Source organism: Micrococcus sp. Mcc89 (assembly GCF_024519795.1).
Classification (GTDB): Bacteria; Actinomycetota; Actinomycetes; order Actinomycetales; family Micrococcaceae; genus Micrococcus; species Micrococcus luteus.
In genome coordinates this window covers 1-41,990 of record NZ_JALJRI010000084.1, presented here as the reverse complement: position 1 = coordinate 41,990, position 41,990 = coordinate 1, and the positions used below count along the sequence as shown (strand labels likewise).

Genomic DNA, 41,990 nt, shown 5'->3' with positions numbered 1-41,990 from the left:
GTCTCATCTCAGTCCGGCCCTCGTGCCAAGAACCTCATGACCCACAACACCTAGGCGTGCCCGCCGCGTCGCGTCAGGGGACGGGCGACGGGCGGCGGGTCAGCCGAGGGCCACGAGGACGGCGACCTGGAGGGCCGTCGCACCCACGAGGATGCCGCTCGCCGGGCCGAGGGTGCCGGGACGACGGCCGCTGAGCAGAGCGCCCAGCATGACGGGGGCGATCACCGCGAGCGCGGCCACGAGCATCGGCACCGCCAGCAGCGTGGGGGTCGGACCGACACCGAGCAGCAGGCTGATCCCGAGGGCGGCGAGCGCGGCGAGGACGGCCCCGGCGTAGGTGGCGGCCTGCGCGATCGGCCCGAGGCGCGGCTTCGCGGCCGTGGCTGCGGACCCCGAGCCGGTCGGGGCGGTGGCTGCCCGGGGGGCCTCCTCGGCCAGGCGCGCCGCGGCTCGCCGCTCGCGGGAGTGGACGTGGTCGCGCCAGGTGCCGGTCGCGGGGTCGATCCATTCGGGGTGGAAGCCGTGCGGGTCGGTGACCTCGGCCGCCCGCTCGCGCGGACCTCCGCCGACGTACCAGGCCGGGCGCGGCACGGCGTGGCTGGGCTGGTCGGCGTCGGGGGCCCGGCCCGGGGCCACGCGGGCCTGCGCCCGGCCGTCCCAGCGGGTCACGAGCCACCAGACGAGCACGGCCAGCGCGCCCAGGCCCAGGAGGGAGCCGGGGCCGCCCACGGCCGGGGCGATGAGGGTGAACCCGGCGCCGAGCAGCAGGTTGAGGGCGCCGATCGCCCCGATCACGCCGATGGCCACGGTGGCGTCCTGCCACTCCCTGCGGCGCAGGCGGCCGAACTGCACGCGTCCGTCGGCGTCGGGGAGCACGGCCCAGGCGGCCGCGTAGGCCAGCAGGCCCAGGCCCGCGGAGACCATGCACACGGCGACGAACACGCCGCGGGCGAGCAGCGGGTCGATGCGGTAGCGCTCGGCCACCCCGCCGAGCACCCCGCCGACCCACGAGGCCGGCGAGCGGCGCACGCCCCAGCTCAGGACGGCGCGGCGCAGCCAGCCCGGCAGGGCGTCCAGTCCGTCGGGGCCGGTCTCGCCCGAGGCGGCTCCGTCGGGGGCGACGTGGGGGCCGGGGCCGGTGAACGGGTCGTGTGTGCTCGTCATGTCTCCATCCTCGTCCGCCTGCGGCCCCCGCCCATCCGGGAACTCCCGGAATCCTCCCCGGATGTGCCGCCCCGTCCGACACGGCAGGATGGGGGCATGCCCACCCCGTCCGCGCCCGCGCCGGCCCCGCGTCCGCCGTTGATGCGGCACGGGGCCGACCGTCCGGTGTCCGGCGTCGCCGCGGGGCTCGCCCGGCACCTCGGGATGCCCGCCGGCCGCGTCCGCGCGGCCCTGGCGCTGCTGAGCCTGCTGGGCGGCGCGGGCCTGGCCCTGTACGTGTGGCTCTGGCTGCTCATGCCGGAGGAGGGTCCGGACGGCGCCCCCGCCGCCGACGCCCCCACCCTGCGTGGTCGCGCCCCCGAGGTGCTCGAGCGGGTGCGCGAGGGCGGCTGGCCGGTGCTGCTGGCCGCCGTGGTGCTCGGCGTGGGCGTGCTGACCGTCGCGGACGGCCTCGGCCTCACCGTCGACTGGGCGCTCGTGGGCCCGGTGGCCGTCCTCGTGATCGGCCTCGGCCTGGCCTGGATGCAGCTCGACCTGGCGGGCGGGCCCCGGGCCGGGCGGAGCGGACGACTGGTCCGCCTCGTGCTCGGCACGGCCCTCGTGCTGCTGGCGGTGCTGGCCATCGTCCTGGGCGCCGTGAGCTCGGGCGAGCTGTGGCGGGCTCTGCTGGCCGCCGTCGCGATGCTCGCCGGCGCGGCGCTGGTGGCCATGCCCTACGCCCTGGCCTGGCTGCGCCGACGCGACGCGGAGCGGACCGCGTTCGCGGTGCAGGCCCAGCGCGCCGAGATCGCGGCGCACCTGCACGACTCGGTGCTGCAGTCCCTCGCCCTCATCCAGCGGCGCGCCCAGGACGCGGACGTGGTGGCCCGGGTGGCCCGCGCCCAGGAGCGTGAGCTGCGTCAGTTCCTCGCCCTGGACTCCCGCGGCGGCCCGCACTCCCTGGCGGAGGCGCTCGACCAGCACGCCGCCGCCGTCGAGGACGCCCACGGGGCCCGGGTGGAGGTCGTGGCCGTGGGGCGGGCCGCGGGGGCGTGGCTCGAGCCGCTCGCGGCCGCGGCACGCGAGGCCATGCAGAACGCGGCCCGGCACGCCGGCGACGCGCAGGTCTTCGCGGAGGCCGGTGAGGACGACCGCGGCCGCACCGTCGCGGAGGTGTTCGTCCGGGACCGCGGCCCCGGCTTCGACCTGCCCACGGTCCCGGCCGACCGGCTCGGCGTGCGGGAGTCGATCCTCGGCCGCATGGAGCGTGCCGGCGGGACCGCCCGCATCCGGTCCGGCCCGGGCGGCACCGAGGTCCACCTGACGCTGGCCGAGCCCGAGGGTGCGCGAGCGCGCACCGGACAGGAGCACCCATGACCGACCCCGCCCCGCGCACGGCCGTCATCGTGGACGACCACGCGATCTTCCGCTCCGGCCTGCGCGCCGACCTGGACCCGGACCGACTGGCCATTCTCGGCGAGGCCGGGGACGTGGACGAGGCCGTCCGCGCCGTGCTGGACCTGGCGCCGGATGTGGTGCTGCTGGACGTGCACCTGCCCGGCGGGGCCGGCGGCGGGGGAGCGGAGGTGGCCGAGCGTGTCCTCGCGCGCCGACCCGCGCAGCGGTTCCTGGCCCTGTCCGTCTCGGACGCGGCCGAGGACGTCGTCGCCGTGATCCGTGCGGGGGCCCGCGGCTACATCACCAAGACGGCCTCCGGCGCCGAGGTGGCGGACGCGGCGGTCCGCGTGGCCGACGGCGACGCCGTGTTCTCGCCCCGGCTGGCCGGGTTCGTCCTCGACGCCTTCCGCGGCACGGCGCCCGCGCCTCCGCCCGTCACCGCTGCGGCGACGAGCGGGGCTGCGGCCCCCGACGAGGACCTCGACCGGCTCTCGGCACGGGAGCGGGAGGTCATGCGGCTGATCGCCCGCGGATACACCTACCGGGAGGCCGGGGCGGAGCTGTTCATCTCGGACCGCACGGTCGAGACCCACGTGTCCTCCGTGCTGCGCAAGCTCCAGCTCTCCAACCGCCACGAGCTGACCCGCTGGGCCGCGCGCCGCGGATACGCCTGAGCCCCGCGGCGCGCGGCGTCGCGGGGCTCAGGGGTGGGGTGTGCGGCTCAGGCGCTGAGCAGGGCGCGGATGCGCTCGACGCCCTCCGCGAGGTCCGCATCGCCCAACGCGTAGGACAGTCGCAGGTAGCCGGACGGGCCGAACGCCTCGCCCGGGACCACGGCGACCTCCGCCTCGTCGAGGATGAAGGCGGCCAGCTCGGCCGACGTCGTGGGGGTGACGCCCCCGCGGTAGGTCTTCCCGAGCGCCTCCCGCACGTCCACGTACGCGTAGAACGCGCCCTGCGGGGTGGGGCAGTGGAAGCCCGGCACGGCGTCCATGGCCTCGACCATGGCCCGGCGCCGGCGGTCGAACGCCGTCTTCATCTCCGCCACGGCGTCCAACGGGCCGGCGACGGCGGCCAGCGCGGCCCGCTGCGACACGTTGGCCACATTCGAGGTGGCGTGGGACTGCAGGTTCGTGGCGGCCTTGACCACGTCCAGCGGACCGGCCATCCAGCCGACGCGCCAGCCCGTCATGGCGTAGGTCTTGGCGACGCCGTTGAGGATCACGGACTGCTCCGCCAGCTCGGGCACGGCGCGGACGATCGAGGTGAACGGCATGCCGTCGTAGGTCAGGTGCTCGTAGATCTCGTCGGTGACCACCCACAGCCCCCGCTCCCGTGCCCACCGGCCGATCGCCGCCGTCTCCTCGGGGGAGTACACGGCGCCGGTGGGGTTGGAGGGGGAGACGAACAGGAGCACCTTGGTGCGGTCCGTGACGGCCTCGTCGAGCTGGTCCACGGTGACCTTGTAGCCCTGCTCGGGGCCGGCGAACACCTCCACCGACACGCCCCCGGCCAGGCGGATCGCCTCGGGGTAGGTGGTCCAGTAGGGGGCGGGGACGAGCACCTCGTCCTGCGGGTCCAGCAGGGCGGCGAAGGCGTTGTACACGGCCTGCTTCCCGCCGTTGGTCACGAGCACCTGGGCGGCCTCGAGGGACACGCCGGAGTCGCGCAGCGTCTTGGCCGCGATCGCCTCGCGCAGCTCGGGCAGGCCGGCGGCGGGGGAGTAGCGGTGGTTCTTCGGGTCCCGGGCCGCGGCGACGGCGGCCTCCACGATGTAGTCCGGGGTGGGGAAGTCGGGCTCGCCGGCGCCGAAGCCGATCACCGGGCGCCCGGCGGCCTTGAGCTCCTTGGCGCGGGCGTCGACGGCGAGGGTGGCGGAGGGGGCGATGGCGGACAGACGGGCGGAGACGCGGCGGGCGGGCGCGGCCATGGGGACCTTCTTCGAGCTCGACGGGGAGGGCGGGGCGGAGCGGGGCTCCGTCCTGCCAGGGTACTGACTGCCCGGGGCCCGTTCGACTCCCGCCGCCCGATGGCGTATCCTGGATCTCCGGTACCGCGTTCACGGTCGATCCCACGAGGGTTCGGCCGGCTCCGTCGGTCCGAAGGGTAGTGGCGCAATTGGTAGCGCAGCGGTCTCCAAAACCGCAGGTTGCAGGTTCGAGTCCTGTCTGCCCTGCTCGATGCCGAGCCTTGTGCTCGGCATCGGACGTGTAGAAAGCGATTCGGCGATCCGACGAGTGAGGCCACGTGACTGAGATGGCGGCGAACGGCGGGGGGCCCGCCCCCACGCCGAGCAGGCAGCGTCGCGGGCTGTTCGCGCGGATCGCGCTGTTCCTGCGCCAGGTGGTGGACGAGCTCCGCAAGGTCGTCACCCCCACGAGCGAGGAGCTGCTGCGCACGACCGGAGTGGTGCTCGCCTTCGTGGCGTTCATGATCCTGCTGGTCATGGGGCTGGACTGGGTGTTCGGCACCGTGGCGGGTCTCCTGTTCGGCGCCGGCGGCCTCTGAGCCCGGCGCGGACGGTCCCGACGTCGCAGGACGCGTCCCCCGCACGCCCGTGAGGGCCCTCCCCGACGGCAGGGCCCGCCGTCCGTCAGCAGAAAGCAGGAACCGTGTCCGAGCAGGAACTGGATCGTCAGCCCGCCGAGGAGTCCGTCCCGATGTCGGAGGACGCCGTGGCCGAGGAGACCGCCGAGACCGCGCAGGACGCCGGCACGCCCGTCGAGGACGCCCTGGACGAGGTCGCCGGCAGCGGTGACGAGACCGCCGAGGCCACCGTGCAGGAGGCCGACCTGGCCGTCGCCGAGGGCGAGGACGCACCGACCCCCGTCGAGGAGCAGTCCGACGACGAGCCCGCCGTGGACCCCGCCGAGGAGCTGCGCACCCGCCTGCGCCGCCAGCCCGGCGACTGGTACGTCGTCCACACCTACGCCGGCTACGAGAAGCGCGTGAAGACGAACCTCGAGGCCCGCATCCTGACCCAGGACATGGAGGACTCGATCTACGAGATCGAGGTCCCCATGGAGGAGGTCGTGGAGATCAAGAACACCACGCGCAAGATCGTCTCGCGCGTGCGCATCCCGGGCTACGTGCTCGTCCGCATGGACCTCGACGACGCCTCGTGGGGCGTCGTACGGCACACCCCGGGCGTCACGGGCTTCGTGGGCAACGACGCCCACCACCCGCAGCCGCTCAGCCTGGACGAGGTGTACGACATGCTCGCCCCGTCCGTGATCCAGGAGGCCGCCCGCGCCGCCGAGAAGGCCGGCCTGGCCGTCCCCGCCGCGGCCGAGTCCGGCGCGCCCGCCGCCCCCGCGATCCACGTGGACTTCGAGGTCGGCGAGTCGGTCACCGTCAACGACGGCCCGTTCGAGACCCTCCCGGCCACGATCTCCGAGATCAAGCCGGAGGCCCAGCAGCTCGTGGTGCTCGTCTCGATCTTCGAGCGCGAGACCCCCGTGACGCTGTCCTTCAACCAGGTGACCAAGGCCATCTGAGGACACCCGACGCTTCCGCACCGGGCCGGCCGCCTGCCGGCCCGGACGCGGCACCGGCCGCCGCGCCACGGCGGCCACCGCCCCCGGTGCGCTCCTGCGCCGAGGGTCCCCCAGTGAGAGAAGGATCCACTCATGGCTCCCAAGAAGAAGGTCACCGGTCTGATCAAGCTTCAGATCCAGGCCGGCGCCGCCAACCCGGCCCCGCCCATCGGCCCCGCCCTGGGCCAGCACGGCGTGAACATCATGGAGTTCTGCAAGGCGTACAACGCCGCCACCGAGTCGCAGCGCGGCAACGTGGTCCCGGTCGAGATCACCGTGTACGAGGACCGCTCGTTCACCTTCGTGACCAAGACCCCGCCGGCCGCCGAGCTCATCAAGAAGGCCGCCGGCGTCGCCAAGGGCTCCGCCACCCCGCACACGGCCAAGGTCGGCACGCTGACCCAGGCCCAGTGCGAGGAGATCGCCCAGACCAAGATGGAGGACCTGAACGCCAACGACGTCCAGGCCGCCGCCAAGATCATCGCGGGCACCGCCCGCTCGATGGGCATCACCGTCGAGGGCTGACGCCCACCCCCACCCCCTTCCAGTGGCAGGGCCGAGCGCGGCCCGCAGACCACGACTGCACAAGGAGAAGAACGCAGATGGCACAGCGCAGCAAGGCATACAAGGCGGCCAAGGCCGCGATCGGCGAGGATCTGTACTCGCCGGTGGAGGCGATCCGCCTCGCCAAGGAGACCAACCCCTCCAAGACCGACGCCACCGTGGAGGTGGCCCTCCGCCTCTCGGTCGACCCCCGCAAGGCCGACCAGATGGTCCGCGGCTCCGTGAGCCTGCCCCACGGCACCGGCAAGACCGCCCGCGTCGTCGTGTTCGCCACCGGTGACCGCGCCGAGGCCGCCCGCGCCGCCGGCGCGGACGTCGTGGGCGACGACGACCTGATCGCCCGGATCTCCGAGGGCTGGGTGGACTTCGACGCCGCCGTGGCCTCCCCGGAGCTCATGGGCAAGGTCGGCCGTCTGGGCAAGGTGCTCGGCCCCCGCAACCTGATGCCGAACCCCAAGACCGGCACCGTGACCCCGGACGTGGCCAAGGCCGTGGCCGACATCAAGGGCGGCAAGATCGACTTCCGCGTCGACAAGCACTCCAACCTGCACTTCATCATCGGCAAGACCTCCTTCGAGGCCAAGGCCCTGGTGGAGAACTACGCCGCAGCCCTCGAGGAGGTCCTGCGTCTGAAGCCGTCCTCCTCCAAGGGCCGCTACATCTCCAAGGCCACCGTGGCCACCACCTTCGGCCCGGGCGTGCCCATGGACCCGAACGTGACCTCGGTGGACTCCTCCGAGCTCTGAGCCACGCGGCCCCGGTGATCGGGGCCCACGACGTCGGCCGGTCGTCCCCGCAGCGGGGACGACCGGCCGGCGTCGTCCCGGGTCGATTTTGCGGGCCCGCCCCGGACGTGTACGCTGGTGCCTACCGAAGACCGCCGGTCGTGGTGCCCTGCCTCCGGGCAGAGCCCACCGAAGGATCTCCCTGACGGAGACGGCCCGCGCAGGTGAACGTGAGCCACGCTCGCATCCGCACGTCGACCCTCCGGGTCCGGCCGCGTCGATGCTCCTGCTGCGCCCCGTGCATCTGCACGGGGCGCTTTCTCGTCTCGGGGTGGCGGTTCCCACGCATCATCGAGAGGAGTGCCATGGCGACGTCCGCGAAGGAGTCGGCGGTGGCTGAGCTCACGGACCTGTTCCGTGAGTCCAGCGCCGCTGTTCTGACGGAATACCGTGGCCTGACGGTGACGGAGCTCAAGCAGCTGCGCGACTCCATCCGTCAGGACGCGACCTACGCCGTGGCGAAGAACACGCTGGCCGAGATCGCGGCCAAGGACGCCGGTCTGGAGGGCCTCGAGGCTCACCTGTCCGGTCCCACCGCGATCGCGTTCGTGACCGGGGACCCGGTCAACGTCGCGAAGGCCCTGCGTGACTTTGCCAAGGATCACGAGAAGCTCGTGCTCAAGGGCGGCTACATGGATGGCCAGCCCCTGGACGAGGCCGGCATCAAGAAGCTCGCGGACCTCGAGTCCCGCGAGGTGCTGCTGGCCAAGTTCGCCGGCGCGATGAAGGGCAGCATGTCCAAGGCTGCCGCCCTGTTCCAGGCGCCGCTGTCCAAGACCGTCCGCACGGTCGAGGCGCTGCGCGCCGCGCAGGGCGAGGCTGCCTGAGCAGTCCGCCCCGGGCTGCACGGCCCACCACTTCACACGTAGTCAAGACGTACCCGTAAAGGAGCCATCATGGCCAAGCTGACCACCGAAGAGCTGCTCGCCGCGTTCGAGGAGCTGACCCTCATCGAGCTGTCCGAGTTCATCAAGGCGTTCGAGGAGAAGTTCGACGTCACCGCCGCCGCCCCCGTGGCCGTGGCCGCCGCCGGCGGTGCCGCCGGTGGTGCCGAGGCCGCCGCCGCCGAGGAGAAGGACGAGTTCGACGTCGTCCTCGAGGCCGCCGGCGACAAGAAGATCGGCGTCATCAAGGAGGTGCGCGCCCTCACCTCCCTCGGCCTGAAGGAGGCCAAGGACCTGGTGGACGGCGCTCCCAAGCCCATCCTCGAGGGCGTCAACAAGGAGACCGCCGAGAAGGCCAAGGAGCAGCTCGAGGGCGCCGGCGCCACCGTCACCCTCAAGTGATGATCGCGGCCTGAGCCGCATCACGCCTCCTCACGAGGCCCCCGGACCCGCGCTGCGGACCGGGGGCCTCGTGGCGTCCCGGGTCACGCACCCCCGGCTGGACAGGGGCGACGGGCGCGGATAGGATGGATCTTTGCATCTCCCCTGTTCCGTGCCGCCCGCAGGACCTCGCGTCCCGCCGTGGCCCGCACGGTTCCGCACGGCCTTCATATAGCGGTGGGCCGGCGCCGCCGTCTCGCGGCAGGGGAGCGAACGGAACCCAGAAGGCCTGTGGAAGGATCCTACGTGGTCGCCTCGAGCACCTCCAACGAAACCGCTACCGTCTCCCCGCGATCCGGCGCCTCCGCCGGACGCGTCTCCTTCGCCAAGATCTCCGAGCCGCTGGACGTGCCGGACCTGCTGGCGCTGCAGACCGAGTCGTTCGACCGCCTGATCGGCAATGAGCGGTGGGCCGCGCGCGTGGACGCCGCCCTGGCCGCCGACGACCACTCCGTGCCCGTCACCTCGGGACTGACGGACATCTTCGAGGAGATCTCCCCGATCGAGGACTTCCAGGGCACCATGTCCCTGTCCTTCGCCGAGCCCGAGTTCGCCGACGCGAAGATGACGGAGGAGGAGTGCAAGGATCGCGACGCGACCTTCTCCGCCCCGCTGTACGTCAAGGCCGAGTTCATGAACAACACGACCGGCGAGATCAAGCAGCAGACCGTCTTCATGGGCGACTTCCCGCTGATGACCCGCAACGGCACGTTCATCATCAACGGCACCGAGCGCGTCGTCGTCTCCCAGCTGGTCCGCTCCCCGGGCGCCTACTTCGAGCGCACCCCGGACAAGACCTCGGACAAGGAGATCTTCTCCGCGAAGATCATCCCCTCGCGCGGCGCCTGGTTCGAGCTCGAGGTGGACAAGCGTGACCAGGTCGGCGTCCGCCTCGACCGCAAGCGCAAGCAGCCCGTGACGGTGCTGCTCAAGGCCATGGGCTGGACCGAGTCCCGCATCCTGGAGGAGTTCGGCCACTACGACTCCATCCGCGCCACCCTCGAGAAGGACGGCACCGCGGACCAGGACGAGGCCCTGCTCGACATCTACCGCAAGCTGCGCCCGGGCGAGCCGGCCGCCGTCGACGCCGCGCAGACGCTGCTGAACAACCTGTACTTCACCCCGAAGCGCTACGACCTCGCCAAGGTGGGCCGCTACAAGCTCAACCGCAAGCTCGGCGTGGACGTGCACCTCGGCGACCCCAACGCGTCTGTGCTCACCGAGGACGACATCGTCCAGATGGTGCACTTCATCGCCGCGCTGCACGCCGGCGAGACCGTCATCAAGGGCACGCGCGACGGCGAGCCGGTGGATGTGCGCGTGGAGATCGACGACATCGACCACTTCGGCAACCGTCGCATCCGTGCGGTGGGCGAGCTGATCGAGAACCAGATCCGCACCGGCCTGTCCCGCATGGAGCGCGTCGTGCGCGAGCGCATGACCACCCAGGACGTCGAGGCGATCACCCCGCAGACCCTGATCAACATCCGCCCCGTGGTGGCGGCGATCAAGGAGTTCTTCGGCACCTCGCAGCTGTCCCAGTTCATGGACCAGAACAACCCGCTGGCCGGCCTGACGCACAAGCGTCGCCTGTCCGCGCTCGGCCCGGGCGGCCTGTCCCGCGACCGTGCCGGCATGGAGGTCCGTGACGTCCACCCGTCGCACTACGGCCGCATGTGCCCCATCGAGACCCCGGAAGGCCCGAACATCGGCCTCATCGGGTCGCTGGCGACCTTCGGCCGGATCAACTCCTTCGGCTTCATCGAGACCCCGTACCGCCGCGTGGTCGACGGCCGGGTCACGGACACCGTGGACTACCTGACCGCCGACGACGAGCTGGCCTTCCAGATCGCCCAGGCGAACGCCCCGGTGGATGAGGACGGCCGGTTCGAGGAGGAGTTCGTGCTCTGCCGCCAGCGCGGCGGCGACGGCGAGCCCGTGCTCTCGACCGTGGACGAGATCGACTACATGGACGTGTCCCCGCGCCAGATGGTGTCGGCGGCCACCGCCCTGATCCCGTTCCTCGAGCACGACGACGCCAACCGCGCGCTCATGGGCGCGAACATGCAGCGTCAGGCCGTGCCGCTGCTCCGCTCCGAGGCCCCCTACGTGGGCACCGGCATGGAGAAGTACGTGGCCGTGGACGCGGGCGACTCCGTGACGGCCACCCAGGGCGGCGTCGTGACCGAGGTGGCCGCGGACCTGGTGACCGTCATGAACGACGACGGCACCACCACGCACTACCCGATCATGAAGTTCGCCCGCTCGAACCAGGGCAACGCCTACAACCAGCGGGTGCGCGTCTCCGAGGGCGAGCGGGTGGAGCCGCTGAGCATCATCGCCGACGGTCCCGCCACGGACAACGGCGAGCTCGCGCTCGGCAAGAACCTCCTCGTCGCGTTCATGCCCTGGGAGGGCCTGAACTACGAGGACGCGATCATCCTGTCCCAGCGCATGGTCTCGGAGGACGTCCTCACCTCGATCCACATCGAGGAGCACGAGGTCGACGCCCGCGACACCAAGCTGGGCGCCGAGGAGATCACGCGCGACATCCCCAACGTGTCCGAGGAGGTGCTCTCGCAGCTCGACGAGCGCGGCATCATCCACATCGGCGCCGAGGTGGAGGCCGGCGACATCCTGGTCGGCCGCGTGACCCCGAAGGGCGAGACCGAGCTGACCCCGGAGGAGCGCCTGCTGCGCGCGATCTTCGGCGAGAAGTCCCGCGAGGTCCGCGACACGTCCCTGAAGGTGCCGCACGGCGAGTCCGGCACCGTCATCGGCGTGCGCATCTTCGACCGCGACGAGGACGACGACCTGCCCCCGGGCGTGAACCAGCTGGTGCGCGTCTACGTGGCGCAGAAGCGCAAGATCACCGACGGCGACAAGATGGCCGGCCGCCACGGCAACAAGGGCGTCATCTCGAAGATCCTGCCGCTCGAGGACATGCCGTTCCTGGCGGACGGCACCCCGGTGGACATCGTGCTGAACCCGCTCGGCGTCCCCGGCCGCATGAACCTCGGCCAGGTCATGGAGCTGCACCTGGGCTGGGCCGCCTCGCGCGGCTGGGACATCCAGGGCGAGCCGGAGTGGATCAAGGACCTGCCGAACTTCCCGCGGCAGTCCGGTCCGGTCAACGTGGCCACCCCGGTGTTCGACGGCGCCGAGGCGTACGAGATCACGGGCCTGCTCGGCCACGTGAACGTGACCCGCGACGGCGACCGTCTCATGAGCGACAGCGGCAAGGCGCAGCTGTTCGACGGCCGCACCGGCGAGCCGTTTCCGGACCCGGTGTCCGTGGGCTACATGTACATGCTCAAGCTGCACCACCTGGTGGACGACAAGATCCACGCCCGTTCCACGGGCCCGTACTCGATGATCACGCAGCAGCCGCTGGGCGGTAAGGCCCAGTTCGGCGGCCAGCGCTTCGGCGAGATGGAGGTGTGGGCGCTCGAGGCGTACGGCGCGGCGTTCACCCTCCAGGAGCTGCTGACCATCAAGTCCGACGACATCCACGGCCGCGTGAAGGTCTACGAGGCCATCGTCAAGGGCGAGAACATCCCGGAGCCGGGTGTTCCCGAGTCCTTCAAGGTGCTCATCAAGGAGATGCAGTCCCTCTGCCTGAACGTGGAGGTCCTCTCCGCCGACGGCCAGGCCATCGAGATGCGCGACGCGGAGGACGAGGTCTACCGCGCCGCCGAGGAGCTGGGCATCGACCTCTCCCACGCCGAGCCCAGCTCGGTGGAGGAAGTCTGAGCCGGGCCCGATCCCGCATCCACAAGACGTCACCTGAGAACCACTGAACCAAGGGAGTTCACCGGAGCATGAGCGTGAACAGCATGTCCACTGACAACTCTTTCGGCCTGATGCGCATCGGCCTGGCCACGGCGGAGGACATCCGCCGCTGGTCCTACGGCGAGGTCAAGAAGCCGGAGACCATCAACTACCGCACCCTGAAGCCGGAGAAGGACGGACTCTTCTGCGAGAAGATCTTCGGCCCCACCCGTGACTGGGAGTGCGCGTGCGGCAAGTACAAGCGCGTGCGCTTCAAGGGCATCATCTGCGAGCGCTGCGGCGTCGAGGTGACCCGCTCGAAGGTGCGCCGCGACCGCATGGGCCACATCGAGCTGGCTGCGCCGGTCACCCACATCTGGTACTTCAAGGGCGTGCCCTCGCGCCTGGGCTACCTGCTGGACCTGGCGCCGAAGGACCTCGAGAAGGTCATCTACTTCGCGGCGTACATGATCACCTCGGTGGACGAGGAGGCCCGGCACCGCGACCTGGCCAACCTCCAGGCCGAGTACGACCAGGAGACCCGTGTCCTGGCCGACCAGCGTGACTCCGACATCGCCGCGGTGGCCGCCGACCTCGAGAAGGACCTGGCCAAGCTGGAGTCCGAGGGCGCCAAGGCCGCCGAGAAGAAGAAGGCCCGCGACGCCGCGGACAAGACCATGGCGCAGATCCGCAAGCGCGCGGACGCGGACCTGGACCGCAAGGAGCAGGTCTGGGACCGCTTCAAGAACCTCAAGGTCGCCGACCTCGAGGGCGACGAGGGTCTGTACCGCGCCATGCGGGACAAGTACGGCCAGTACTTCGAGGGCTCGATGGGCGCGGAGGCGATCCAGCGTCGCCTGCAGACCTTCGACCTCGAGGCCGAGTCCGAGATGCTGCGTGAGACCATCAAGACGGGCAAGGGCCAGCGCAAGACCCGCGCCTTGAAGCGCCTGAAGGTCGTCAACGCGTTCCTGACCACGGACAACTCGCCCGAGGGCATGGTCCTGGACGCCGTCCCGGTGATCCCGCCGGAGCTGCGTCCGATGGTGCAGCTGGACGGCGGCCGCTTCGCGACCTCCGACCTCAACGACCTGTACCGTCGCGTGATCAACCGCAACAACCGCCTGAAGCGGCTGCTCGACCTCGGCGCGCCCGAGATCATCGTCAACAACGAGAAGCGCATGCTGCAGGAGGCCGTGGACTCGCTGTTCGACAACGGCCGCCGCGGCCGGCCGGTGACCGGCCCGGGCAACCGCCCGCTCAAGTCACTCTCCGACATGCTCAAGGGTAAGCAGGGCCGGTTCCGTCAGAACCTGCTCGGCAAGCGCGTGGACTACTCGGGCCGCTCGGTCATCGTGGTGGGTCCCCAGCTCAAGCTGCACCAGTGCGGCCTGCCGAAGCAGATGGCGCTGGAGCTGTTCAAGCCGTTCGTGATGAAGCGTCTCGTGGACCTGAACCACGCGCAGAACATCAAGTCCGCCAAGCGCATGGTGGAGCGCTTCCGTCCGCAGGTCTGGGACGTGCTCGAGGAGGTCATCACCGAGCACCCGGTCCTGCTGAACCGCGCCCCCACCCTGCACCGTCTGGGCATCCAGGCCTTCGAGCCGCAGCTCGTGGAAGGCAAGGCCCTGCAGCTGCACCCGCTGGTCTGCTCCGCGTTCAACGCGGACTTCGACGGCGACCAGATGGCGGTCCACCTGCCCCTGTCGCCGGAGGCCCAGGCCGAGGCGCGCCTGCTCATGCTCTCGAGCCACAACATCCTGAAGCCCTCGGACGGCCGCGCGGTCGCCGTGCCGGCCCAGGACATGATCATCGGACTGAACCACCTCACCACGGTGCGTCCGGACGAGGTCGGCGCGGGCAACCTGTACGCGACCGTCGGCGAGGCCATCATGGCGTTCGACGGCGGCGACCTGCACCTGAACGCGCCCGCGCGGATCGGCGTCGAGGGCTTCGTGCCGTCGGCGGACGTGCCGGCCCCCGAGGGCTGGTCCGAGGGCGAGATCGCCCTCATCGAGACCACCCTGGGCAAGGTGCTGTTCAACGAGCTGCTGCCGGACGACTACCCGTGGCTGGACAAGCAGGCGACCAAGGGCACCCTCGGTCAGCTGGTCAACGACCTGGCCGAGCGCTACCCGATGGTCGTCACCGCGCAGACGCTGGACAACCTCAAGGACGCCGGCTTCCACTGGGGCACCTGGTCGGGTGTGACCGTGGCGATCTCGGACATCACCTCCGACTTCGACAAGGCCGCCATCATGGAGGGCTACGAGGAGCAGGCCCAGCGCGTGCAGCAGCAGTACGACAAGGGCCTGATCGCGGACGACGAGCGTCGCTCCGAGCTGATCGACATCTGGAACAAGGCCACCGACGAGGTCGCCGCGGCCATGAAGGACGGCCTGCCGGAGCTCAACACCATCAACCGCATGGTGTCCTCCGGTGCGCGAGGCAACTGGCTCCAGGTGCGCCAGATCGCGGGCATCCGCGGCCTCGTGGCCAACCCGAAGGGTGAGATCATCCCGCGTCCGATCAAGTCCTCGTACCGCGAGGGCCTGTCCGTGCTCGAGTACTTCTCCGCCACCCACGGCGCCCGCAAGGGCCTCGCGGACACCGCGCTGAAGACCGCGAACTCGGGCTACCTGACCCGTCGTCTCGTCGATGTGTCCCAGGACGTCATCGTCCGCGAGGACGACTGCGGCACCGAGCGCGGCCTGTCCGTCACGATCGCCGCCCCGAACGCCGACGGCGAGCTGGTGGCCCACGAGCAGGTCGAGAACTCGGCCTTCGCCCGCACGCTGGCCCAGGACGTCACGGGCGAGGACGGCACGGTGCTGGCCTCGGCCGGTGCGGACGTGGGCGACGTGCTGATCGGCGAGCTGGTGGCCGCCGGCGTCACGGAGATCAAGGTCCGCTCGGTCCTGACCTGCGAGTCCGCCGTGGGCACCTGCGCGAAGTGCTACGGCCGCTCCATGGCCACCGGTCAGCTGGTGGACATCGGCGAGGCCGTCGGCATCATCGCGGCCCAGTCGATCGGTGAGCCGGGCACCCAGCTCACCATGCGCACGTTCCACACCGGCGGTGTGGCCTCGGCCGACGACATCACGCAGGGTCTGCCCCGCATCCAGGAGCTCTTCGAGGCCCGCACCCCGAAGGGCGTGGCCCCGATCTCCGAGGTCGCCGGCCGCGTGACCATCGAGGACACCGAGGCGTCCGTGCGCCTGCTGCTCACGCCGGACGACGGCTCCGAGGAGATCGCCTACCCGGTGCTGCGCCGTGCGCGCATCCTCGTGGCCGACGGCGAGCACGTGCCGGTGGGCACGCAGCTCGTGGCCGGCGCCGTGGACCCGAAGCAGGTCCTGCGCGTGCTCGGCCCGCGGGCCGCGCAGCGGTTCCTCGTGGACGAGGTGCAGAACGTGTACCAGTCCCAGGGCGTGGGCATCCACGACAAGCACGTGGAGGTCATCGTCCGGCAGATGCTGCGTCGCATCACCGTCATCGAGTCCGGTGACACCGACCTGCTGCCGGGCGAGCTCACGGACCGGGCGCGCTTCGTGGCCGCCAACCGCGCCGCCGTCGCTGAGGGCCGCCAGCCGGCCTCCGGCCGCGACGAGCTGATGGGCATCACGAAGGCCTCGCTGGCCACGGACTCGTGGCTGTCGGCCGCGTCCTTCCAGGAGACGACCCGCGTCCTGACGCAGGCGGCCATGGAGGGCAAGTCCGACCCGCTGCTGGGCCTGAAGGAGAACGTGATCATCGGCAAGCTGATCCCGGCCGGCACGGGCCTGGACCGCTACACGAAGACCGTCGTGGAGCCGACGGAGGAGGCGAAGGCCAACCTGTTCGCCTCGCCGGCCGGCTTCGCGGACTTCGACTACCCGGGTCTGGACCAGTCGCTCGGCGAGAACGACTTCCACGCCGTCTCGTTGGACGACTACGACCGCGGGGGCGACTTCCGCGCCTGATCCCCGTCCCCCAGGGGGCCCGCCGTTCCGCCGCTCACGCGGGGGAGCGGCGGGCCCCTTGGCGTGCGGGGCCGGCTCGTCGACGGCGCCGGGGCGTGCTATGCTGTCAAGGATTGTTTTTCGTGTGGCAAATTGGACGCTGTCCGGGTCGCGGGGTCATTGCGCGGCAGATGCCACACTTTTGCACGCCTGCGGACGTCTGCTCGTTGCGAGCCCCCACAGGGAGAGGCAGAGCAGAGGAACGAGCAGCCGGCGCCCCGGGCGCCGGTCGATCACGTCAGCGATCACCGAAACACAGGAAGGCTGAAGAGTGCCTACGATTCAGCAGCTGGTCCGCAAGGGCCGCTCACCCAAGGTCGTCAATACGAAGGCCCCTGCCCTGCAGGGGAACCCCATGCGTCGTGGCGTGTGCACCCGTGTGTACACCACCACGCCCAGGAAGCCGAACTCGGCGCTGCGCAAGGTCGCCCGTGTGCGCCTGAACGGCGGCATCGAGGTCACGGCCTACATCCCCGGCGAGGGCCACAACCTGCAGGAGCATTCGATCGTGCTCGTCCGCGGCGGTCGTGTGAAGGACCTGCCCGGCGTGCGCTACAAGATCGTGCGCGGCGCCCTCGACACCCAGGGCGTGAAGAACCGCGGCCAGGCCCGCTCCCGCTACGGCGCCAAGAAGGAGAAGAAGTAATGCCTCGTAAGGGTCCTGCGCCGAAGCGCCCCCTCGTCGTCGATCCCGTCTACGGCTCCCCGCTGGTCACGCAGCTGATCAACAAGGTGCTCGTCGACGGCAAGAAGTCCACCGCCGAGCGCATCGTGTACGGCGCGCTCGAGGGCGCCCGTGCCAAGAACGGCGCCGATCCCGTGGCCACCCTCAAGAAGGCCATGGACAACATCAAGCCGGCCCTCGAGGTGCGCTCCCGCCGCGTCGGCGGCGCCACCTACCAGGTGCCCGTCGAGGTCAAGCCGGGCCGCTCCACGGCCCTGGCCCTGCGCTGGCTGGTCGGCTTCTCCAAGGCCCGCCGTGAGAAGACCATGACCGAGCGTCTGATGAACGAGATCCTGGACGCCTCGAACGGCCTGGGCGGCGCCGTGAAGCGTCGCGAGGACACCCACAAGATGGCCGAGGCCAACAAGGCCTTCGCCCACTACCGCTGGTGATCCGTGTGGCCCGGGGCGCGCGATCCGCGCCTCGGGCCGCAGGTGCGTCCTCTCGGACGGGCCACCCACCGCATCCACCTCACGAGCCCCCCCATTCCACCCGACCAAGGGAGACACCGTGGCACAGGACGTGCTGACCGACCTGCACAAGGTCCGCAACATCGGCATCATGGCCCACATCGATGCCGGCAAGACCACCACCACCGAGCGCATCCTGTTCTACACGGGTGTCAACCACAAGCTGGGCGAGACCCACGACGGCGGCGCGACGACGGACTGGATGGAGCAGGAGAAGGAGCGCGGCATCACCATCACCTCCGCCGCGGTGACCTGCTTCTGGAACGACCACCAGATCAACATCATCGACACCCCCGGCCACGTGGACTTCACGGTCGAGGTGGAGCGCTCGCTGCGCGTGCTCGACGGCGCCGTCGCCGTGTTCGACGGCAAGGAGGGCGTGGAGCCCCAGTCGGAGACCGTGTGGCGCCAGGCGGACAAGTACAACGTCCCGCGCATCTGCTTCGTCAACAAGATGGACAAGCTGGGCGCGGACTTCTACTTCACCGTCGACACCATCGTGAAGCGCCTCGGCGCGCGTCCGCTCGTGATGCAGCTGCCGATCGGCGCCGAGAACGACTTCGTGGGCGTCGTCGACCTGCTCTCCATGAAGGCCTTCGTGTGGCCGGGTGACGCCAAGGGCGACGTCACCATGGGCGCCTCCTATGAGACCCGCGAGATCCCCGCCGAGCTCCAGGAGAAGGCCGAGGAGTACCGCAACGAGCTCGTCGAGGCCGTCGCCGAGACCTCCGAGGAGCTCATGGAGAAGTACCTCGAGGGCGAGGAGCTCACCGTCGAGGAGATCCAGGCCGGCGTGCGCCAGCTGACCGTGAACGCCGAGGCCTACCCGGTGTTCTGCGGCTCCGCGTTCAAGAACCGTGGCGTGCAGCCGATGCTGGACGCCGTGGTCGCCTACCTGCCGAACCCGCTGGACGCCGGCTCCGTCAAGGGCCACGCCGTGAACGACGAGGAGGAGGTGCTGGAGCGCGAGGCGTCGAAGGAGGCCCCGTTCTCGGCGCTCGCCTTCAAGATCGCCACGCACCCCTTCTTCGGCACGCTGACCTTCATCCGCGTGTACTCCGGCCGCCTGGAGTCCGGTGCGCAGATCCTCAACGCCACCAAGGGCAAGAAGGAGCGCATCGGCAAGCTGTTCCAGATGCACGCCAACAAGGAGAACCCGGTGGACGAGGTGGTCGCCGGCCACATCTACGCCGTGATCGGCCTCAAGGACACCACCACGGGCGACACCCTGTGCGATCCCGCGAACCCGATCATCCTCGAGTCGATGACCTTCCCGGAGCCCGTGATCTCCGTGGCCATCGAGCCGAAGACCAAGGGTGACCAGGAGAAGCTCTCCACCGCCATCCAGAAGCTCGTCGCCGAGGACCCCACGTTCCGCGTGAACCTCAACGAGGAGACCGGCCAGACCGAGATCGGCGGCATGGGCGAGCTCCACCTGGACGTGTTCGTGGACCGTATGAAGCGCGAGTTCAAGGTCGAGGCCAACGTGGGCAAGCCCCAGGTCGCGTACCGCGAGACCATCAAGCGCAAGGTCGACAAGGTCGACTACACGCACAAGAAGCAGACCGGCGGCTCCGGCCAGTTCGCCAAGGTGCAGCTGTCCTTCGAGCCCCTGGACACCGCCGAGGGCGAGGTCTACGAGTTCGAGAACGCCGTCACCGGCGGTCGCGTGCCCCGCGAGTACATCCCCTCGGTGGACGCGGGCATCCAGGACGCCATGCAGTTCGGCGTGCTGGCCGGCTACCCGATGGTCGGCGTGAAGGCCACCCTGCTCGACGGCGCGTACCACGACGTCGACTCCTCGGAGATGGCGTTCAAGATCGCCGGCTCCCAGGCCTTCAAGGAGGGTGTCCGCAAGGCCAACCCGATCATCCTCGAGCCGCTGATGGCCGTGGAGGTCCGCACCCCCGAGGAGTTCATGGGCGACGTCATCGGCGACCTGAACTCCCGCCGCGGCCAGATCCAGTCCATGGAGGACGCCACCGGCGTGAAGGTGGTCAACGCCCTCGTGCCGCTGTCGGAGATGTTCGGCTACATCGGCGACCTGCGCTCCAAGACGCAGGGCCGCGCGGTGTACTCGATGACCTTCCACTCCTACGCCGAGGTCCCCAAGGCCGTGGCGGACGAGATCATCCAGAAGTCCCAGGGCGAGTGACCGCAGGTCACCTGCTCTGAACGACCTGCCCCGGGTCGGCCGCCGCAGCCGCGGCCGGCCCGGGGCGACCGGACCGCCCTCCCCGGCGCGGCGGTCCGCGATCAGGACGGGTCAGGTCCGGTCCGCTTCCGGCGGTCCCGACGGCCTGGAACCGGACTGGCCCTCGTGAGGCCGGGATTTCCCCAACCCCGCACCATCCGAGTAGACTCAGTCAAGTTGTCAGCACGTCGCAGGCGGCTGAGCAGTCTTCTTGACGATGAACCAGTTCTTAGGAGGAACTAGTGGCAAAGGCAAAGTTCGAGCGGACGAAGCCGCACGTCAACATCGGCACCATCGGCCACGTTGACCACGGCAAGACCACGCTGACCGCCGCCATCTCGAAGGTCCTGTACGACAAGTACCCGGACCTGAACGAGGCCCGTGACTTCGCGACGATCGACTCCGCCCCCGAGGAGCGTCAGCGCGGCATCACCATCAACATCTCCCACGTGGAGTACCAGACCGAGAAGCGTCACTACGCCCACGTGGACGCCCCCGGTCACGCCGACTACATCAAGAACATGATCACCGGCGCCGCTCAGATGGACGGCGCGATCCTCGTGGTCGCCGCCACCGACGGCCCGATGGCCCAGACCCGTGAGCACGTGCTCCTGGCCCGCCAGGTCGGCGTGCCGGCCCTGCTCGTGGCCCTGAACAAGTCGGACATGGTCGAGGACGAGGAGCTCCTCGAGCTCGTCGAGATGGAGGTCCGCGAGCTGCTGTCCTCCCAGGACTTCGACGGCGACGAGGCCCCGGTCATCCGCACCTCCGGTCTGAAGGCCCTCGAGGGCGACCCCCAGTGGGTCAAGTCCGTCGAGGACCTCATGGAGGCCGTGGACGAGTTCATCCCGGACCCGGTCCGCGACAAGGACAAGCCGTTCCTGATGCCGATCGAGGACGTCTTCACCATCACCGGTCGTGGCACCGTGGTGACCGGTCGCGCCGAGCGCGGCACCCTGAAGATCAACTCCGAGGTCGAGATCGTCGGCATCCGCGACGTGCAGAAGACCACCGTCACCGGCATCGAGATGTTCCACAAGCAGCTCGACGAGGCCTGGGCCGGCGAGAACTGCGGTCTGCTGCTGCGCGGCCTGAAGCGCGACGACGTGGAGCGCGGCCAGGTCGTGGTGGAGCCGGGCTCCATCACCCCGCACACCAACTTCGAGGCGAACGTCTACATCCTGTCCAAGGACGAGGGTGGCCGTCACAACCCGTTCTACTCGAACTACCGCCCGCAGTTCTACTTCCGCACCACCGACGTCACCGGCGTCATCACGCTGCCCGAGGGCACCGAGATGGTCATGCCCGGCGACACCACCGAGATGTCGGTCGAGCTCATCCAGCCGATCGCCATGGAGGAGGGCCTCGGCTTCGCCATCCGCGAGGGTGGCCGCACCGTGGGCTCCGGCCGCGTCACCAAGATCACCAAGTGATCTGACGCATCCCGTCTCGTGGCTCCGTTGAGCCGCTGACGCGCGACGCCCCCGTCTCCGGGTCCCCCGGAGGCGGGGGCGTCGCCGTGTCCGACGACGGCGCGGCGGCGGCGGCTAGGCTGGGGAGCATGCCTGAACTGCTCATCCTCATCGTGGTGCTCGCCGTGGCCGTCGTGGCCGTGCGCTGGGCGCTGCGGACCTTCCGTCCCGAGATCGACCGTGCCCGGCGCATCCGGCGCGCGAACCGCGGCGGGGAGCTGGAGCGATGAGCCTGCCCGGCCCGCGCCGCCTCTTCGCCGTCACGGCGATGGCCGAGATGTTCACCTGGGCCGGTCTGCTGATCGCCATGGGCCTCAAGTACGGCGGAGTCACGGAGCGGATGGTGCCGATCGCCGGCGGCGTCCACGGCTTCGTGTTCCTCTGCTACCTCGTGGTGACGGTCGCCGTGTGGATCGATGGGCGGTGGCCCGTGGCCCGCGGACTCCTCGGCCTCGGTTCGACGATCGTCCCGTTCATGACGGTCCCGTTCGAGCGGGCCCAGCGGCGGCGCGGCGAGCCGGCGTCGCGGTGGCAGGTCGTGGACCGCGCGCCGGGGGAGCGGGGGCCCCTCGAACGGCTTCTCGTCGTGGTGCTGCGCCATCCGGTGGTCAGCGCGCTCCTGGCGGTCGCCGTGGTCGCCGTCGTCTTCACCCTGCTGCTCAATGCCGGCCCGCCCACCGAGTGGGGCCGCTGAGCCCGGGGGACCGCCGGGCCCGGCCCGCCGATTGGCGGACTGGGCCCGCTTCTGTCTATACTGATTCGGTTGCTCAAGCGCCATTGCGCTGTCGTCGTGTGTCTCGCGGCGGCAGCTCGGCCCAGATGTGACGTCACCACTCCGACCCGCCACAGGCGTGTGCCCTCCCAGGAATGCGACACGCCCGACCGCGTGGACCGGAGTCCGGCGGCGGCGAGGAACCCGGTCCGACCGGATTCGCCCCGCGCGGGTGGAGGACAAGAAGGCGGGCACGATCCGCCGCACAGGGACAGGAACAGCACACCCGACGAGAGAGGCGTGACGCCATGGCGGGACAGAAGATCCGCATCCGGCTGAAGTCGTACGACCACGAGGTCATCGACGTCTCGGCCCGCAAGATCGTTGACACGGTCACGCGCGCAGGCGCGACGGTGGTCGGCCCCGTGCCGCTGCCGACGGAGAAGAACGTGTACTGCGTTATCCGTTCTCCCCACAAGTACAAGGACAGCCGCGAGCATTTCGAGATGCGCACCCACAAGCGGCTCATCGACATCATCGACCCGACCCCGAAGGCCGTCGACTCGCTCATGCGACTGGACCTGCCCGCGGACGTCAACATCGAGATCAAGCTCTGAGAGGGAGGTGCTGAGAGACTATGACCAACACCCAGAACATCAAGGGCCTGCTGGGCACGAAGCTCGGCATGACCCAGGTCTGGGATGAGGACAACAAGCTCATCCCTGTGACCGTGGTCAAGGCAGACCCGAACGTCGTCACCCAGCTGCGCTCCGAGGAGACCGACGGCTACACCGCCGTGCAGATCGCCTACGGCCAGATCGATCCCCGCCGCGTGACCAAGCCCCTGGCCGGTCACTTCGAGAAGGCCGGCGTGACCCCGCGTCGCCACCTCGTCGAGCTGCGCACCGCCGACGCCGCCGAGTACTCGCTCGGCCAGGACGTGACCGTGGAGGTCTTCGAGGCCGGCCAGAAGGTCGACGTCGTGGGCACCACCAAGGGCAAGGGCTTCGCCGGCGCCATGAAGCGCCACGGCTTCGCCGGTGTGGGCGCCTCGCACGGCCAGCACAAGAACCACCGCAAGCCCGGCTCCGTGGGCGGCGCGTCCACCCCCGGCCGCGTGTTCAAGGGCCAGCGCATGCCCGGTCGCATGGGCGCCGTGCGCCAGACCACCATGAACCTGACCCTCCACGGCATCGACGTGGAGAACAACCTCCTGCTGATCAAGGGCGCGGTGCCCGGCTCCAAGGGCCAGGTCGTGCTCGTCCGCAGCGCCGTGAAGGGAGCCTGAGACCATGGCTGAGAACTCCGTGAAGACCGTCCAGGTCGATCTGCCCGCCGAGCTCTTCGACGTGCAGTCCAACGTGCCGCTCATGCACCAGGTCGTCGTCGCCCAGCTCGCCGCCGCCCGTCAGGGCACGCACAAGACGAAGCGCCGCGGCGAGGTGTCCGGTGCCGGTCGCAAGCCGTTCAAGCAGAAGGGCACCGGCCGCGCACGTCAGGGCTCCATCCGCGCCCCGCACATGACCGGTGGTGGCGTCGTCCACGGCCCGACCCCGCGTGACTACTCGCAGCGCACCCCCAAGAAGATGAAGGCCGCCGCCCTGCGCGGTGCCCTGTCGGACCGCGCCCGCAACGGCCGCGTCCACGTCATCGAGGCCCTCGTGTCCGGGACCACCCCGTCCACCAAGGCCGCCAAGGCGGGCCTCGCGTCCCTGAACACCGGCCGCAAGAACGTGCTGCTGGTGATCGACCGGGCCGACGACGTCGCCGCCCTGTCCGCCCGCAACCTGCCCGCGGTCCACACCCTGTACGCCGACCAGCTGAACACCTACGACGTGCTCGTCTCCGACGACGTCGTGTTCACCCAGGCGGCCTACGAGGCGTACGTGGCCCAGGCTTCCGGCGCCAAGAAGGAGGATGCCCAGTGAGCGGCTCCATCAACAAGGATCCCCGCGACGTGATCATCGCTCCCGTCGTGTCGGAGAAGAGCTACGGTCTGATCGACGAGGGCAAGTACACCTTCCTGGTCGACCCGCGCTCCAACAAGTCCGAGATCAAGCAGGCGGTGGAGCGCATCTTCAACGTCGACGTGGCCTCGGTCAACACCCTGAACCGTTCCGGCAAGCGCCGTCGCACCCGCTTCGGGTGGGGCCAGCGCAAGTCCACCAAGCGTGCCATCGTCACGCTCAAGGACGGGACCATCGACATCTTCGGAGGTCCGCTCGCCTGATCGGCGTGCGGAGACCACTTAATCGAGGAACTGACACATGGCTATCCGTAAGTACAAGCCGACCACCCCGGGCCTGCGTGGCTCGTCCGTGGCCGACTTCGCAGAGATCACCCGGTCCACGCCGGAGAAGTCCCTTCTCCGTCCGCTGCACAAGACCGGCGGCCGCAACAACACCGGTCGCATCACCACCCGTCACAAGGGCGGCGGCCACAAGCGCCAGTACCGCCTGGTCGACTTCCGTCGCCACGACAAGGACGGCGTGCCCGCCACCGTCGCGCACATCGAGTACGACCCGAACCGCACCGCCCGCATCGCGCTGCTGCACTACGCGGACGGCGCCAAGCGCTACATCCTGGCCCCGGCCAAGCTGAAGCAGGGCGACGTGGTCGAGGCCGGCCCGCACGCCGACATCAAGCCCGGCAACAACCTGCCGATGCGCAACATCCCCGTGGGCACCACCATCCACGCGGTGGAGCTGCGCCCCGGCGGCGGCGCCAAGATGGCCCGCTCCGCCGGCGCGTCCGTGCAGCTGGTCGCCCGCGAGGGCAAGTACGCCCAGCTGCGCCTGCCCTCCGGTGAGATCCGCAACGTCGACGTGCGCTGCCGCGCCACGATCGGCGAGGTCGGCAACGCCGAGCAGTCGAACATCAACTGGGGCAAGGCCGGCCGCATGCGCTGGAAGGGCGTCCGCCCGACCGTCCGCGGCGTCGTCATGAACCCGGTCGACCACCCGCACGGCGGTGGCGAGGGCAAGACCTCCGGCGGTCGTCACCCCGTCAACCGGAACGGCAAGCCCGAGGGCCGCACGCGTCGTCCGAACAAGGAAAGCGACAAGCTCATCGTGCGTCGCCGTCGTACCGGCAAGAACAAGCGATAAGGGAGCAGGGAAGACATGCCTCGCAGCCTGAAGAAGGGCCCCTTCGTCGATCAGCACCTCTACCTGAAGGTTCTGGCCGAGAACGAGAAGGGCAGCAAGAACGTCATCAAGACCTGGTCCCGCCGGTCGATGATCATCCCGGACATGCTGGGTCACACCATCGCGGTCCACGACGGACGCAAGCACGTCCCGGTGTTCGTCACCGAGTCCATGGTGGGTCACAAGCTGGGCGAGTTCGCCCCGACCCGGACCTACCGCGGCCACGTGAAGGACGACAAGAAGGGCAAGCGCCGCTGAGCCTGAGGGCACAGCACGCTTGACCTTCTCGAGAATCGAAAGAGAGAAGCAATGGAAGCCAAGGCAATTGCGCGCCACCTGCGCGTGACGCCGATGAAGGCCCGGCGCGTCGTCGACCTGGTCCGTGGCAAGCAGGCCACCGAAGCACTGGCCATCCTGAAGTTCGCCCAGCAGGGCGCTTCGGAGCCGGTGTACAAGCTGGTGGCCTCCGCGGTGGCGAACGCCCGCGTCAAGGCGGACCGCGAGGGCCAGGCCTTCGACGAGGACGCCCTCTACATCACCGAGGCCTTCGTGGACGAGGGCCCGACCATGAAGCGGTTCCAGCCCCGTGCTCAGGGCCGCGCGTACCGCATCAACAAGCGCACGAGCCACGTGACCGTGGTCGTCGCGTCCAAGGACGAGAAGGGTGGGAACTGACAATGGGCCAGAAGATCAACCCCAACGGGTTCCGCCTCGGCATCACCACCGACCACGTCTCGCACTGGTTCGCGGACTCCCACAAGGAGGGCCAGCGCTACGCTGACTTCCTCAAGGAGGACGTCAAGATCCGCGAGCTGATGACCACCGGCATGGAGCGCGCCGGCATCTCCAAGGTGGAGATCGAGCGCACCCGTGACCGCGTGCGCGTGGACATCCACACCGCGCGTCCGGGCATCGTGATCGGCCGCCGCGGCGCCGAGGCCGACCGCATCCGCGGTGAGCTCGAGAAGCTCACCGGCAAGCAGATCCAGCTGAACATCCTCGAGGTCAAGAACCCCGAGACCGATGCCCAGCTGGTGGCGCAGGGTGTGGCCGAGCAGCTCGCCTCGCGCGTGGCGTTCCGCCGCGCGATGAAGAAGGCGATCCAGTCCGCCATGCGCGCCGGCGCGCAGGGCATCCGCATCCAGTGCTCCGGCCGCCTCGGCGGCGCCGAGATGAGCCGCTCGGAGTTCTACCGCGAGGGTCGCGTGCCGCTGCACACCCTCCGCGCGAACATCGACTTCGGCAAGTTCGAGGCCAAGACCACCTTCGGCCGCATCGGCGTGAAGGTCTGGATCTACAAGGGCGACCTGACCGCCAAGGAGCTCGCGGCCAAGGAGGCCGCGCAGCCCTCCGGCCGTGGCCGTGGCGGCGAGCGCCGCGGCGGCGGTGAGCGTCGTCGTCGCAACGATCGCGCCGAGCGTGCTCCCCGCCAGGAGAACGCCGGCGCCGGCGCCGAGACCCCGGCCGCCGCTCCCGCTGAAGGAGGCAACGCCTGATGCTGATCCCCCGTCGCGTCAAGCACCGCAAGCAGCACCACCCCAAGCGTTCCGGCGCCGCCAAGGGCGGCACCACCGTGACGTTCGGCGAGTGGGGCATCCAGGCGCTCACGCCGGCCTATGTGACCAACCGTCAGATCGAGGCCGCCCGTATCGCCATGACCCGCTACATCAAGCGTGGCGGCAAGGTCTGGATCAACATCTACCCGGACCGTCCGCTCACCAAGAAGCCCGCCGAGACCCGCATGGGCTCCGGCAAGGGCTCGCCGGAGTGGTGGGTCGCCAACGTCAAGCCCGGACGCGTGCTCTTCGAGCTGTCGGGTGTCACGGAGGACGTCGCCCGCGAGGCGCTCCGCCTGGCCATCCACAAGCTGCCGCTGAAGGCCCGTATCATCCGTCGAGAGGGTGGTGAGTGATCCCATGGCGATCGGCACCAAGGATCTGAACGTCGAGTCCCTGGACGGGATGGACAACGCCCGCCTGCTGGAGGCCCTGAAGTCCTCCAAGGAGGAGCTGTTCAACCTGCGCTTCCAGGCCGCCACCGGTCAGCTGGACAACGCCAGCCGGCTGAAGGCCGTCAAGCGTGACATCGCGCGCATCTACACGATCCTGCGCGAGCGCGAGCTGGGCATCCGCGGCGATGTCGCCGCCGAGGCGCAGGCCGAGAAGAACGAGGAGGCTGCCAAGTGACCGAGCAGACCCCGGCCGTCTCCGAGGAGCGCGGCTACCGCAAGGCCCTCCGTGGCATCGTCGTCTCCGACAAGATGGACAAGACCATCGTCGTCGAGGTCGAGGACCGCAAGAAGCACTCGCTCTACGGCAAGGTGCTGAAGACCTCGAAGCGCGTGAAGGCGCACGACGAGGACAACACCGCCGGCGTGGGCGACCGCGTCCGCCTCGCCGAGACCCGCCCGCTGTCCGCCTCCAAGCGGTGGCGTCTGGTGGAGATCGTCGAGCGCGCCAAGTGATCGACCCGGCCCCCTGAGGGCCGGCGACGCAGAGGGCCGCCCCGTGCACTGGCACGGGGCGGCCTTGTGCGTTAGACTCTGATATTCGTGCGCCCTCTCGTTGGCAGGACCATCCATCCTGTGTGCCGAGGGCCGCGCACGCCGATCCCGGATCCGCCTCGGCCCTGCCCTGCGCGCCCCTCCGCTCTCGACCTCCCCGACGCTGTCTGAACACGCGTCGCCGGGGGACGACGGCGGGCGGCCCGCCTCGGGGGAGGGGTAAGCGTCCCGGGATGCCCGTTCAACCGTTCCGCAAGGCTCGCCCATCGTGGGGGAGAACCGGCGCGACGCTAGGAGAGACAAGTGATCCAGCAGGAGTCGCGGCTCAAGGTCGCCGACAACACCGGTGCGAAGGAAATCCTGACCATCCGTGTTCTCGGCGGTTCCGGACGCCGCTACGCAGGCATCGGCGACACCATCGTCGCCACCGTGAAGGACGCCATCCCCGGCGGCAACGTCAAGAAGGGCGACGTCGTCAAGGCCGTGGTGGTCCGCACCCGCAAGCAGTCCCGCCGTCCCGACGGCTCGTACATCAAGTTCGACGAGAACGCGGCGGTCATCCTGAAGACCGACGGCGAGCCCCGTGGCACGCGCATCTTCGGCCCCGTGGGTCGCGAGCTGCGTGACAAGAAGTTCATGAAGATCGTGTCGCTCGCCCCGGAGGTGATCTGACCTCATGGCCAAGATCAAGAAGGACGACCTCGTCCAGGTCATCAGTGGCAAGGACAAGGGCAAGCAGGGCAAGGTCCTGCGCGTGTTCCCGGCGGATGAGCGCGTGCTCGTCGAGGGCGTGAACCGCGTGACCAAGCACCTGCGCGCCGGCCAGGACAACAACGGTTCCACCGAGGGCGGCCTGCAGGTCGTCGAGGCCCCGATCCACATCTCGAACGTGGCCGTGGTGGACCCTGAGACCAAGAAGCCGACCCGTGTGGGCTACCGCTTCGAGACCGTCGAGAAGGACGGCGTGAGCAAGACCGTGAAGGTCCGCTTCGCCAAGGCCTCGGGGAAGGAGCTGTGATGACCGAGGTGCAGCAGACCGAGAAGGTCACCCCGCGTCTGAAGACCAAGTACCGCGACGAGATCCGCGGCGCCCTGCAGGAGCAGTTCCAGTACGGGAACGTCATGCAGGTGCCGGGTCTCGTGAAGGTCGTCGTCAACATGGGCGTCGGGGAGGCCGCCAAGGACTCCAAGATCATCGACGGCGCGGTCGCCGACCTCACCGCCATCACCGGCCAGAAGCCGATGATCACCAAGGCCCGCAAGTCCATCGCGCAGTTCAAGCTGCGTGAGGGCATGCCCATCGGCACGCACGCCACGCTCCGTGGCGACCGCATGTGGGAGTTCCTGGACCGCCTGGTCACGCTCGCGCTGCCGCGCATCCGTGACTTCCGCGGCCTGTCCGACCGCCAGTTCGACGGCAACGGCAACTACACCTTCGGCCTGTCCGAGCAGACCGTGTTCCACGAAATCGATCAGGACAAGATCGACCGCGTGCGCGGCATGGACATCACCGTGGTGACGACCGCCAAGAACGACGACGAGGGCCGCGCGCTGCTCAAGGCGCTGGGCTTCCCGTTCAAGACCGACCAGTAAGACCTCCACGCCACAGGTCCTCCACCGGTGAACCGGTGGCGGAAACCACGGCGAGAAAGGGCGTGAAGCCCACATGACCATGACCGATCCCGTCGCAGACATGCTGACCCGTCTGCGCAACGCAAACTCGGCCTACCACGACACCGTGTCCATGCCGTCCTCGAAGCTGAAGACTCGCGTCGCCGAGATCCTCAAGGCCGAGGGCTACATCCAGGACTGGCGCGAGGAGGAGGCCGAGGTCGGCAAGAAGCTGACCATCGACCTGAAGTTCGGCCCGCAGCGTGAGCGTGCGATCGCCGGCCTGCGCCGCATCTCCAAGCCGGGCCTGCGCGTGTACGCGAAGTCCACGAACCTGCCCCACGTGCTGGGCGGCCTCGGCATCGCCATCCTGTCCACCTCCTCTGGTCTCCTCACGAACCAGCAGGCCGCCAAGAAGGGCGTGGGCGGAGAAGTCCTCGCCTACGTCTGGTGACGGGCAAGACGGAAGAAAGGCTGAACTGACATGTCTCGAATCGGACGTCTCCCGATCACCATCCCCGCCGGCGTCGATGTGACCATCGACGGCGACCGCGTCTCCGTGAAGGGCCCCAAGGGCCAGCTCGAGCACTCGCTGCCCACGCCCATCACGGCCACCCTCGAGGAGGGGCAGGTCACCGTGGCCCGCCCCGACGACGAGCGTGAGTCCCGCTCCCTGCACGGTCTGACCCGCACCCTCATCAGCAACATGGTCGAGGGCGTGACCAACGGCTTCTCCAAGCAGCTCGAGGTCGTCGGCACCGGCTACCGCGTGCAGGCCAAGGGCCAGGACCTCGAGTTCGCCCTGGGCTACTCCCACCCCGTCCCGGTGAAGGCGCCCCAGGGCATCACCTTCACGGTGGAGGGCAACAAGGTCACCGTCGCCGGTATCGACAAGCAGCAGGTCGGCGAGACCGCCGCCAACATCCGCAAGCTGCGCCGCCCCGACCCGTACAAGGGCAAGGGCGTGCGCTACGCGGGCGAGCAGATCCGCCGCAAGGCCGGAAAGGCAGGTAAGTGATGTCTACTCTGAAGGTGAAGGGCAAGGGCAAGTTCAACGCCCGCACCCGCCGCCACCTCCGGGTGCGCAAGCGGATCTCCGGCACCACCGTCCGTCCCCGCCTCGTCGTCAACCGCTCTGCACGGCACATGTTCGTGCAGGTCGTGGACGACACGCAGAGCCGCACGCTCGCGTACGCCTCCACCATGGAGGCCGACGTGCGTGCGCTCGAGGGCGACAAGACGGCCAAGGCCAAGCGCGTGGGCGAGCTCGTCGCCGAGCGTGCCAAGGCGGCCGGCATCGAGGCCGTGGTCTTCGACCGCGGCGGCAACAAGTACCACGGGCGCGTCGCGGCCGTGGCCGACGGTGCGCGAGAGGGTGGGCTGCAGCTGTGACCGAGAACATCAACCAGAAGGACACTCAGGTGACCGAGAGCACCGAGACCACCGTCTCCGAGACCGGGTCGGGCTCGGCGAGCCAGACCACCGAGCGCGCCACCGGTGGCCGCGGCGGTCGCGACGGCGGCCGCGGTGGCCGTGACGGCGATCGTCGTGGCGGCCGTCGCGACGACCGCAACCGTCGTGGCGCCCAGGACGACGAGAAGGACCAGTTCCTCGAGCGCGTCGTGGGCATCAACCGCGTCTCCAAGGTCGTCAAGGGCGGCCGCCGCTTCTCCTTCACCGCCCTCGTGGTGGTGGGTGACGGCGACGGCACCGTCGGCGTCGGCTACGGCAAGGCGAAGGAGGTCCCCGCCGCGATCCAGAAGGCCGTGGAGGAGGCCAAGAAGTCCTTCTTCCGCGTCCCCCGCGTCGGCTCCACCATCCCGCACCTGGTGCAGGGTGAGGACGCCGCCGGCGTCGTGCTGCTCCGCCCGGCCTCCCCGGGTACCGGCGTGATCGCCGGCGGTCCGGTGCGCGCCGTGCTCGAGTGCGCCGGCATCCACGACGTGCTGTCCAAGTCCATGGGCTCCGTGAACGCGATCAACATCGTGCGCGGCACCGTGGACGCACTCAAGAAGCTGGAAGAGCCCCAGGCCGTCGCCGCCCGCCGCGGCAAGGCCCTGGACGAGATCGCCCCCCATGCGATGCTGCGCACCATGGAGAACGATCGCGCCCAGAAGAGCGCGAAGGCAGGTGCGTGAGCCGTGTTTGAGCCCACTCGCAAGAACATCCAGCCCTCGGACGCCACCCTGGTCATCACCCAGACCCGCGGCGTCACGGGCTCCAAGCAGAACCATCGGGACACCCTGCGCTCGCTGGGCCTGAAGCGGATCGGCCACCAGGTCACCCGCAAGGCCGACGCGGTGACGGTCGGCATGGTCAACACCGTGCCGCACCTGGTGTCCGTGGAGGAGGTCAACAATGGCTGACAACGACGCCATCAAGGTCCACGACCTGCGTCCGGCCCCCGGTGCCAAGACCGCCAAGACCCGTGTGGGTCGCGGTGAGGCGTCGAAGGGCAAGACCGCCGGTCGCGGCACCAAGGGCACCAAGGCCCGTTACCAGGTCCGTGCGGGCTTCGAGGGCGGCCAGCTGCCCCTGCAGATGCGTCTGCCGAAGCTCCGCGGCTTCAAGAACCCGTTCCGCACGGAGTACCAGGTCGTGAACCTGGACAAGCTCTCCGCGCACTTCCCCGAGGGCGGTGAGGTCACCGTGGACGCGCTCGTGTCCAAGGGCCTCGTCCGTCGCGGTCAGCCCGTGAAGGTGCTGGGCACGGGGGAGATCACCTCGGCCGTGCAGGTGAAGGCGAACGCCTTCTCCTCGTCCGCCGTGGAGAAGATCCAGGCCGCCGGCGGGTCCACCGAGACCCTCTGACACGCCGACCCATCCACCGAGGGCCCTGGCCCGGAGCAGCCGCTCCGGACCAGGGCCCTCGGTCCGTCCGTGTAGACTCGCACAGCGGCCGCCCCGGTGTGGCCGCCGTCTCGTGCCCCGCCCCGCGGCCGGCGCGCGCCCCACAGGACCACCGCAGGAGGACTCGTGCTCAAGGCCATCGCCCGGATCGTCCGGACGCCTGACCTGTTGCGGAAGATCGCCTTCACGCTCGCGCTCATCGCCGTCTACCGGATGGGCGCCTTCGTACCGGCCCCCGGGGTGGACTACCCGGCGGTGCAGCAGTGTCTCGCGGCGGGCAACGCCCAGGGCGGCCTGTACTCCTTCGTGAACATGTTCTCGGGCGGGGCGCTCCTGCAGGTGTCCGTCTTCGCGCTCGGCATCATGCCCTACATCACGGCGTCGATCATCGTGCAGCTGCTGCGCGTGGTGATCCCGCGCTTCGAGCAGCTCCACCAGGAGGGCCCGCAGGGCCAGGCGACGCTGACGCAGTACACCCGCTACCTGACCCTCGCCCTCGCCCTGCTGCAGGCGACCACGATGGCCTCGCTGGCCCGCACCGGGGCCCTGCTCGGATGCAGCCTGCCGCTGCTGCGCGACGGCTCCATCCTCACGGTGCTGCTCGTGGTCATCGCCCTGACCACCGGCTGTCTCATCGTCATGTGGTTCGGCGAGCGGATCACCGAGAACGGCGTGGGCAACGGCATGTCCCTGCTCATCTTCACCTCCATCGCGGCGGGCTTCCCGGCCGGCCTCGGCCAGGTGGTCCAGACGCAGGGCTGGCGCGTGTTCGCGATCGTCATGGGGATCGGCCTGCTCACCATGCTGGCCATCGTCTTCGTGGAGGAGTCGCAGCGCCGGATCCCGGTCCAGTACGCCAAGCGGCAGATCGGCTCGCGGACCGTGGGCGGGTCGAGCACCTACATCCCGGTCAAGGTGAACATGGCCAACGTCATCCCGGTCATCTTCGCCTCCTCCGTGCTGATGCTCCCGAGCATCCTCATCCAGTTCAACACGCCGCAGGACGGCAGTGCGCCGGCCCCGTGGATCACGTGGCTGAGCCGGTACTTCGGCCCCGGCGACCACCCGGTGTACATGGCCCTGTACTTCCTGCTCATCATCGGCTTCACGTACTTCTACGTGTCCATCACGTTCAACCCGGTGGAGATCTCGGACAACATGAAGCGCTACGGCGGCTTCATCCCCGGCGTCCGCGCCGGCCGGCCCACCGAGCGTTACCTGCAGTACGTCATCAGCCGCATCACGCTCGTGGGCGCCCTCTACCTCGGTATCGTGGCCATGATCCCGCTGATCGCCTTCGCGGTGATCGGCACCAGCCAGAACTTCCCGCTCGGCGGCACGTCCATCCTCATCATGGTGGGCGTCGGCCTCCAGACCGTGAAGCAGGTCAGCGCACAGATGGAGCAGCGCCACTACGAGGGCCTGCTGCGCTGAGCCCCGACCCGATCCCGCAACGCCGTCCGTATCGACAGTGAGGAACACACGATGACCCGCATGCTGCTCATGGGCCCTCCCGGTTCCGGCAAGGGCACCCAGGCCACCCGGATCGCCGACAAGATGGGGATCGTCCCGATCTCCACCGGTGACATCTTCCGCCACAACGTGAAGTCGATGACGCCGCTCGGCGTCGAGGCCAAGAAGTACATCGACAACGGCGACTTCGTCCCCGATGAGGTCACGAACCGCATGGTCGCGGACCGCATCGCCCAGGCCGACGCGGAGCACGGCTTCCTGCTGGACGGCTACCCGCGCACGAAGGGCCAGGTCGAGGCGCTGGACGCCATGCTCGCCGAGTCCGGCCAGTCGCTGTCCGCCGTCGTCGAGCTGGAGGTGCCCGACGAGGAGCTCGTGGAGCGTCTGCTCAAGCGTGCCGAGATCGAGGGCCGCGCGGACGACACCCAGGAGGTCATCGAGCACCGCCTGGACCTGTACCACCGCGAGACCGAGTCCGTCATCCAGGAGTACGTGGAGCGCGGCATCGTCGCCCGCGTGGACGGCACCGGGCAGATCGACGACGTCACCGAGCGCCTGCTGCAGGCCGTGTACTCCGTGCGTGCCGCCACGGGCTCCCTGCCCGTGATCCAGCCGGGCGCGGAGTCCTGACCCCGTGATCGGCCGCCGCTCGCTCGAGCTCAAGACCGCCCCCCAGCTGCAGGCCATGCAGCGCGCGGGGGTGGTCCTGTCCGAGGCGTTGGACGCCACGCTGGCCGCGGCCGCGCCGGGCGTCACCACCGCGGAGCTGGACGCCGTGTTCGCGGGCGTGCTGGCCGAGCGCGGTGCCACGTCCAACTTCCTGGGCTACTACGACTTCCCGGCCTCGATCTGCACCTCGGTCAACGACGAGGTCGTGCACGGCATCCCCGGGGACCGGGTCCTGCAGACCGGCGACGTGCTGAAGGTCGACGGGGGCGCGATCGTGGACGGCTGGCACGCCGACTCGGCCCGCACGGTGATCCTGGGCTCCTCCGCGGCCGGCACCGCGGACCCGGCCGACGAGCGCCTCTCGGCGATCACGCGGGAGGCACTCTGGGTCGGCATCGCGGCCTTCGCCTCCGCCACCCACGTCGGGGACATCGGGGACGCCATCGACGACTTCGTCTCCGCGCAGCCGGGCGAGGAGCTCGGCATCCTCGAGGAGTACGTGGGGCACGGCATCGGCTCGGCCATGCACCTGCCGCCGGACGTGTTCAACTACCGCACCGGCCACCGGGGGCCCAAGATCCGCCCCGGTCTGGCACTCGCCATCGAGCCGATGCTGGTGCGTGGCTCCATCGACACGAAGGTGCTCGCGGACGACTGGACCGTGGTGACCCTCGACGGCGCCCGCGCCAGCCAGTGGGAGCACTCGGTCTGCCGGCACGACGGCGGTGTGTGGGTGCTCACCGCGCCCGACGGCGGCGCCTCCGAGCTCGCCCGGTTCGGCGTGGTCCCGGTCCCGCCGGGGGAGTGAGCGGCCCGAGCTGTCGGCCGTCCGTCCCGCCCGTCCGGCGGACCGGGCGGCCGTCGTCGTCTGTGCTGGTTCTCAGACCGAGAATGCGGTATCATCGAACGTTGTTCGTGTGCGCGCACTCGTGTGCGCCGGCGAGCAGACCCGTTCCCGCCCCGTCACCCGGCCCTCCGCGGCCGTGCCCGGGGCATGACGATTGTGGAGGACATGGCTAAGAAGGAAGGTGTCATCGAGGTCGAGGGCACGGTGTCGGAGGCATTGCCGAACGCGATGTTCCGGGTCCGTCTGCAGAACGAGCACGTCGTGCTCGCCACGATCTCCGGAAAGATGCGTCAGCACTACATCCGCATCCTCCCCGAGGATCGCGTCGTGGTGGAGCTTAGCCCGTACGACCTCAACCGGGGTCGGATCGTGTACCGATACAAGTAAGAACCCCCGTCCAAGCGAGCGCAGGAGGAAGAGCCGTGAAGGTTCAGCCGAGCGTGAAGCGGATTTGTGACAAGTGCCAGGTCGTGCGCCGTAAGGGCCGCGTGCTGGTGATCTGCTCGAACCCGCGCCACAAGCAGCGCCAGGGCTGATCGCCTCCCCGGGAGCCCGGGGAGCGACGCCGTCGCGTTGACCACACCACCCACCGGCCATCGGGCCGAACAGCAGGGACAGCGGTCCACCCCGTGAGGGGAGGGCCCCCACCTCCGGCCGCAGGGGCCGGAGACCGACGACGGCGGACGCCCGCCGCGGAGCACGCCGGATCTTCCCCGGCGCCGCGACGACGGGTCCGCGAGGCCCAGTGCCGCGTCGTGCGGGACGTCCCTGGTGCAGACCCCTGCTGCAGAAGAACAGGAGGACGGCCACATGGCTCGTCTTGCAGGCGTTGACATTCCGCGCGAGAAGCGCGTGATCATCGCACTCACGTACATCTACGGTGTGGGCAAGACCCGCGCTGAGGAGACCCTCGCCGCCACGGGCATCGACCCGAACATCCGCGTGAAGGACCTCTCCGACGAGCAGCTGGTGCAGCTGCGCGACCACATCGAGGGCAGCTACAAGGTGGAGGGCGACCTCCGCCGCGAGGTGGCCGCCGACATCCGTCGCAAGGTGGAGATCGGCTCCTACGAGGGCCTGCGCCACCGCCGCGGCCTGCCGGTGCGCGGCCAGCGCACGAAGACCAACGCCCGTACCCGCAAGGGCCCCAAGAAGACGGTCGCCGGCAAGAAGAAGTGATCCTGCACCGGCGGTGACCGCGTCCACGTCCGGACGCCCCGCCCGCAGCATCAGCACCAGCAGCTTTCCCGGAGGAGAATCACATGCCCCCCAAGACTCGCGCATCGGCTGCCCGCAAGCCGCGTCGCAAGGCCAACAAGAACATCACCGTGGGCCAGGCCCACATCAAGAGCACGTTCAACAACACCATCGTGTCCATCACGGACACCACGGGTGCCGTCATCTCCTGGGCCTCGTCCGGCGAGGTCGGCTTCAAGGGGTCGCGCAAGTCGACCCCGTACGCCGCGCAGATGGCCGCCGAGCAGGCCGCCAAGCGTGCGCAGGAGCACGGCATGAAGAAGGTGGACGTCTTCGTGAAGGGTCCGGGCTCGGGCCGCGAGACCGCCATCCGCTCCCTGCAGGCCGCCGGCCTCGAGGTGGGGTCCATCCAGGACGTCACCCCCATGGCCCACAACGGCGCTCGCCCGGCGAAGCGCCGCCGCGTCTGACCTGAGCGCTGTGTCCGCGTCCGCCCCCGCCCGGGGCGGACGCGGACAGGTCTGCGGACCTGCCCCCACCCCGTCCTCGTTTCCACCCACCGCGTGCGTCATATGGCGGACGCTCGCCGAAAGGAAATGTCCGTGCTCATTGCACAGCGCCCCACGCTGACCGAAGAGGTCGTCTCCGACCGTCGTTCCCGGTTCGTCATCGAGCCCCTGGAGCCCGGCTTCGGCTACACCCTCGGCAACTCCCTGCGCCGCACTCTGCTCTCGTCGATCCCCGGTGCTGCCGTGACCAGCATCCGCGTGGACGGCGTGCTGCACGAGTTCAGCACCGTCAACGGAGTCAAGGAGGATGTCACCGAGATCATCCTCAACATCAAGAAGCTCTCCGTCTCCTCGGAGAACGACGAGCCCGTGGTGGCCTACCTGCGCAAGCAGGGGGCCGGCGTCGTCACCGCCGCGGACATCACCGCGCCGGCCGGCGTCGAGATCCACAACCCGGACCTGCACATCGCGACCCTGAACGCGAAGGGCAAGTTCGACATGGAGCTGACCATCGAGCGCGGTCGCGGCTACGTGACCGCCGCCCAGAACAAGTCCGCGGACGCGGAGATCGGCCGTATCCCGGTCGACTCCATCTACTCCCCGGTCCTCAAGGTGACCTTCAAGGTCGAGGCCACCCGTGTGGAGCAGCGCACCGACTTCGACCGTCTGATCCTGGACGTGGAGACCAAGGAGAACATGCTGCCGCGTGACGCGGTGGCCTCTGCCGGCTCCACCCTGGTCGAGCTGTTCGGCCTGGCCCGCTCGCTCAACGTCGAGGCCGAGGGCATCGACCTGGGTGACGAGCCCGAGGTCGTCGAGGGCTCCGCCGACCTGGCCCAGCCGATCGAGGAGCTCGAGCTCACCGTGCGCTCGTACAACTGCCTCAAGCGCGAGGGCATCCACACCGTGGGCGAGCTCGTGGGCCGTTCCGAGGCCGACCTGATGGACATCCGCAACTTCGGCGCGAAGTCCATCGACGAGGTCAAGGAGAAGCTCCAGGAGCTGGGCCTGTCCCTCAAGGACTCGCCGGCCGGCTACGACCCGCAGGCGCACGCGCGCCAGATGGACGACGACCCGTTCTCGGACTTCTGAGCCGATTCCGCACCACCTGACATCTTCGACCCGACGCCGCAGCCGGCTGAAGGGTCCCACCCGAGGAGAAACACCATGCCTACCCCCACCAAGGGTCCGCGTCTGGGCGGCAGCCCGGCCCACGAGCGCATCATGCTGGCGAACATGTCCGCCCAGCTGTTCGAGCACAAGTCGATCACCACGACGCTCACCCGCGCCAAGCGCCTGCGCCCGTACGCCGAGCGCCTGATCACCTTCGCCAAGAAGGGCGATCTGCCGGCCCGCCGCAAGGTGCAGGGTCTCATCGCCGCCAAGAACCGCACCAACAAGGCGGTCGTGCACGAGCTGTTCACCGTGATCGGCCCGGCGATGGCCGAGCGCAACGGCGGCTACACCCGCATCACCAAGATCGGCAACCGCCAGGGCGACAACGCGCCCATGGCCGTGATCGAGCTGATCATGGACCCGATCTCCGGCAAGCAGGCCGTGGTGCGTGAGGCCGAGCAGGCCGCCGCGTCCGCGCCGGCCGCGCCGGCCGAGTCCACCCCGGTGGAGGCCGTCGACCCGGCCGCCACCGAGGAGGTCACCGTGGCCGAGTCGCAGGAGGCCGCCGCCGAGATCGACGGCGCCGTGCCCACCAACGAGGACGGCTCGGCTCCGGCCGAGGCCACCATCAAGGGCAACGCCAGCTCGAAGAAGTACCACGTCCCCGGCTCGCGCTGGTACGACCAGACCACCGCCGAGGTCTGGTTCTCCACCGTCGAGGAGGCCAAGGCCGCGGGCTTCGAGCCCGCCGGTGGCGAGGCCGCCCAGAAGATGGCCTGACGCCATCGCGGGAGTCCGCGTCCGTCCCCGTGACGACGCCCCGGCGAGGGCCGTCCACCACCCGGTGGGCGGCCCTTCGCCGTCCCCGGCCCCGCCCCGCTGAGAGGAGCAGCATGAGCGAGCAGCACCGCCCGGACGTCCCGCCGGCACCCGGGGATCCCGCATCCGTGCGAGTCCGCCTGGACCTGGCCTACGACGGCGGCACCTTCCACGGCTGGGCCCGCCAGCCCGGTCTCGACTCGGTCCAGGGTGCGCTGGAGGACGGGCTCGAGCGGATCCTGCGCCGGCCCGTGCGCACGGTGGTCGCCGGCCGCACCGACGCGGGGGTGCACGCGCGCGGCCAGGTCGTCCACCTCGACCTGACCGAGACGGAGTGGGCGGGCCTGACCCGCGGCCGGCCCGGCCTGGAGCCGGCCACCTCCCTCACCCGCCGCCTCGGCGGGGTGCTCTCCGGGTGGGGCGGGGCCGTCGTCGTGCACGGGGCGCGGCGGGCCCCCGCGGGCTTCGACGCGCGGTTCAGCGCGCTGTGGCGCGAGTACGAGTACCGGATCGACGACGCACCCGCCGCGCGTGATCCGCGCACGCGGGGCTTCACCCACTGGCACGGCGCCGCCCTGGACGATCGCCTCATGGCGCTGGAGGCCGACGCCGTCCTCGGACTGCACGACTTCCTGTCCTTCTGCCGGCCCCGCGCGGGCGCCACGACCATCCGCGAGGTCCAGCACCTGGAGGTGCGACGCGATGAGGACGGCGTCGTGCGCGTCCGGATCCGGGCCGACGCGTTCTGCCACAACATGGTCCGGGCGATCGTCGGGGCGCTGCTGCAGGTGGGGGAGGGGGCCCGCGAGCCCGGCTGGCTCGCGCACCGGGTGGCGAGGCCGGCCCGCGACTCCGAGGTGCGCCTCGCCCCGCCCGGGGGGCTGACGCTGCTCGCCGTCGGCTATCCCGACGAGGCGGAGGAGCTGCGCCGGCGCGCCGAGGGCACCCGGGCGAAGCGGACCCTGTGAGCCGGGGTCGCCCGCGGCGGCGGCTTTTGGCTCCGGGGCCCGCGTTCGGTAGGATGGGTGGACGTTGCGCATGCCCGCACCCGGATGCGTCGTGCCGCGAGTGGCTCAGTTGCATGGCCTTCAGCTCGCGCCGCACCCCCGGGGCATCGGGCCCGGACGCCTTCCAGCCCTCACCTGGGGGACCGGCGCGCACGGAGAACTGACAGCGCGAGCGCGCCGGAATCACGACCCGGCGGGCAGGTGCTGTGGACCACCACCGACCCTGAAGGCAGACAACGTGCGTACGTACTCTCCCAAGCCTGGCGACGCCGACCGTCAGTGGCACATCATCGATGCCACCGACGTCGTCCTCGGCCGCCTGGCCTCCCACACCGCCACCCTCCTGCGCGGCAAGCACAAGCCGACGTTCGCCCCCCACATGGACATGGGCGACTACGTCATCATCGTGAACGCCGAGAAGGTCGCCCTCACCGGCGCCAAGCTCGAGAAGAAGCGCGCCTACCGCCACTCGGGCTACCCGGGCGGCCTGAAGTCGCAGTCCTACGCCGAGCTGCTCGAGACCAACCCGGTCCGCGCCGTGGAGAAGGCCGTCAAGGGCATGCTCCCGAAGAACTCGCTGGCCGCCCAGCAGCTCTCCAAGCTGAAGGTGTACAAGGGCGCCGAGCACCCGCACACCGCCCAGCAGCCCCAGACCTTCGAGATCGGCCAGGTCGCCCAGTGACCCCGGCGGGCCACTGACGCAGACCTTCCCTGAGGAGAACCATGAGCATCAACGAGAACGACGACGTGGAGCTGACGAGCTACACCTCTGAGTCCACCGCCGCCGCCGAGGCCCCCGTCGCCTCCGAGCGCCCGGCCCTGACCGTGCCCGGCTCCGCCGTCGGCCGCCGCAAGGAGGCCGTGGCCCGCGTGCGCCTCGTCCCCGGCTCCGGCCAGTGGACCATCAACGGTCGCGCCCTGGAGAACTACTTTCCGAACAAGCTGCACCAGCAGGAGGTCTCCGACCCCTTCACGCTGCTGGAGCTGACCGGCGCCTACGACGTGATCGCCCGCATCCACGGCGGCGGCCCCTCCGGCCAGGCCGGTGCGCTGCGCCTGGGCATCTCCCGCGCCCTCAACGAGATCGACCGCGAGCACAACCGCCCGGCGCTCAAGAAGGCCGGCTTCCTGACCCGCGACGCCCGCGTCATCGAGCGCAAGAAGGCCGGCCTCAAGAAGGCCCGCAAGGCCTCGCAGTTCTCGAAGCGCTGATCCTGCGCCGCACGGTGTCCCCACCGTGCCCCCGCCGACGCCCCGTCCCGCTCCTCACGAGCGGGGCGGGGCGTCCGCCGTCTCCGTGGGCCGGCGGCACCTGACCCAGGGGTAATATGAAGGCGCATGGCGACGACGCCATGACGGGCCGCTCGCCCGTCCGGTGCGCGGTCCGATCGGAGACACCCTCGGGAGCCGCCGTGGCCGAGAACACGAGTCCCACGCCCGACCCCCGCACCCGTGGCGAGCACGGCACGGAGCACGCCGCGCAGGCCCCCTTCGCCGTGACCCGTGACTACGCCGCCGAGGTGGACGAGATCCGGGAGCTGGGCCGCAAGCTCGGCGGGGAGAAGAAGACCCCCCACCCCGGACCCGCAGGCCTGGCGTGAGGGCTACCCGTACAAGACCAAGCTCAGCCGCAAGAGCTACGAACGACGCAAGCGCGAGCTGCAGATCGAGCTGCTGAAGATGCAGCTCTGGGTCAAGGAGACCGGCCAGAAGGTCCTGATCTTCTTCGAGGGCCGCGACGCCGCCGACAAGGGCGGCGCCATCAAGCGCTTCAACGAGCACCTCAACCCCCGCGGCGCCCGGACCGTGGCCCTGGAGAAGCCCACGGAGGAGGAGGCCTCGCAGTGGTACTTCCAGTGCTACATCCAGCACCTCGAGTTCATGCGCGAGACCCCTGAGCTGGAGCGCATGCTCGTCAACTCCGGCGTGCACATCATCAAGTTCTGGTTCTCCGTGTCCCAGCGTGAGCAGCTCAATCGCTTCGCCGCGCGGGAGACCGACCCCGTGCGTCGCTGGAAGCTCTCGCCCACCGACCTGGCCTCCCTGGACAAGTGGGACGACTACACGAACGCGAAGGAGGCCATGTTCTTCTACACGTGTCAAGGGCCATTGAGTTCTGCCCATAGGCGGCCAGTGTTTCTTCCCGCT

At 69.9% G+C, this 41,990-nt stretch carries 50 protein-coding genes, 1 tRNA gene and 1 pseudogene; 50 read left to right on the top strand and 2 right to left on the bottom strand.

Features of this window, described 5'->3' with window-relative positions; translation table 11 throughout:
- Positions 1-99 precede the first annotated feature (99 nt).
- Complete coding sequence (locus NR072_RS08690) at positions 100-1,164, bottom strand: PspC domain-containing protein (protein ID WP_049146284.1); 1,065 nt, start codon at positions 1,162-1,164, stop codon at positions 100-102.
- A gap of 96 nt (positions 1,165-1,260) precedes the next feature.
- Between NR072_RS08690 and NR072_RS08685 the strand changes: the two genes are divergently transcribed.
- Positions 1,261-2,520: an ATP-binding protein gene (locus NR072_RS08685; protein WP_036317738.1), complete on the top strand. Its 1,260-nt coding sequence runs from the start codon at positions 1,261-1,263 to the stop codon at positions 2,518-2,520.
- Positions 2,517-3,215: a response regulator transcription factor gene (locus NR072_RS08680; RefSeq protein WP_036317741.1), complete on the top strand. Its 699-nt coding sequence runs from the start codon at positions 2,517-2,519 to the stop codon at positions 3,213-3,215. The genes NR072_RS08685 and NR072_RS08680 overlap by 4 nt, the downstream gene beginning before the upstream one ends.
- Before the next feature lie 47 nt (positions 3,216-3,262).
- Here the strand turns inward: NR072_RS08680 and NR072_RS08675 are convergent, their stop codons facing one another.
- Positions 3,263-4,471, bottom strand: a complete 1,209-nt coding sequence (locus NR072_RS08675) for a pyridoxal phosphate-dependent aminotransferase (RefSeq protein ID WP_129043863.1) — start codon at positions 4,469-4,471, stop codon at positions 3,263-3,265.
- A 173-nt stretch (positions 4,472-4,644) separates the two neighbouring features.
- On the opposite strand from NR072_RS08675, the gene NR072_RS08670 reads away from it, so the two are divergent.
- From NR072_RS08670 to NR072_RS08435, 48 genes and pseudogenes are all read left to right on the top strand, one after another.
- Positions 4,645-4,717 (top strand) — tRNA-Trp (locus NR072_RS08670).
- Positions 4,718-4,797: 80 nt separating this feature from the next.
- Positions 4,798-5,049, top strand: coding sequence for a preprotein translocase subunit SecE (gene secE / locus NR072_RS08665; protein WP_036317743.1), 252 nt, complete (start codon positions 4,798-4,800; stop codon positions 5,047-5,049).
- Positions 5,050-5,153: 104 nt separating this feature from the next.
- Entirely contained in the window at positions 5,154-6,038 is an 885-nt protein-coding gene (nusG, locus tag NR072_RS08660) for a transcription termination/antitermination protein NusG (protein WP_036317744.1), read from the top strand.
- Positions 6,039-6,170: 132 nt separating this feature from the next.
- Complete coding sequence (gene rplK / locus NR072_RS08655) at positions 6,171-6,602, top strand: 50S ribosomal protein L11 (protein ID WP_010080374.1); 432 nt, start codon at positions 6,171-6,173, stop codon at positions 6,600-6,602.
- A 77-nt stretch (positions 6,603-6,679) separates the two neighbouring features.
- Entirely contained in the window at positions 6,680-7,387 is a 708-nt protein-coding gene (rplA, locus tag NR072_RS08650; protein ID WP_036317746.1) for a 50S ribosomal protein L1, read from the top strand.
- Between the two features lie 344 nt (positions 7,388-7,731).
- Complete coding sequence (rplJ, locus tag NR072_RS08645; protein ID WP_002854782.1) at positions 7,732-8,253, top strand: 50S ribosomal protein L10; 522 nt, start codon at positions 7,732-7,734, stop codon at positions 8,251-8,253.
- Between the two features lie 69 nt (positions 8,254-8,322).
- Complete coding sequence (gene rplL, locus NR072_RS08640; RefSeq protein WP_036317747.1) at positions 8,323-8,712, top strand: 50S ribosomal protein L7/L12; 390 nt, start codon at positions 8,323-8,325, stop codon at positions 8,710-8,712.
- A gap of 285 nt (positions 8,713-8,997) precedes the next feature.
- A complete protein-coding gene (gene rpoB / locus NR072_RS08635; protein ID WP_036317750.1) occupies positions 8,998-12,504 on the top strand; it encodes a DNA-directed RNA polymerase subunit beta in 3,507 nt (1,168 codons plus the stop codon).
- Between the two features lie 83 nt (positions 12,505-12,587).
- Complete coding sequence (locus tag NR072_RS08630) at positions 12,588-16,484, top strand: DNA-directed RNA polymerase subunit beta' (protein WP_036317751.1); 3,897 nt, start codon at positions 12,588-12,590, stop codon at positions 16,482-16,484.
- A gap of 310 nt (positions 16,485-16,794) precedes the next feature.
- Entirely contained in the window at positions 16,795-17,169 is a 375-nt protein-coding gene (rpsL, locus tag NR072_RS08625; RefSeq protein WP_256836870.1) for a 30S ribosomal protein S12, read from the top strand.
- Complete coding sequence (gene rpsG, locus NR072_RS08620; RefSeq protein ID WP_010080379.1) at positions 17,169-17,639, top strand: 30S ribosomal protein S7; 471 nt, start codon at positions 17,169-17,171, stop codon at positions 17,637-17,639. The genes rpsL and rpsG overlap by 1 nt, the downstream gene beginning before the upstream one ends.
- A 118-nt stretch (positions 17,640-17,757) precedes the next feature.
- Positions 17,758-19,872, top strand: coding sequence for an elongation factor G (gene fusA, locus NR072_RS08615; RefSeq protein ID WP_036381535.1), 2,115 nt, complete (start codon positions 17,758-17,760; stop codon positions 19,870-19,872).
- 281 nt (positions 19,873-20,153) lie between these two features.
- On the top strand, positions 20,154-21,344 hold the full coding sequence (gene tuf, locus NR072_RS08610) for an elongation factor Tu (protein WP_036317754.1): 1,191 nt from the start codon (positions 20,154-20,156) through the stop codon (positions 21,342-21,344).
- Between the two features lie 128 nt (positions 21,345-21,472).
- Positions 21,473-21,613 carry a hypothetical protein gene (locus NR072_RS08605; RefSeq protein WP_162833779.1) on the top strand — a complete coding sequence of 47 codons (141 nt, stop codon included), beginning with the start codon at positions 21,473-21,475 and terminating at the stop codon, positions 21,611-21,613.
- The gene (locus tag NR072_RS08600) at positions 21,610-22,077 is read left to right on the top strand and encodes a DUF3817 domain-containing protein (protein ID WP_041103558.1); all 468 of its coding nucleotides are present in this window, start codon (positions 21,610-21,612) and stop codon (positions 22,075-22,077) included. The genes NR072_RS08605 and NR072_RS08600 overlap by 4 nt, the downstream gene beginning before the upstream one ends.
- 326 nt (positions 22,078-22,403) lie before the next feature.
- Positions 22,404-22,712: a 30S ribosomal protein S10 gene (rpsJ, locus tag NR072_RS08595; RefSeq protein ID WP_002857463.1), complete on the top strand. Its 309-nt coding sequence runs from the start codon at positions 22,404-22,406 to the stop codon at positions 22,710-22,712.
- Between the two features lie 20 nt (positions 22,713-22,732).
- The gene (rplC, locus tag NR072_RS08590; protein WP_036317759.1) at positions 22,733-23,383 is read left to right on the top strand and encodes a 50S ribosomal protein L3; all 651 of its coding nucleotides are present in this window, start codon (positions 22,733-22,735) and stop codon (positions 23,381-23,383) included.
- Between the two features lie 4 nt (positions 23,384-23,387).
- Positions 23,388-24,023 (top strand): 50S ribosomal protein L4, encoded by a 636-nt coding sequence (rplD, locus tag NR072_RS08585; protein ID WP_041103272.1) that lies wholly within the window; start codon positions 23,388-23,390, stop codon positions 24,021-24,023.
- A complete protein-coding gene (gene rplW / locus NR072_RS08580; protein WP_002857471.1) occupies positions 24,020-24,325 on the top strand; it encodes a 50S ribosomal protein L23 in 306 nt (101 codons plus the stop codon). The genes rplD and rplW overlap by 4 nt, the downstream gene beginning before the upstream one ends.
- Positions 24,326-24,362: 37 nt before the next feature.
- Positions 24,363-25,202 (top strand): 50S ribosomal protein L2, encoded by an 840-nt coding sequence (gene rplB, locus NR072_RS08575; protein WP_256836869.1) that lies wholly within the window; start codon positions 24,363-24,365, stop codon positions 25,200-25,202.
- A gap of 15 nt (positions 25,203-25,217) precedes the next feature.
- A complete protein-coding gene (gene rpsS / locus NR072_RS08570) occupies positions 25,218-25,499 on the top strand; it encodes a 30S ribosomal protein S19 (RefSeq protein WP_002857475.1) in 282 nt (93 codons plus the stop codon).
- A 51-nt stretch (positions 25,500-25,550) separates the two neighbouring features.
- The gene (gene rplV / locus NR072_RS08565) at positions 25,551-25,916 is read left to right on the top strand and encodes a 50S ribosomal protein L22 (protein ID WP_017487837.1); all 366 of its coding nucleotides are present in this window, start codon (positions 25,551-25,553) and stop codon (positions 25,914-25,916) included.
- Between the two features lie 2 nt (positions 25,917-25,918).
- Positions 25,919-26,737: a 30S ribosomal protein S3 gene (gene rpsC, locus NR072_RS08560; RefSeq protein ID WP_002857479.1), complete on the top strand. Its 819-nt coding sequence runs from the start codon at positions 25,919-25,921 to the stop codon at positions 26,735-26,737.
- Positions 26,737-27,153 carry a 50S ribosomal protein L16 gene (gene rplP / locus NR072_RS08555; protein ID WP_036317764.1) on the top strand — a complete coding sequence of 139 codons (417 nt, stop codon included), beginning with the start codon at positions 26,737-26,739 and terminating at the stop codon, positions 27,151-27,153. Before rpsC ends, rplP begins: the two co-directional genes overlap by 1 nt.
- A gap of 4 nt (positions 27,154-27,157) precedes the next feature.
- A complete protein-coding gene (gene rpmC / locus NR072_RS08550) occupies positions 27,158-27,427 on the top strand; it encodes a 50S ribosomal protein L29 (RefSeq protein WP_036317766.1) in 270 nt (89 codons plus the stop codon).
- Complete coding sequence (gene rpsQ, locus NR072_RS08545; protein WP_036317768.1) at positions 27,424-27,705, top strand: 30S ribosomal protein S17; 282 nt, start codon at positions 27,424-27,426, stop codon at positions 27,703-27,705. The genes rpmC and rpsQ overlap by 4 nt, the downstream gene beginning before the upstream one ends.
- 342 nt (positions 27,706-28,047) lie before the next feature.
- On the top strand, positions 28,048-28,416 hold the full coding sequence (gene rplN, locus NR072_RS08540) for a 50S ribosomal protein L14 (protein WP_002857487.1): 369 nt from the start codon (positions 28,048-28,050) through the stop codon (positions 28,414-28,416).
- Between the two features lie 4 nt (positions 28,417-28,420).
- On the top strand, positions 28,421-28,762 hold the full coding sequence (gene rplX, locus NR072_RS08535; protein WP_036317770.1) for a 50S ribosomal protein L24: 342 nt from the start codon (positions 28,421-28,423) through the stop codon (positions 28,760-28,762).
- The gene (gene rplE / locus NR072_RS08530; protein ID WP_036317773.1) at positions 28,762-29,337 is read left to right on the top strand and encodes a 50S ribosomal protein L5; all 576 of its coding nucleotides are present in this window, start codon (positions 28,762-28,764) and stop codon (positions 29,335-29,337) included. The genes rplX and rplE overlap by 1 nt, the downstream gene beginning before the upstream one ends.
- Before the next feature lie 73 nt (positions 29,338-29,410).
- Positions 29,411-29,809: a 30S ribosomal protein S8 gene (gene rpsH, locus NR072_RS08525; protein ID WP_002857494.1), complete on the top strand. Its 399-nt coding sequence runs from the start codon at positions 29,411-29,413 to the stop codon at positions 29,807-29,809.
- Positions 29,810-29,839: 30 nt separating this feature from the next.
- Positions 29,840-30,373: a 50S ribosomal protein L6 gene (gene rplF / locus NR072_RS08520; protein WP_036381545.1), complete on the top strand. Its 534-nt coding sequence runs from the start codon at positions 29,840-29,842 to the stop codon at positions 30,371-30,373.
- On the top strand, positions 30,373-30,747 hold the full coding sequence (rplR, locus tag NR072_RS08515; protein ID WP_002857498.1) for a 50S ribosomal protein L18: 375 nt from the start codon (positions 30,373-30,375) through the stop codon (positions 30,745-30,747). Before rplF ends, rplR begins: the two co-directional genes overlap by 1 nt.
- Positions 30,744-31,493, top strand: a complete 750-nt coding sequence (gene rpsE / locus NR072_RS08510) for a 30S ribosomal protein S5 (protein ID WP_002857500.1) — start codon at positions 30,744-30,746, stop codon at positions 31,491-31,493. Before rplR ends, rpsE begins: the two co-directional genes overlap by 4 nt.
- A gap of 3 nt (positions 31,494-31,496) precedes the next feature.
- Entirely contained in the window at positions 31,497-31,721 is a 225-nt protein-coding gene (rpmD, locus tag NR072_RS08505) for a 50S ribosomal protein L30 (protein WP_002857502.1), read from the top strand.
- The gene (gene rplO / locus NR072_RS08500; protein ID WP_036317776.1) at positions 31,714-32,166 is read left to right on the top strand and encodes a 50S ribosomal protein L15; all 453 of its coding nucleotides are present in this window, start codon (positions 31,714-31,716) and stop codon (positions 32,164-32,166) included. Before rpmD ends, rplO begins: the two co-directional genes overlap by 8 nt.
- 165 nt (positions 32,167-32,331) lie before the next feature.
- Entirely contained in the window at positions 32,332-33,639 is a 1,308-nt protein-coding gene (gene secY / locus NR072_RS08495; RefSeq protein WP_036317778.1) for a preprotein translocase subunit SecY, read from the top strand.
- Between the two features lie 51 nt (positions 33,640-33,690).
- A complete protein-coding gene (locus NR072_RS08490) occupies positions 33,691-34,308 on the top strand; it encodes an adenylate kinase (RefSeq protein ID WP_036381548.1) in 618 nt (205 codons plus the stop codon).
- Between the two features lie 4 nt (positions 34,309-34,312).
- A complete protein-coding gene (gene map, locus NR072_RS08485) occupies positions 34,313-35,155 on the top strand; it encodes a type I methionyl aminopeptidase (RefSeq protein ID WP_036381552.1) in 843 nt (280 codons plus the stop codon).
- A gap of 204 nt (positions 35,156-35,359) precedes the next feature.
- Positions 35,360-35,581, top strand: a complete 222-nt coding sequence (infA, locus tag NR072_RS08480; protein ID WP_010080397.1) for a translation initiation factor IF-1 — start codon at positions 35,360-35,362, stop codon at positions 35,579-35,581.
- A 35-nt stretch (positions 35,582-35,616) separates the two neighbouring features.
- The gene (rpmJ, locus tag NR072_RS08475) at positions 35,617-35,730 is read left to right on the top strand and encodes a 50S ribosomal protein L36 (protein WP_002857509.1); all 114 of its coding nucleotides are present in this window, start codon (positions 35,617-35,619) and stop codon (positions 35,728-35,730) included.
- Between the two features lie 274 nt (positions 35,731-36,004).
- A complete protein-coding gene (rpsM, locus tag NR072_RS08470) occupies positions 36,005-36,373 on the top strand; it encodes a 30S ribosomal protein S13 (RefSeq protein ID WP_017487821.1) in 369 nt (122 codons plus the stop codon).
- 83 nt (positions 36,374-36,456) lie between these two features.
- Positions 36,457-36,861, top strand: a complete 405-nt coding sequence (gene rpsK, locus NR072_RS08465) for a 30S ribosomal protein S11 (protein WP_002857513.1) — start codon at positions 36,457-36,459, stop codon at positions 36,859-36,861.
- Positions 36,862-36,993: 132 nt separating this feature from the next.
- Complete coding sequence (locus NR072_RS08460) at positions 36,994-37,992, top strand: DNA-directed RNA polymerase subunit alpha (RefSeq protein ID WP_049146318.1); 999 nt, start codon at positions 36,994-36,996, stop codon at positions 37,990-37,992.
- A 75-nt stretch (positions 37,993-38,067) separates the two neighbouring features.
- On the top strand, positions 38,068-38,796 hold the full coding sequence (gene rplQ, locus NR072_RS08455) for a 50S ribosomal protein L17 (protein WP_041103274.1): 729 nt from the start codon (positions 38,068-38,070) through the stop codon (positions 38,794-38,796).
- A gap of 113 nt (positions 38,797-38,909) precedes the next feature.
- Positions 38,910-39,803 (top strand): tRNA pseudouridine(38-40) synthase TruA, encoded by an 894-nt coding sequence (gene truA / locus NR072_RS08450; protein ID WP_095353619.1) that lies wholly within the window; start codon positions 38,910-38,912, stop codon positions 39,801-39,803.
- Between the two features lie 277 nt (positions 39,804-40,080).
- Complete coding sequence (gene rplM, locus NR072_RS08445) at positions 40,081-40,524, top strand: 50S ribosomal protein L13 (RefSeq protein WP_002857519.1); 444 nt, start codon at positions 40,081-40,083, stop codon at positions 40,522-40,524.
- A gap of 41 nt (positions 40,525-40,565) precedes the next feature.
- Positions 40,566-41,054, top strand: coding sequence for a 30S ribosomal protein S9 (rpsI, locus tag NR072_RS08440; RefSeq protein ID WP_036317791.1), 489 nt, complete (start codon positions 40,566-40,568; stop codon positions 41,052-41,054).
- A 200-nt stretch (positions 41,055-41,254) separates the two neighbouring features.
- Positions 41,255-41,990: pseudogene (locus NR072_RS08435) on the top strand (polyphosphate kinase 2); the annotation flags it as partial.

Excerpts from the sequence above, each read along its gene's own strand:
- NR072_RS08690 (WP_049146284.1), bottom strand. The coding sequence starts at position 1,164 with ATGACGAGCACACACGACCCGTTCACCGGCCCCGGCCCCCACGTCGCC.
- NR072_RS08685 (WP_036317738.1), top strand. The coding sequence starts at position 1,261 with ATGCCCACCCCGTCCGCGCCCGCGCCGGCCCCGCGTCCGCCGTTGATG.
- NR072_RS08680 (WP_036317741.1), top strand. The coding sequence starts at position 2,517 with ATGACCGACCCCGCCCCGCGCACGGCCGTCATCGTGGACGACCACGCG.
- NR072_RS08675 (WP_129043863.1), bottom strand. The coding sequence starts at position 4,471 with ATGGCCGCGCCCGCCCGCCGCGTCTCCGCCCGTCTGTCCGCCATCGCC.
- secE (WP_036317743.1), top strand. The coding sequence starts at position 4,798 with ATGGCGGCGAACGGCGGGGGGCCCGCCCCCACGCCGAGCAGGCAGCGT.
- rplK (WP_010080374.1), top strand. The coding sequence starts at position 6,171 with ATGGCTCCCAAGAAGAAGGTCACCGGTCTGATCAAGCTTCAGATCCAG.
- rplA (WP_036317746.1), top strand. The coding sequence starts at position 6,680 with ATGGCACAGCGCAGCAAGGCATACAAGGCGGCCAAGGCCGCGATCGGC.
- rplJ (WP_002854782.1), top strand. The coding sequence starts at position 7,732 with ATGGCGACGTCCGCGAAGGAGTCGGCGGTGGCTGAGCTCACGGACCTG.
- rplL (WP_036317747.1), top strand. The coding sequence starts at position 8,323 with ATGGCCAAGCTGACCACCGAAGAGCTGCTCGCCGCGTTCGAGGAGCTG.
- NR072_RS08630 (WP_036317751.1), top strand. The coding sequence starts at position 12,588 with ATGTCCACTGACAACTCTTTCGGCCTGATGCGCATCGGCCTGGCCACG.
- rpsG (WP_010080379.1), top strand. The coding sequence starts at position 17,169 with ATGCCTCGTAAGGGTCCTGCGCCGAAGCGCCCCCTCGTCGTCGATCCC.
- NR072_RS08605 (WP_162833779.1), top strand. The coding sequence starts at position 21,473 with ATGCCTGAACTGCTCATCCTCATCGTGGTGCTCGCCGTGGCCGTCGTG.
- NR072_RS08600 (WP_041103558.1), top strand. The coding sequence starts at position 21,610 with ATGAGCCTGCCCGGCCCGCGCCGCCTCTTCGCCGTCACGGCGATGGCC.
- rpsJ (WP_002857463.1), top strand. The coding sequence starts at position 22,404 with ATGGCGGGACAGAAGATCCGCATCCGGCTGAAGTCGTACGACCACGAG.
- rplC (WP_036317759.1), top strand. The coding sequence starts at position 22,733 with ATGACCAACACCCAGAACATCAAGGGCCTGCTGGGCACGAAGCTCGGC.
- rplD (WP_041103272.1), top strand. The coding sequence starts at position 23,388 with ATGGCTGAGAACTCCGTGAAGACCGTCCAGGTCGATCTGCCCGCCGAG.
- rplB (WP_256836869.1), top strand. The coding sequence starts at position 24,363 with ATGGCTATCCGTAAGTACAAGCCGACCACCCCGGGCCTGCGTGGCTCG.
- rpsS (WP_002857475.1), top strand. The coding sequence starts at position 25,218 with ATGCCTCGCAGCCTGAAGAAGGGCCCCTTCGTCGATCAGCACCTCTAC.
- rplV (WP_017487837.1), top strand. The coding sequence starts at position 25,551 with ATGGAAGCCAAGGCAATTGCGCGCCACCTGCGCGTGACGCCGATGAAG.
- rpsC (WP_002857479.1), top strand. The coding sequence starts at position 25,919 with ATGGGCCAGAAGATCAACCCCAACGGGTTCCGCCTCGGCATCACCACC.
- rplP (WP_036317764.1), top strand. The coding sequence starts at position 26,737 with ATGCTGATCCCCCGTCGCGTCAAGCACCGCAAGCAGCACCACCCCAAG.
- rpmC (WP_036317766.1), top strand. The coding sequence starts at position 27,158 with ATGGCGATCGGCACCAAGGATCTGAACGTCGAGTCCCTGGACGGGATG.
- rplX (WP_036317770.1), top strand. The coding sequence starts at position 28,421 with ATGGCCAAGATCAAGAAGGACGACCTCGTCCAGGTCATCAGTGGCAAG.
- rplE (WP_036317773.1), top strand. The coding sequence starts at position 28,762 with ATGACCGAGGTGCAGCAGACCGAGAAGGTCACCCCGCGTCTGAAGACC.
- rpsH (WP_002857494.1), top strand. The coding sequence starts at position 29,411 with ATGACCATGACCGATCCCGTCGCAGACATGCTGACCCGTCTGCGCAAC.
- rplF (WP_036381545.1), top strand. The coding sequence starts at position 29,840 with ATGTCTCGAATCGGACGTCTCCCGATCACCATCCCCGCCGGCGTCGAT.
- rplR (WP_002857498.1), top strand. The coding sequence starts at position 30,373 with ATGTCTACTCTGAAGGTGAAGGGCAAGGGCAAGTTCAACGCCCGCACC.
- rplO (WP_036317776.1), top strand. The coding sequence starts at position 31,714 with ATGGCTGACAACGACGCCATCAAGGTCCACGACCTGCGTCCGGCCCCC.
- NR072_RS08490 (WP_036381548.1), top strand. The coding sequence starts at position 33,691 with ATGACCCGCATGCTGCTCATGGGCCCTCCCGGTTCCGGCAAGGGCACC.
- infA (WP_010080397.1), top strand. The coding sequence starts at position 35,360 with ATGGCTAAGAAGGAAGGTGTCATCGAGGTCGAGGGCACGGTGTCGGAG.
- rpsM (WP_017487821.1), top strand. The coding sequence starts at position 36,005 with ATGGCTCGTCTTGCAGGCGTTGACATTCCGCGCGAGAAGCGCGTGATC.
- rpsK (WP_002857513.1), top strand. The coding sequence starts at position 36,457 with ATGCCCCCCAAGACTCGCGCATCGGCTGCCCGCAAGCCGCGTCGCAAG.
- rplQ (WP_041103274.1), top strand. The coding sequence starts at position 38,068 with ATGCCTACCCCCACCAAGGGTCCGCGTCTGGGCGGCAGCCCGGCCCAC.
- truA (WP_095353619.1), top strand. The coding sequence starts at position 38,910 with ATGAGCGAGCAGCACCGCCCGGACGTCCCGCCGGCACCCGGGGATCCC.
- rpsI (WP_036317791.1), top strand. The coding sequence starts at position 40,566 with ATGAGCATCAACGAGAACGACGACGTGGAGCTGACGAGCTACACCTCT.